The 47,082-nt window shown below is 37.7% G+C and carries 51 protein-coding genes; 44 read left to right on the forward strand and 7 right to left on the reverse strand.

Annotated elements, in window-relative coordinates; genetic code table 11:
• Nucleotides 1-381 precede the first annotated feature (381 nt).
• Complete coding sequence (locus D8Q48_RS05215; protein ID WP_121055740.1) at nucleotides 382-1,284, forward strand: Rpn family recombination-promoting nuclease/putative transposase; 903 nt, start codon at nucleotides 382-384, stop codon at nucleotides 1,282-1,284.
• A 175-nt stretch (nucleotides 1,285-1,459) separates the two neighbouring features.
• On the opposite strand, the gene D8Q48_RS05220 is transcribed toward D8Q48_RS05215, so the two are convergent.
• The 3 genes from D8Q48_RS05220 to D8Q48_RS05230 all read right to left on the reverse strand — a co-directional run bounded on the left by D8Q48_RS05220 (nucleotide 1,460) and on the right by D8Q48_RS05230 (nucleotide 3,505).
• On the reverse strand, nucleotides 1,460-2,002 hold the full coding sequence (locus D8Q48_RS05220; protein ID WP_118687862.1) for an NADH peroxidase: 543 nt from the start codon (nucleotides 2,000-2,002) through the stop codon (nucleotides 1,460-1,462).
• Between the two features lie 87 nt (nucleotides 2,003-2,089).
• Entirely contained in the window at nucleotides 2,090-2,479 is a 390-nt protein-coding gene (locus tag D8Q48_RS05225; protein ID WP_117991799.1) for a transcriptional repressor, read from the reverse strand.
• Nucleotides 2,480-2,581: 102 nt separating this feature from the next.
• Nucleotides 2,582-3,505 carry an AraC family transcriptional regulator gene (locus D8Q48_RS05230; RefSeq protein ID WP_172696958.1) on the reverse strand — a complete coding sequence of 308 codons (924 nt, stop codon included), beginning with the start codon at nucleotides 3,503-3,505 and terminating at the stop codon, nucleotides 2,582-2,584.
• 443 nt (nucleotides 3,506-3,948) lie between these two features.
• On the opposite strand from D8Q48_RS05230, the gene D8Q48_RS05235 reads away from it, so the two are divergent.
• The 4 genes from D8Q48_RS05235 (at nucleotide 3,949) to D8Q48_RS05250 (ending at nucleotide 7,942) form a co-directional block, all read left to right on the forward strand.
• A complete protein-coding gene (locus D8Q48_RS05235) occupies nucleotides 3,949-4,647 on the forward strand; it encodes an MFS transporter (RefSeq protein ID WP_121055741.1) in 699 nt (232 codons plus the stop codon).
• A gap of 57 nt (nucleotides 4,648-4,704) precedes the next feature.
• A complete protein-coding gene (locus tag D8Q48_RS05240; protein ID WP_117991796.1) occupies nucleotides 4,705-5,757 on the forward strand; it encodes a family 43 glycosylhydrolase in 1,053 nt (350 codons plus the stop codon).
• Between the two features lie 371 nt (nucleotides 5,758-6,128).
• A complete protein-coding gene (locus D8Q48_RS05245; protein WP_118687864.1) occupies nucleotides 6,129-6,902 on the forward strand; it encodes a C40 family peptidase in 774 nt (257 codons plus the stop codon).
• Nucleotides 6,903-7,732: 830 nt separating this feature from the next.
• Nucleotides 7,733-7,942 carry a DUF1858 domain-containing protein gene (locus D8Q48_RS05250; protein WP_022075504.1) on the forward strand — a complete coding sequence of 70 codons (210 nt, stop codon included), beginning with the start codon at nucleotides 7,733-7,735 and terminating at the stop codon, nucleotides 7,940-7,942.
• Between the two features lie 113 nt (nucleotides 7,943-8,055).
• Here the strand turns inward: D8Q48_RS05250 and D8Q48_RS05255 are convergent, their stop codons facing one another.
• The gene (locus D8Q48_RS05255) at nucleotides 8,056-8,802 is read right to left on the reverse strand and encodes an adaptor protein MecA (protein WP_118687865.1); all 747 of its coding nucleotides are present in this window, start codon (nucleotides 8,800-8,802) and stop codon (nucleotides 8,056-8,058) included.
• Nucleotides 8,803-9,347: 545 nt separating this feature from the next.
• On the opposite strand from D8Q48_RS05255, the gene D8Q48_RS05260 reads away from it, so the two are divergent.
• From D8Q48_RS05260 to D8Q48_RS05350, 19 genes are all read left to right on the forward strand, one after another.
• Nucleotides 9,348-9,599, forward strand: coding sequence for a hypothetical protein (locus tag D8Q48_RS05260; RefSeq protein WP_022075502.1), 252 nt, complete (start codon nucleotides 9,348-9,350; stop codon nucleotides 9,597-9,599).
• A 57-nt stretch (nucleotides 9,600-9,656) separates the two neighbouring features.
• Nucleotides 9,657-11,579 carry a glycosyl hydrolase family 18 protein gene (locus D8Q48_RS05265; protein ID WP_117991793.1) on the forward strand — a complete coding sequence of 641 codons (1,923 nt, stop codon included), beginning with the start codon at nucleotides 9,657-9,659 and terminating at the stop codon, nucleotides 11,577-11,579.
• A 118-nt stretch (nucleotides 11,580-11,697) separates the two neighbouring features.
• Entirely contained in the window at nucleotides 11,698-12,423 is a 726-nt protein-coding gene (locus D8Q48_RS05270) for an N-acetylmuramoyl-L-alanine amidase (RefSeq protein ID WP_347562285.1), read from the forward strand.
• A gap of 105 nt (nucleotides 12,424-12,528) precedes the next feature.
• Nucleotides 12,529-14,058, forward strand: coding sequence for an L-threonylcarbamoyladenylate synthase (locus tag D8Q48_RS05275; RefSeq protein WP_117990048.1), 1,530 nt, complete (start codon nucleotides 12,529-12,531; stop codon nucleotides 14,056-14,058).
• 24 nt (nucleotides 14,059-14,082) lie between these two features.
• Nucleotides 14,083-14,571, forward strand: coding sequence for a dCMP deaminase family protein (locus D8Q48_RS05280; RefSeq protein WP_117989927.1), 489 nt, complete (start codon nucleotides 14,083-14,085; stop codon nucleotides 14,569-14,571).
• A 117-nt stretch (nucleotides 14,572-14,688) separates the two neighbouring features.
• Nucleotides 14,689-14,898: a pro-sigmaK processing inhibitor BofA family protein gene (locus D8Q48_RS05285; RefSeq protein ID WP_117989928.1), complete on the forward strand. Its 210-nt coding sequence runs from the start codon at nucleotides 14,689-14,691 to the stop codon at nucleotides 14,896-14,898.
• Between the two features lie 282 nt (nucleotides 14,899-15,180).
• Entirely contained in the window at nucleotides 15,181-16,089 is a 909-nt protein-coding gene (locus D8Q48_RS05290; protein ID WP_121055743.1) for a hypothetical protein, read from the forward strand.
• Nucleotides 16,090-16,133: 44 nt separating this feature from the next.
• On the forward strand, nucleotides 16,134-17,312 hold the full coding sequence (locus D8Q48_RS05295) for a CpaF family protein (protein WP_118687956.1): 1,179 nt from the start codon (nucleotides 16,134-16,136) through the stop codon (nucleotides 17,310-17,312).
• Nucleotides 17,260-18,018, forward strand: a complete 759-nt coding sequence (locus tag D8Q48_RS05300; protein WP_243116236.1) for a type II secretion system F family protein — start codon at nucleotides 17,260-17,262, stop codon at nucleotides 18,016-18,018. Before D8Q48_RS05295 ends, D8Q48_RS05300 begins: the two co-directional genes overlap by 53 nt.
• Nucleotides 18,008-19,285, forward strand: a complete 1,278-nt coding sequence (locus tag D8Q48_RS05305; RefSeq protein WP_243116237.1) for a type II secretion system F family protein — start codon at nucleotides 18,008-18,010, stop codon at nucleotides 19,283-19,285. The genes D8Q48_RS05300 and D8Q48_RS05305 overlap by 11 nt, the downstream gene beginning before the upstream one ends.
• A 25-nt stretch (nucleotides 19,286-19,310) precedes the next feature.
• The gene (locus D8Q48_RS05310; RefSeq protein WP_022075493.1) at nucleotides 19,311-19,526 is read left to right on the forward strand and encodes a Flp1 family type IVb pilin; all 216 of its coding nucleotides are present in this window, start codon (nucleotides 19,311-19,313) and stop codon (nucleotides 19,524-19,526) included.
• The gene (locus D8Q48_RS05315; RefSeq protein ID WP_121055747.1) at nucleotides 19,526-20,884 is read left to right on the forward strand and encodes a DUF5702 domain-containing protein; all 1,359 of its coding nucleotides are present in this window, start codon (nucleotides 19,526-19,528) and stop codon (nucleotides 20,882-20,884) included. The genes D8Q48_RS05310 and D8Q48_RS05315 overlap by 1 nt, the downstream gene beginning before the upstream one ends.
• A 131-nt stretch (nucleotides 20,885-21,015) precedes the next feature.
• Nucleotides 21,016-21,873 (forward strand): pilus assembly protein, encoded by an 858-nt coding sequence (locus tag D8Q48_RS05320; RefSeq protein ID WP_121055749.1) that lies wholly within the window; start codon nucleotides 21,016-21,018, stop codon nucleotides 21,871-21,873.
• Complete coding sequence (locus tag D8Q48_RS05325) at nucleotides 21,852-22,298, forward strand: prepilin peptidase (RefSeq protein WP_121055751.1); 447 nt, start codon at nucleotides 21,852-21,854, stop codon at nucleotides 22,296-22,298. The genes D8Q48_RS05320 and D8Q48_RS05325 overlap by 22 nt, the downstream gene beginning before the upstream one ends.
• A gap of 7 nt (nucleotides 22,299-22,305) precedes the next feature.
• Nucleotides 22,306-22,491: a TadE family protein gene (locus tag D8Q48_RS05330; protein WP_121055753.1), complete on the forward strand. Its 186-nt coding sequence runs from the start codon at nucleotides 22,306-22,308 to the stop codon at nucleotides 22,489-22,491.
• A 12-nt stretch (nucleotides 22,492-22,503) separates the two neighbouring features.
• Complete coding sequence (locus D8Q48_RS05335; protein ID WP_121055755.1) at nucleotides 22,504-22,734, forward strand: hypothetical protein; 231 nt, start codon at nucleotides 22,504-22,506, stop codon at nucleotides 22,732-22,734.
• An 8-nt stretch (nucleotides 22,735-22,742) separates the two neighbouring features.
• The gene (locus D8Q48_RS05340; RefSeq protein ID WP_117989934.1) at nucleotides 22,743-23,606 is read left to right on the forward strand and encodes a DUF6382 domain-containing protein; all 864 of its coding nucleotides are present in this window, start codon (nucleotides 22,743-22,745) and stop codon (nucleotides 23,604-23,606) included.
• Nucleotides 23,607-23,730: 124 nt separating this feature from the next.
• Complete coding sequence (locus tag D8Q48_RS05345; protein WP_117989935.1) at nucleotides 23,731-24,138, forward strand: HIT family protein; 408 nt, start codon at nucleotides 23,731-23,733, stop codon at nucleotides 24,136-24,138.
• 15 nt (nucleotides 24,139-24,153) lie between these two features.
• Nucleotides 24,154-24,723, forward strand: coding sequence for a sigma-70 family RNA polymerase sigma factor (locus tag D8Q48_RS05350; RefSeq protein ID WP_117989936.1), 570 nt, complete (start codon nucleotides 24,154-24,156; stop codon nucleotides 24,721-24,723).
• A gap of 67 nt (nucleotides 24,724-24,790) precedes the next feature.
• Here D8Q48_RS05350 and D8Q48_RS05355 read toward each other — a convergent pair whose 3' ends face one another.
• Complete coding sequence (locus D8Q48_RS05355) at nucleotides 24,791-25,861, reverse strand: undecaprenyldiphospho-muramoylpentapeptide beta-N-acetylglucosaminyltransferase (protein WP_117989937.1); 1,071 nt, start codon at nucleotides 25,859-25,861, stop codon at nucleotides 24,791-24,793.
• Nucleotides 25,862-26,069: 208 nt separating this feature from the next.
• Here D8Q48_RS05355 and D8Q48_RS05360 point away from each other — a divergent pair, with 208 nt between their 5' ends.
• Together D8Q48_RS05360 and D8Q48_RS05365 are read left to right on the forward strand one after the other, a co-directional pair.
• On the forward strand, nucleotides 26,070-26,858 hold the full coding sequence (locus D8Q48_RS05360; protein WP_117989938.1) for a DUF4367 domain-containing protein: 789 nt from the start codon (nucleotides 26,070-26,072) through the stop codon (nucleotides 26,856-26,858).
• Nucleotides 26,859-26,935: 77 nt separating this feature from the next.
• The gene (locus tag D8Q48_RS05365; protein ID WP_117989939.1) at nucleotides 26,936-27,421 is read left to right on the forward strand and encodes a DUF6147 family protein; all 486 of its coding nucleotides are present in this window, start codon (nucleotides 26,936-26,938) and stop codon (nucleotides 27,419-27,421) included.
• Between the two features lie 256 nt (nucleotides 27,422-27,677).
• On the opposite strand, the gene D8Q48_RS05370 is transcribed toward D8Q48_RS05365, so the two are convergent.
• Nucleotides 27,678-27,920 (reverse strand): TIGR03905 family TSCPD domain-containing protein, encoded by a 243-nt coding sequence (locus tag D8Q48_RS05370; protein ID WP_022075482.1) that lies wholly within the window; start codon nucleotides 27,918-27,920, stop codon nucleotides 27,678-27,680.
• A gap of 501 nt (nucleotides 27,921-28,421) precedes the next feature.
• On the opposite strand from D8Q48_RS05370, the gene D8Q48_RS05375 reads away from it, so the two are divergent.
• The 12 genes from D8Q48_RS05375 to D8Q48_RS05430 all read left to right on the forward strand — a co-directional run bounded on the left by D8Q48_RS05375 (nucleotide 28,422) and on the right by D8Q48_RS05430 (nucleotide 41,911).
• Nucleotides 28,422-29,246, forward strand: a complete 825-nt coding sequence (locus D8Q48_RS05375) for a hypothetical protein (protein ID WP_117989940.1) — start codon at nucleotides 28,422-28,424, stop codon at nucleotides 29,244-29,246.
• Nucleotides 29,247-29,374: 128 nt separating this feature from the next.
• The gene (locus tag D8Q48_RS05380; protein ID WP_117989941.1) at nucleotides 29,375-29,950 is read left to right on the forward strand and encodes an FHA domain-containing protein; all 576 of its coding nucleotides are present in this window, start codon (nucleotides 29,375-29,377) and stop codon (nucleotides 29,948-29,950) included.
• 139 nt (nucleotides 29,951-30,089) lie between these two features.
• Nucleotides 30,090-32,360 (forward strand): hydratase, encoded by a 2,271-nt coding sequence (locus D8Q48_RS05385; RefSeq protein ID WP_117989942.1) that lies wholly within the window; start codon nucleotides 30,090-30,092, stop codon nucleotides 32,358-32,360.
• Between the two features lie 164 nt (nucleotides 32,361-32,524).
• Nucleotides 32,525-33,037, forward strand: a complete 513-nt coding sequence (locus D8Q48_RS05390; protein WP_121055757.1) for an RNA polymerase sigma factor — start codon at nucleotides 32,525-32,527, stop codon at nucleotides 33,035-33,037.
• A 15-nt stretch (nucleotides 33,038-33,052) separates the two neighbouring features.
• Complete coding sequence (locus D8Q48_RS05395) at nucleotides 33,053-35,095, forward strand: beta-propeller domain-containing protein (RefSeq protein WP_121055759.1); 2,043 nt, start codon at nucleotides 33,053-33,055, stop codon at nucleotides 35,093-35,095.
• Between the two features lie 88 nt (nucleotides 35,096-35,183).
• A complete protein-coding gene (locus tag D8Q48_RS05400) occupies nucleotides 35,184-35,942 on the forward strand; it encodes a hypothetical protein (protein ID WP_022075475.1) in 759 nt (252 codons plus the stop codon).
• Between the two features lies 1 nt (nucleotide 35,943).
• Entirely contained in the window at nucleotides 35,944-36,711 is a 768-nt protein-coding gene (locus tag D8Q48_RS05405; protein ID WP_121055761.1) for a TatD family hydrolase, read from the forward strand.
• 60 nt (nucleotides 36,712-36,771) lie between these two features.
• On the forward strand, nucleotides 36,772-37,647 hold the full coding sequence (gene rsmA / locus D8Q48_RS05410) for a 16S rRNA (adenine(1518)-N(6)/adenine(1519)-N(6))-dimethyltransferase RsmA (protein ID WP_117989946.1): 876 nt from the start codon (nucleotides 36,772-36,774) through the stop codon (nucleotides 37,645-37,647).
• A gap of 108 nt (nucleotides 37,648-37,755) precedes the next feature.
• Entirely contained in the window at nucleotides 37,756-39,123 is a 1,368-nt protein-coding gene (locus D8Q48_RS05415; RefSeq protein ID WP_121055763.1) for a citrate/2-methylcitrate synthase, read from the forward strand.
• An 8-nt stretch (nucleotides 39,124-39,131) separates the two neighbouring features.
• Nucleotides 39,132-40,058 (forward strand): alpha/beta hydrolase, encoded by a 927-nt coding sequence (locus D8Q48_RS05420; RefSeq protein ID WP_121055765.1) that lies wholly within the window; start codon nucleotides 39,132-39,134, stop codon nucleotides 40,056-40,058.
• Between the two features lie 358 nt (nucleotides 40,059-40,416).
• Entirely contained in the window at nucleotides 40,417-41,550 is a 1,134-nt protein-coding gene (locus tag D8Q48_RS05425; RefSeq protein ID WP_004844113.1) for a hypothetical protein, read from the forward strand.
• Complete coding sequence (locus tag D8Q48_RS05430) at nucleotides 41,543-41,911, forward strand: hypothetical protein (protein ID WP_004844112.1); 369 nt, start codon at nucleotides 41,543-41,545, stop codon at nucleotides 41,909-41,911. Before D8Q48_RS05425 ends, D8Q48_RS05430 begins: the two co-directional genes overlap by 8 nt.
• Nucleotides 41,912-42,081: 170 nt before the next feature.
• On the opposite strand, the gene D8Q48_RS05435 is transcribed toward D8Q48_RS05430, so the two are convergent.
• On the reverse strand, nucleotides 42,082-42,921 hold the full coding sequence (locus D8Q48_RS05435; RefSeq protein ID WP_004844111.1) for a helix-turn-helix transcriptional regulator: 840 nt from the start codon (nucleotides 42,919-42,921) through the stop codon (nucleotides 42,082-42,084).
• A gap of 283 nt (nucleotides 42,922-43,204) precedes the next feature.
• On the opposite strand from D8Q48_RS05435, the gene D8Q48_RS05440 reads away from it, so the two are divergent.
• The 6 genes from D8Q48_RS05440 to D8Q48_RS05465 all read left to right on the forward strand — a co-directional run.
• Complete coding sequence (locus D8Q48_RS05440) at nucleotides 43,205-43,537, forward strand: hypothetical protein (protein WP_009244196.1); 333 nt, start codon at nucleotides 43,205-43,207, stop codon at nucleotides 43,535-43,537.
• A gap of 41 nt (nucleotides 43,538-43,578) precedes the next feature.
• Nucleotides 43,579-44,787 (forward strand): replication initiation factor domain-containing protein, encoded by a 1,209-nt coding sequence (locus D8Q48_RS05445; protein ID WP_330412007.1) that lies wholly within the window; start codon nucleotides 43,579-43,581, stop codon nucleotides 44,785-44,787.
• Nucleotides 44,732-44,965 (forward strand): helix-turn-helix domain-containing protein, encoded by a 234-nt coding sequence (locus D8Q48_RS05450; protein WP_009244192.1) that lies wholly within the window; start codon nucleotides 44,732-44,734, stop codon nucleotides 44,963-44,965. The genes D8Q48_RS05445 and D8Q48_RS05450 overlap by 56 nt, the downstream gene beginning before the upstream one ends.
• 67 nt (nucleotides 44,966-45,032) lie before the next feature.
• Nucleotides 45,033-45,893 carry a hypothetical protein gene (locus tag D8Q48_RS05455; RefSeq protein ID WP_237998810.1) on the forward strand — a complete coding sequence of 287 codons (861 nt, stop codon included), beginning with the start codon at nucleotides 45,033-45,035 and terminating at the stop codon, nucleotides 45,891-45,893.
• 59 nt (nucleotides 45,894-45,952) lie between these two features.
• Nucleotides 45,953-46,738, forward strand: coding sequence for a ParA family protein (locus D8Q48_RS05460; protein WP_015529850.1), 786 nt, complete (start codon nucleotides 45,953-45,955; stop codon nucleotides 46,736-46,738).
• A partial coding sequence (locus D8Q48_RS05465; protein WP_121055767.1) for a ParB N-terminal domain-containing protein occupies nucleotides 46,728-47,082 on the forward strand: 355 nt, incomplete at its 3' end. The genes D8Q48_RS05460 and D8Q48_RS05465, both read left to right, overlap by 11 nt.

Consider the following 47,082-nt stretch of genomic DNA (forward strand, 5'->3'; position numbering starts at 1 on the left):
TTTGTTTTTTTTTTGGGTGTTTGTGGTTTTGTTTTTGGTTTTTTTTTGTTTCAAAAAAACCCACTAAACTCCGTCCCTATCCGGCTCTCCCGCTCACATGATTTTTCCCTTGAAATGTATCAGCTTATGTGCTATTCTAAATCCACTCAGATGATATTCATTCATCTATAAAAGATCTATTAATCAAATCGGTATTTCAATTTAAAAGCTCAATTATTCGAGCAGATAATCCGATGAAAACAACAACGAGACAGCAGCTAAAGCCAATTAAAAATGTATGCAAGGACTTTTTTGGGTGAGATTTATGTGATAAACTATATCTATACGAGGATTCTTGTATCTTTTTTGCAATTATGCTGTCGCAAAAGAGAGGAGAATTCAATGGGAAAAACAAGTAAACAAAAGAAAACAAAAGCAGACAAATTTATAATGTTGCCCACCGTGGATTTCTGTTTTAAAGAGCTAATGCAAGATAAAAAGGTGCGAAAAGGACTGATAGCGGCATTGTTAAATGTGAACCCGACAGAAGTGGAATCAACAACACTGATGCCGACGATTTTAAGAAAAAGATATCCGGAGGATAAGTATGGAATCTTAGATGTACGAGTTGAATTGAAAAACGGCGTTCAAATTGATTTGGAAATGCAGGTTGAATCGTATGACTTCTGGGCTAATCGTTCAGTTTATTATGTGAGCAAGATGTATACGGAACAAATTAAAGAAGGGGAAGATTACGATAAACTCCAGAAATGCATTCAGGTAGGTATTTTATGTTTTCCATTGTTTGAAGACAATAAATGCTACCGAAGGATTGCTTTGTGCGATACGGAATCAGGAGAAGAATATACAGACTTGATAGAAATGCATGTTCTTGAACTTTCTAAATTACCTCCTGAGCAGCAAAATGAAACAGACCTTATGAAATGGATGCGTTTTTTCGGTGGGAGATGTGAGGAGGATTTTAAGAAAATGGCAGAAAAGGATGAATATATTGGCGAAGCGTATGAAGCATTAAAAAATATGAGTGAAGATGAAATAAAACGAATGGAATACGAAGCTCGGCAAAAGGCAATCCGGGATTATAATTCTTATATGCATAGTGCTGAGAGACGTGGAATTAAGAACGGAATTAAAAATGGAATTAAGATTGGAAGAGCAGAAATATTAAAACAGCAAGTTGAGAAGAAACTTGCCAAAGGCAAGAGCCTGGAGATAATTGCAGATGAGTGTGAAGAGGAAATTTCTGTTATTCAGGCACTTATTAACGAGATAAGAGCAGAGTAACAGGAGTCGGAAAGGGACGGGGATAGTGAGCCGGATAGGGACGGAGTTTAGTGGCTTTTTGCTATGCAAAAAAGCCACTAAACTCCGTCCCTATCCGGCTCACTATCCCCGTCCCTTTCCGGCACTACAAAAAGAGGGCAAGACTTTCATCTCACCCTCTTGGAAGTGTCAAATATTAGCCGAAATATCTCTTAAGCAATCCTTCGAATGCTTTTCCGTGTCTAGCTTCATCTCTTGCCATCTCATGTACTGTATCGTGGATTGCATCCAGATTAGCAGCTTTAGCACGTTTAGCAAGGTCAAATTTACCAGCTGTAGCTCCGTTCTCAGCGTCAACTCTCATCTCAAGGTTTTTCTTTGTGCTGTCTGTTACGACTTCTCCAAGAAGTTCTGCAAATTTAGCAGCGTGCTCTGCTTCTTCGTAAGCAGCTTTTTCCCAGTAAAGACCGATCTCTGGGTAACCTTCTCTGTGAGCAACTCTTGCCATTGCAAGATACATACCAACTTCTGAACATTCTCCTTCAAAGTTTGCTCTTAAATCAGCAAGGATGTCTTCGCTAACACCTTTAGCAACACCTACAACGTGCTCAGCAGCCCATTCTCTTTCACCTGTCTGCTCTTTGAATTTGTCAGCACCAACACCACAAACTGGACATTTCTCTGGTGCAGCATCTCCTTCGTGAACATATCCGCATACTGTACATACAAATTTTTTCATAATTTTGTTCTCCTTTTCTTAAAATGAAATTTTGGTATAATTAAGACCTTTCATAGTTATAATTCGCAAAAATCTGTGAGTATATAACTATTTTATGCAGTCACCGCATTTACCATAAAAAATAGTGTTACTGGATTCTATAATACCATCGAAATTCGTGGCAGCTGCCTTGTTTATCTGTTCGATTTCCTTCATATCCAGGTCAAGGTCAAGAACCCGTCTGCACTCAGTGCAGAAAAAATGATTGTGTGGCTTGACACATCCATCAAATCTGTCGGCTCCATCTGGAGTGGCGATTTTCAATGCTTCACCAATGTCCGTAAGAAGATTCAAATTCCGATATACAGTTCCAAGACTGATGTTAGGATAATCTTCCTTTACATGCATATAAACCATGTCGGCAGTTGGATGCTCTTTGGTCGAGGCCAGATACTGTTTGATGGATTCTCGTTGTCGGCTGAATTTTAATGTTGCCATTGGGAATCCCTCCTTAAAACTTAAACAATAATAGTAACAATTACTGTAATTAGAATATACAATTATTTGAGGAAAATGTCAATACTTTTTTGAAAAAAATTTTCAAGTTTCTTGATGAATTTTTCGATATTTTGTTGGAGACATTCCATAATAATCAGTAAATACTCTGTAAAAATGATCGGAACTGTTATAGCCGACATCTTCTGCTATTTTTTCGATAGAATCATTTGTTGTTTCTAACAATTGAACTGCCGCTCTCATTTTTAATTTTCGGACTACAGAAGAAAATGACTGGTCTGTAGTTTCCTTTATTATTTTTGACAGATAAGGCACAGAATAATGAAAAATTTTTGAAAGTTCGGACAGGGTAATTGTGGTATAGTGACTTTGTATGTAGCGCAAAATAGGAGCGTAGGCAATTCCGTTATTATAACTGGAAAACTGGCTGTATGTTTCGTAATTTCGTAGAATGCTTACGAATAGAAGGCTAAGCCAGTGGACGTTGCTTTGATTTACATATTTATCATATTGAAAATTTTCTAAAAAAAGTTCTTTCATTAAAAAACGTACATCAGGAGAAGCACTTGTCTGGAAAAGCAGATAATTTGGCTCATCTGTATTTGATAAAATCTTCCTGAAAAAGTGGGACAGAATATCATCATTGGAAAGAAGTGGGAAAAATGTCTTACTAAAAGTTTGTTCTTTCACAAGGATAGGGAAAATCTGTGAATCTGGATCGAGAAGTCTGGTAGAATGGTTTGTAAAAGGAGAAATAATACAGAAATCCCCTTCTTTTAGTATTCTTTTTTCATCCAGAAAGACAAACTCACACTGACCTTTGAAAATATAATTAATCTCAAAACAATCATGCATGTGAATAAAGGTATTAATATTCCAAAACTGACTTATAACGGTTAAGTCTGCATTCATAGGGACAACATCAAAATCTTCTATATTAGTTAGAATATTTCCAGGAAAACGGAAATATAAAGTACGTATTTTTTTCAAAAATTCATCATCATCCATCAGGGCAAATCCACTTATATCAGGAAGCTCTGACTCGGAACAAATATAATTTTGGTTTTTATACAGTTCATGAAGAATATCCGGAAGATTAGGATGGTTATTATGAACTCGGTTAAAATTATCAATGCTATCCTGGATATCTCCAAGTGAAACGTAGAAATTCATAATATGCTTACCTCCTTTGCACCAGTATATCATCCAATTCAAACAGTGTAAATTAAAAAAGATACAAGATGAATAGTAAAAAACAAAAAAAACAGGATATATTTAATTATAAATATTAAAAAATATAGGAAAATAAAGTGAATTCATTATGATATTACAGAGCGGAAAATGTGGTTGCAATGATATGATGCCTTTAGAAAAAAGGAGGATATTAAAATGGGAGTGAATTCAAAAGGAAAGCTAAGCTGGAGAGAAAAATAGCATTTTCCAGTGGTGAAATGGGAATAAATTTGTTGTTTGCAGCAATGAGCGCATATCTACTTGTATATTATACAAATTATGCGCACGTTAATGCAGCGGTTATTTCACTGAATATGGGATCTATGTTTTATTATCTTGCGTATGTATGTGGAAAACCACAGTCGGTAGCAGTAGTAGGAATGATTTTATCCATGCCGATGCTTTTCCTGATTCCTCTTTCAAAACCTGTGATCGCAAAAACTGGTATGAAGAACGGCCTGATTGGTGGTATTTTGCTTATGACATTGGGACGTGTGGTCGTTGGTCTTGGTGGAAGTACATCTCTTATGGCAGTATATATAGGTTCGGTTATTTTTGCTGTAGGATGTAGTACACAGTGGTGCTCTTATCCATTACTTTGTAATACGGTAGAATATGGTGAGTGGCAGAATGGTTATCGTCAGGAAGGGCTGATCATGTCAGTAAATAGTTTTGGTTCCAAATGTGGTACAGCTTTGGGAACAGCATTCTGTGGATGGATTCTTGCATGGGCAGGATATAATGGTGCAGCAGAGGTACAGACTGCATCGGCTTTAACAGGTATTACGATTGTATATGTAGTGCTTCCAATTGTCTTAAATATTCTGTGTGTAATTATTCTTAGCTTCTACAAACTGGAAAAACAGTATCCGACAATTGTCAAAGAACTGGAAGAAAGACACCAGAAAGAAAAATAGTGTGAAGCTGAAAGAATGTTTATAGAAATATTACGATAGTGGAGAAAGGAAATAAATATGAAGAATCAGGCGATATATCCGGGTAAGGTATGGTTGGATACAAATGGAAATCGTATTCAGGCTCATGGCGGTTCTATTATGTACATTGATGGCGTGTATTATTGGTATGGAGAAAATAAAGAGAAAACAGATGGTGTGAACGGTATCTGGCATTGGGGAGTGAAATGTTATAGTTCCACAGATTTGTATAACTGGGAAGACAGAGGAATTATTATTCCACCGGAACCAGGTGATCCTACATCTTCATTGCATCCGGAATCATGTATGGACAGACCACATATTATTTATAATAAGAAAACAAAGAAATATGTATGTTGGATGAAAATTATGAACAAAGACAGTTTCCAGACACAGACAGAAACTGTAATGGTTGCAAATCACATTCTTGGTCCATACACGAAGGTGAAAGAAGGATTACAGCCATTGGGAATGAATGCAGGAGATTTTGATCTTGCTGTAGCAGAAGATGGAAAAGCATATTATTACTTTGAACGTGTGCATTCGGAAACAATTTGTGCGGATCTGACGGAAGATTATACAGATGTTACAGGATATTATTCTACGCATTTTCCGAGAAAACATCCACCATATGTGAGAGAGGCAACGGCACATTTTAAAAGAAAAGGAAAACATTATCTGATTACTTCCGGAACAACAGGATATTTACCAAATCCGTCAGAAGTAGCTGTTGCAGATACATGGCATGGACCATATAAAGTATTGGGAAATCCTCATGTTGGAGATGAGAGTCAGACATCTTTCCACAGTCAGATCTCATGTATCTTTAAAGTGGAAGGAAAAAAAGATTTATACATTGCGTGTGCAGATCGATGGCTGCCACAGAATATGGATAAAGAATATCCAATTTATGAGGAAATGTTTAACAGTATTTATTCAGAAGAAGAGAAAGAATTTGATTTTAGCCGCATGGGAGAGGAACCGGTTCAGAATACATCCATTGCAGATTATGTATGGTTACCACTTCGTTTTGATGGAGATATGGTTTATATTGACTGGAAAGACGAGTGGAGAATAGAAGATTACGAGTAAAAAGTAATAAATTAGGATAACAGGTGTTGTTAGTAGGTTAGGAAGTTTATGCTTCCAAGATTACTGACAACACCTGTTTTGATATAAAAAAGAAATTCTTATTATTTGTATAATGAAGCTAGTTGTGAATGATGAAAATAAATTCCGGGATGTATGATAATGACAAAATATTACAAATATATTACATAAAGAACGGAAAATATGAAATAATATGTAAGATAAGGTCGTAGGATGAAGATGGAAAGATATGGTAAAATATTGACAAAATAATATTTTGTTGATACAATGCAAATGTAACAAATAATTAATAAATGTGTAACAATTGAAAACTTCCTACAAAAGATAAAGAAAAAACAGTAAGGAGGTTTTAGATGAAACAAGTACACATAAAACAAAAATTGATTGCTTCTGCAATAGTTGGAGCATTGATGATTCCGGGGAGTGCAATGGTAGTAGATGCAGCGGATACAGACGAAAATGTAAATGTAGTATCGCAGGTTGCAGGAATCGATCAAGTTACAGTTGCAACAGTAACGGCAGATGTGCTGAATGTAAGAGCCGGTCAGGGGACCGATTTCCAAATTTTATTGCAAATTTTAGAACAAGAACGTTATGAAGTAACAGGGGACTCAGTAAATGGATGGTATCCGATCACAGTAGGGGATGTAGACGGATGGGTGTCCGGTGAGTGGATTACGACTGAGAAAGTGGACAAAGATGAATTTGCAGAAGAGGAAAAACAGGCACAAAAAGATAGTGTAGGGATGGCACAAGAAACGGTTGCGTTACAATCTTTGTCATATACAACAGGACAGCAGGTTATAGATTTTGCCTGTCAGTTTATTGGGAATCCCTATGTATGGGGAGGCACAAGTTTAACTAGTGGTGCAGATTGTTCAGGATTTGTACAGTCGGTATATGCAAACTTTGGGATAAGTCTTCCGCGAACCACATGGGATATGGAAAATATCGGATATGAAGTATCATATGAACAGGCACAGCCGGGTGACTTGATTCTTTATGATGGTCACGTCGGCTTGTATATGGGTGATGGAAATATTGTAAATGCAATGAATGAAGCAGATGGGATTGGTATATGCACGGCAACGTATGCGCCAATCGTGACAGTGAGGAGAGTATTATAGATATCAAGAATGGTGCGGAGAAAAACTTCCGCACCATTTTTTTACATTATTATAGGAAGAAAGTATATTAGAAATATGTGGATAACTTAGCCAAATAGCTTATCCACACTATCAACATGAAAAATAGTGTAATATACACCGACTTTTACTGAAAAATAGAAGATTATTCACCGATTCTCAACAGATTATCAACAAGGAAAGGATATTTTTTCACTGGAATACCCCTGATTTTTCACATGAAAAACCGAGTTATCCACAGAAATTCACAAAGTTATCCACATTTTGTTAATATGTTGGGGAAAAATAGTGGGTAACTGGTACATGAACAATTGTTTGGAGTTAGTTATGTGAAAAAGTATGACAGTAATGAGATATTTGTGTGTAACCAGGTGAATTTACAGAAAGTTTACAAAATAATAAGACAGGAAAGATTGTTAAAAGTTCTCCAATAGGAAAATGGCGAATGGCAAAATGCACAAAAAAACAGAAAAACGTCGAAAATCTTGAAAATGGAGTTTTCAACTTATTCACATTGAAAATTCGGAAAATGGTGGATAAATTAGAGATTTCCTCATAGTTATTCACATTATCCACATTAAAAACCCACATTTATGTGAATTACTTTTAATAAAAAAAGAACAGATGTTTTGGTGTAAATTATGAAAATGCATTTTTGTCGAAAAAAAACAAAAAAATAATTGACTTTTAAGATGTCTAAAATCTATAAGAATTGAAGTGACAATTCAGATATTTGATACATTTTTAGAGTTGCTAAATTCAATGTATGGGATTATAATAGGAAACACGAAACAATAAGGAGGAAATTGAAAATGGCACAGATTACAAGAGCTACAAAAATTGGCGAATTGTTGAATGTATTTCCAGAATCAGCTCCAATCTTAATGGAAATTGGAATGCATTGTCTTGGATGCCCATCTTCACAGATGGAGTCATTAGAAGAAGCAGCTATGGTTCATGGTATTGATGCAGATTTACTTGTTGAGAAGATCAATGCAGCAATGACAGCAGCAGGAAAATAAATTAAAATGACTAAAATAAAAATGTCCGAAATTCGATTTGAAGAATTTCGGACATTTTTTTGCTTAAAAATAATGATTACATCATAGCAGGTACGATAAATGAATATCTGTTATTAGCTAAGATGCGCCAGTTTCTGTACGGCATCGGCTGCTATCACAATCTCACAGTGTTCTTCAAGAAATGCGAGAATCGTAGTAGATACCTTCTCCGGAGAACCATATTCAGAAAGCATATTACAGACTTTATTAAATTCATTTTTTGTATGCTCTGACTGTGTCAGTGCCAGAATGTAAATACCATCACTGTTGTTATCACGATACAAAGTATTAGCACCATGATAAAGAGAACCGATTAACTGTGCCATTTGAATGACCTGGTCGATATTGTCAAAGGAATATAATTTGACATTGAGTGGAACAGGTGCATCTTCTGCCGTTTTTTCCTCTTCCTGTTCTGATGATGTAGCAGATACGCTGGCAGCAGCACCCTTTACTTTATTGAGTAAGTCTAAAAATTCATCTGCACCTTCAAGTTTATTCAATGTCTCAGGGAGAGGAAAATCATTTTCCCCTGCAGACGTGAATTTTGAAAAACGGGTATCCAATTCTTCCGGGTCTTCAACCTTTGTAATAATAAGTACAATTGTGTCAGCAGAAGTTGGAATTGCTTCTATCATCAATGGAATATCGTCAGCTTCAAAACCAAAGTCAAATGATGCCTGTTGCATCATATCACGAAATAAGGACTTGGCTTTTTCAGTACCATATGCAAGTTCACTTAGTTTCAAATGGCGGGCAGCCAAATCGGCATGTGTCAATGTACAACGAATCTGGTTATCGTTAATTTTTTCAATTTTCATATGATCACATCCTTACATTTATATATTATTTCTCATGATTAGTATAAACAAATCTTTTTCGAATGTAAAGAAAAACACAAATATATTACTTATCAACAAATCCACAGCACTTATGAACAAAAAACACATTGAAATATGGGAAAGATGTTCCTATAATGGCAAGTACAGAAGATAGTATTTCGTGATAAATAAATTAATATACGAGAGGAGGAAAGAATCATTTCGGGAAATACAATTAGAATCGTAAGATCTAAATTCGGATAACAATAACATTTCATAAACATTTCAGTCAAAAAAATCTATTCGAAAAATACGAGCAACTATTCAGATTAAATTGGAAAGTTGCATATTCTAAAGAATTCGAGTCCTGAATTCTAGGACAGTACACAACTAATAATTAAAAAAGAGAAAGTCATGGTACGGTTCGTACTATCTTTTGGACATATCATCTTACGGCATGTCACACACCTAACCTCCGATATATAGATGATATATATAAATGTATATTTATCAGAACCGACATGGAAAGGAGCAGAGTCAAAAAAATGGATTTAAGTAATGGAACGGTATACACAGAATTGTATACAGAATTGGAAGGATACGAAAGGAATGGCGTCTGTCTGTTGATGGAAGGAAGTCATGTCAGCCCGATGCAGGTAGTGAGAGAACTAATGGCCCGAGAAGAAGGCAGTTATATGCGGGATTATGAGATGAATGCAGATGGATATATCGAATCCTTATCTTTTATCAATGTAACAAAGAAAAATGAAACTGAGAATGAGCATAAACCGTCGTAAACCCCTTTATTTCAGACAGTGTAATATGGTATAATGGAATCTGATAGGAGGTACGCCATGGACGAAAGAGAAAGACGCCAAAAGCGTCAAGTTAAGAAAACCAGACGACCGGTACAGTCAGGTAGAGGCGGAAGAGCTGGAGCAGGGTATCCAGAGGCAGATGCGCAGAGAAGAAGAACTTCAAACAATGTGAATAGAGCAAGACGTAATCGTGCGAGACGTAGAAGAAGACTTTTTATAATCAGAGGAGTAATATGTATTATTTTAGTTGTCGCAGTGGGCTTGGGATTCATACTTTATCACAAATATGGTTCATCTAAAGAGAAAGCTGATTTGAAAAATTATTATGGAATCAGTGATAAAAATGAGCTGGGTGTCACAGTAAATAATAAAGTAATCAAAAATAGCGATGGGAATGCGGTAGGCAGATTGATTGACGGTGAAGCGTATGTGGAATATTCTGTTGTCAGAGATTATATAAACGAACGTTTTTATTGGGACCCGAATGAGAACATTATGCTATATACATTACCAAACGGCAATGTTTCAGTTGAAGTTGGAAGCAAAGATTATACAGAAGTTACAGAGAAGAAAAGTGAGACGTATACAATTCTGAAGACAGAGGGAAGAACAGCATATATAGCCGTTCCATTCATCCAACAGTATACGAACATGGATTACAACATATACAAAACCCCGAATCGTGTTGCAATTACAAGTAGCTGGGGAGAGATTGAAAGTGCGATCATAAAGAAAAAAACAGAGGTGCGTTATCAAGGCGGAGTGAAGAGCCCAATTCTGACAGAAGTGAAGAAGTCAGATAAAGTAACCGTGCTGGAAGATGAAGATGGCTGGAAGAAAATAGCAACTGAAGACGGATTTGTCGGATATGTTAAGACAAGAACGTTAAAGAAGATTCAGAAAGAAACGACAAAAAGAGATTTTGACGAACCAAAATACACGAATATTTCTGTAGGGCATACGATTAATATGGCATGGCACAATGTTGAAAATGAAGATGCGAACAGTTATGCATTAGAAACAATTGCATCTACAAAAGGGCTTAATGTGATAGCTCCTACGTGGTTTAAAATTGCAGATACCGATGGAAATCTGACATCACTTGCAAGTTCAGATTATGTTAATTATGCACATCAGGTGAATCTTGACGTATGGGCTACAGTTAGAGATTTTCATGGTGGAATTAATAGCTATGATGAGACTTATGAAGTATTAAGTTACACTTCAAAACGTGAGAATCTGACGAATCAGATTATTGCAGCAGCACTTCAGACAGGAATTGATGGAATCAATCTTGATTTCGAATTGATTTCGACAGAATGTGGAGAGCATTATATTCAGTTTGTAAGAGAATTGTCAGTAAAATGCAGACAGAATGGATTAGTATTTTCAGTAGATAATTATGTTCCACAACCATATAATGAGCATTATGATTTAAAGGAACAGGGAATTGTCGCAGATTATGTTGTAATTATGGCATATGACGAACATACAGAAGGGTCTTATGAAGCAGGTTCTGTATCATCTTATAATTATGTAAAAGATGGAATTAAGAATGCAGCAAAGAGTGTATCATCTGATAAGCTGATAGCAGCAGTTCCATTTTACACGAGACTTTGGTTAGAAACTCCGAAGACAGATGCTGAATTGGCATCCGAAGAGGGAACTGAAGCTGCAAATTATAAGAATAAAGTAAGTAGTACAGCATTAGGCATGGATGAAGCACAGCAGGTAGTTCAGGATGCGGGTGCACAGACTGAATGGGATGATACTACAAAGCAGAATTATGCACAGTGGGAAACGGAAGATGGAACCTACAAAATTTGGCTGGAAGATACAAAATCCCTGGAGGAAAAATTGAAACTGATCAAGAGCGACAATCTTGCAGGTGTTGCAGAGTGGAAGCTTGGTTGGGAGAATTCTGATGTTTGGGATATGATTCTGCAGTATGTAAATTAAATAAGTAAGAAAGAGACATCCTTTTTCTGCATATATTTTAAAAGTAATATATGTGGAAAGGGATGTTTTTTTGAAGTTAAATTATAAAGAAATAAAGTCAAAGGGGAAAACAGTGCTCGTGATAGTCTGTTTAATGGGAGTTGCAATTGGAAGCCAGATTATCGGGACAAAGTTTTATGAGCATGTTATAAGTAAAGTAGATGATATGCAAAATAATAGTCAGAATGTAGAAGATATGGGAAGTGAAACAAGTGTAGAGAGCACACAGATAGAGAATAAAAAGGTACAGATTGTGCTGGATAGTGGGCACGGGGGAAGTGATCCGGGAAAGATTGGGATTAATGGCGTACAAGAGAAGGATATCAATCTTATGATTGCAAAGAAAGTAGAATCCAAATTACAGGAAAAGCAAATTGTTGTGATGATGACCAGGACAGATGAAAGGGGACTGGCAGATTCTAAAGTGGAAGATATGAAAACAAGAGTAGATATAATTAATGAAAATAAGCCGGTGTTGGCAGTAAGTATTCATCAAAACAGTTATGAACAGGAGGGAATTTGTGGGGCACAGGTTTTCTACTATACACATTCAACGGAAGGGAAAAGTGCAGCGGAATATATGCAGAATAGTTTATTGAGTGTGGACGCAGATAACAAAAGACAGGCAAAAGCAAATGACACTTATTACATGTTGAAGCGTACAGAGGTTCCACTCATCATTGTGGAGTGCGGATTTTTAAGCAATCGGGAAGAAGCGGAAAAATTAAGCACAGATGAATACCAGGAAAAGGTTGCAGATGCAATTTGTAATGGAATTGAAACATATCTGAAAGACATAAGTTAGAAATTTGCATTTTTTCTGTAAATATTAGTAGAAAGTTTGCCGGATAGACTGCTTTTTAGAAGATGCATATTTTTTTTTACTATGAAAAATGGTATAATAAAATTTATGGAAACGATAATTAGAAAAGTAGATAAACATAATATTGACATGCAGATTATGCAAGAAGCAGGAGAGATTCTTAAGAAGGGCGGTTTGGTAGCGTTCCCGACAGAGACGGTTTATGGTTTGGGGGCGAATGCGCTGGACGAGGAGGCAGCGAAAAAGACTTATGCAGCAAAGGGCAGACCTTCGGATAATCCATTGATCGTGCATATTGCAACTTTAGAAGATTTGGAGAAGGTAGCTAAGAATATTTCGAAAGACGTAGAAGCACTGGCTAATCGATTCTGGCCGGGACCACTGACGATGATATTTGAAAAGACAGATATCGTGCCATATGGAACAACAGGAGGATTAGATACAGTGGCTGTCAGAATGCCAAGTGACCCGATCGCAAGAGAATTAATCCTGGCAGGCGGTGGATTTGTATCGGCACCAAGTGCGAATACTTCGGGACGTCCAAGTCCGACGACAGCAGAACACGTAAGTGAAGATTTGAGTGGAAAGATCGACATGATTATAGATGGAGGAAGCGTAGATATCGGATTGGAGTCTACAATTCTTGATATGACGGTCAATCCACCGATGATTTTAAGACCCGGTGCAATTACAGCAGAGATGTTTGAAGAAGTGATTGATCATGTGACGATTGATGAGACAATTCTTGGAATAGAGACAAAAAAGGCACCAAAGGCACCTGGAATGAAGTATCGTCATTATGCACCAAAGGCCAAATTGACGATTGTAGAGGGTAATATCAGGGAAGAAGTTCTGGCAATCCGGCAGCTTGTGTATGAAGCAATCAGACAGGGCAAACGCGTTGGAATCATTGCGACGAACGAAACAATTGCGTATTATACAAATGGTGTGATCAAGAATATCGGAAGCCGTGAAAATGAAGAGACGATTGCGAGAAATCTTTATGCAATCCTGCGTGATTTTGATGCAGAAGAAGTAGATTTGATCTACAGTGAATCATTTGCCTTGCAGGGGATAGGAAAAGCAATCATGAATCGTCTTGAGAAGGCAGCGGGACATATGAGAATCTCGGCACAGGCAGTTATGAAATATCAGAAATACAGACGTATTGTATTTTTGAGTGATGCAGATACATGCCGTGGGCCAATGGCTGCAGAGATGCTCAGACACAAGGATTTACGGCAGGAATATGCCATTGATTCCCGCGGGCTTGTAGTATTGTTCCCAGAGCCGGTGAATCAAAAAGCCGAGGCAGTCATGAAAAGTGCACAAATGACGATGGAAGAGCATACAGCAACCGCATTTTCGGAAAATGATGTTGCAGAAGATATACTGATATTGGCAATGTGTGAGAGTGAAAAAGAAAAAGTACAGACAGAGTATGGAGAGGCTGCGAAAGTATTTACGCTCAGTGAATTTATCGGAGAAGAATTGGAGATACCGAACCCGTATGGTCAGCCATTGAACGCATATGGAGAATGTATGGAGAGGCTGACAGAGGCAATCGATAAACTGGCTGAAACCTTAAATAAAGAGGTGTCTTTTGAAGAAGCGTAAAAATGGGAAAAACAGGAGGGGAATATGTCGACAAAGCGAGATGATTATATATCATGGGATGAATATTTTATGGGGGTAGCTCTGCTTTCCGGACTTCGTTCAAAGGATCCGAATACACAGGTGGGATGTTGTATTGTAAGTCCTGACAATAAGATTTTATCAATGGGTTACAATGGACTTCCAAGAGGTTGTTCAGATGATGATTTTCCTTGGACGCGAGACGGAGAAGATCCGTTGGAAACAAAATATGTGTATTCAACACACAGTGAGCTCAATGCTATTTTGAATTATAGCGGCGGCAGTCTGGAAGGGGCGAGAATGTATGTCTCTTTGTTTCCTTGTAATGAATGTGCAAAGGCAATCATTCAGTCAGGAATAAAAGAAGTTATTTATGACTGCGATAAATATGCAGGTACACCAAGTGTGATTGCATCTAAGCGTATGATGAGCGCAGCAGGTGTGAAATTCTATCAGTATCATAGAACAAATAGGGAAATAAAGATTAATTTATAATAAAGAACATAAAGAAGATGTCAGCAGCATATAGATATTTTAGGAAATGAGAAGGGTGTGTCTAAATTGTTTAGTGGATAGCAATTTTGGCAGGATAATTCTGGACGGAGGTATGGTATGCTTCATAAGCTGGCATCTTTTTTTGTGACATTTTTTGTTCGCGCGCTTGTCGGAGGAACACTAATCTTTTTTATAAATCATTATGTGTTACTGGATCAAACATCGTTAAATGTAGGGATTAACGCAGCTTCGTTGGTTACAAGCGGGGCGCTTGGAGTACCTGGGGTATGTCTGTTATATGGTATCTTAATTTTTCAAAATTTGTGAGGATTTCACAAAAACAAAAAAGATGAAAAATCTATCTGGACAAATAAAAAATACACGTTTATAATACGATTCACACAGTAGTTATCACATCTGCTGTTTCATTTCAAATCAATCTGATTTGGATATTTCTAGGGATTGGATGAGCAAATATATCATTCAATTATCAATTATGAATTCCGTTGCATATTTCGCAACAATGTTTCAAGTTGAATTAATCAAAGTAAAATACGGACAAACTCTATAGGACTATAGGTGTGGTGTGTAGAGAGACAGGAGGACAAAGTGTATGTAAAAAATGTTGTAATTTGTGATTCTCAAAAACAATATTCGGAAAATCTGTTTCAAGTATTAACAAAGAGTAAGTCACCGGAAGTACAGTTTTATCTTTTTCACAGTATGCAGGACGCAGAACAATTTGCAAAAGAGAAGAAGATTTATGCGTTGCTGACAGGAGAAGAATATCCAAAAGAAAAAAGAAGGCAGATTCCGGCGGTAAGGAGATTTGTGTTAGTACAAGATAAAAGGAGTGTACTGGAAGATGGAGAGATAGGTGTTTATCGGTATCAGAGTGCAGAAGCAATACGTGCACAGATGTTGGAAAGAAGAGTTAGGAGAAAGGAGACGCAGAGAAGTACAAAGGTACGAAGAGGAGGACAATTGATCGGGGTGTATTCTCCGATTCATAGAATTGGCAAGACAAGATTTGCTCTTGCACTGGGAAAGAAATTAGCGGAGCGGGAACCGGTATTGTATTTGAATCTGGAAGGATATGCAGGTTCGTCTTACTATTTTACCGATCCAACAGAGCAGACACTGGCAGATCTGATTTATTATTTGCGTCAGGAAAAGGGGAATCTCGGGATGCGGATCAGTATGATGGCAGGTCAGCTTGAGAAGTTAGATTATATTAAACCGATGCCATATATTTTGGATATGCAGGCGATACAAAAAGAGGAATGGTTACAATTATTTCAACAGATTTTAAATCAGTGCATTTATGAGAAGATTATTTTGGATTTGGGAGACAGTGTGAATGGTTTGTTTGAAATTTTGGAGGCATGCCATACTGTTTACACACCATATATCGAAGAGCGGGCAGCAATGACAAAGCTTGCAGAGTATACGGAAAATTTGCGTAAAACAGGAAAAGAACAGGTTTTGGAGAAAACGATTCAAAAAAGAATGAGGTAGAAGATAACGTGAATATACAAGAAGAACAGCTATATGAACGGGTGATGGAACGGATAGACCTTACAAGAGAGATGGAGGATGAAGAATTATCCGAGATTATCTATAGTGTGTTACAGGAATTTTCGGAGGAAGAGTATTTGCCATTGAAAGAGCAGATACGGTTGAGCAGACGATTGTTTCATTCTTTTCGTAAATTGGATGTGTTACAGGAACTGGTAGAGGATGATTCGATTACGGAGATTATGATTAATGGAAAGGATCACATATTTGTGGAGAGGGATGGCAGAATAGTCCGCTCTGACAAGACGTTTTTATCGCAGGAAAAATTGGAAGATGTGATCCAGCAGATTGTATCAGGAACGAATCGTTATGTAAATGAATTGTCTCCGATTGTGGATGCCAGACTGGAAGATGGTTCACGTGTGAATGTTGTGTTGAAACCAGTGGCTTTGAATGGTCCGATCATGACGATCAGAAAGTTTCCAAAAGAAAAGGTGACGATGAAACAGCTGGTTGAATGGCAGAGTATCACAGAAGAGGCGGTAGAATTTTTAAAGATGCTTGTCAAAGCTAAATACAATATTTTTGTGAGTGGAGGAACCGGATCAGGGAAGACAACGTTTTTAAATGCCTTATCGGATTATATTCCAAAGGATGAACGGATTATCACAATTGAAGATAATGCGGAATTACAGATAAAGGGGGTCCCGAATCTTGTAAGGTTGGAAGCGAGAAATGCGAATCTGGAAGGAGAAGGAGCGGTGACGATCAGAGATTTGATCAAATCGGCACTTCGAATGCGACCGGATCGTATCGTAGTCGGCGAGGTAAGAGGGGATGAGACTGTGGACATGATATCATCGGCGATGTTGAACGGGCACAGCGGCTCTATGTCCACCGGACATTCAAATAATCCGACCGATATGTTGCATCGATTAGAAACGATGATGATGATGGGAATAGACCTTCCTTTAACGGCAATTCAGAGACAGATTGCATCTGCATTAGATATTATTATTCATTTGGGAAGATTGAGGGACAAGTCAAGAAAGGTGCTGGAGATAGTGGAGGTGTTAGGATTTGAGAACGGTCGGATTCAGACACAGACGCTATATGAATTTCGAGAGGAGGGAATGAGAGGTGGAAAGATTCAAGGAACACTGGTGAAGAGTGCGGAATTGGTTCATCGGGACAAATTGCTGGCAGCAGGATATACAGCGTAAGGAATACATGGTTGCAATTGCAAAGGCTATTGTATTGGACTTGCTTTTAGCATATTTGTTTTATGATTCATGGATTGCAGGTGTTGTCTTATTGCCGGTTTCTATCGGATATTTTCAGCAGTGGAGAGAAGAGTGCTGCAGAAAAAAGGAATTGAAATTCCGTATGCAGTTTCGAGATGCAATGCAGATCATGGCGTCTTCCTTGAAGGTGGGATATTCGGTAGAGAATGCGATTCGCTCCACAGAAAAGGAGTTGCAAACATTATATTCAAAGGATAGCCGTATATGTCAGGAGTTTGAACTTATGACACATAAATTAAGTATGAATCAGACTGCCGAACAAGTATTGTGGGCGTTTGCCAAAAGAGTTCAACAAGAAGATGCAGAAGATTTTGCGGTGGTGTTTGCGACAGCCAAGCGGATGGGTGGAGACAGCATTACAATTTTAAAAGAGTCGATTCGCATGATAGGAGACAAGATGGAAGTAGAGCGGGAGATCCAGACGATGTTAGCGGCGAAGAACTTAGAATTTCAGGTGATGTGCATGATTCCGTTAGGTATGGTTCTGTATATGCGTTTTACATTTCCGGAGTTCTTATCTGTCTTGTATGGAAGTGCTGCAGGAGTCATGTTGATGAGTGTGTGCCTGATTATTTATATAGCGGCATATTACATGGGAAGGAAGATGGTACACATTGAAGTTTAAAGAAAATCGGAATACGATGCAGAAAAAAATAGGGATAATTCTTCTTACAGCAGGAATATTATCTTTGATTCTTTTTCTTGCAGATAATCTTAAGAGTCTTCCGATGACGAAAGAAGGGATAAATTATGTGGAACGTAACAAGCAAGGTAAAGGAGACAGACAAGAAGCTTTACAAGTATGGATCGGAGATGCCAAAGAACCATATACTGTCCGAATCCACGAACAGAAATATACGGAGGCAGAATTACAACGAGAACTGGCCAAGGCAGAAGTTCAGCTGGAGAAGCTGATATTAGGAGATAATAGAAGTCTTGATGAGGTGCGAAGTAATCTGAATCTTATTCGTAATATTCCTGATACGGGGATTAAAGTGTCCTGGGAGCTGGATAATTATGAAGTGTTGAATTTGCAAGGGAAAGTTAAGAATGATGATTTACCAAAGGAAGGACGCATAGTTGAACTGAGAGCTACGTTATCTTATGAGGAAATAAAGGAAATGTATTTCCTTTATGCAAGAATATTGCCACCGAAACAGACAGATATGGAAAAACTGATATCAAATTTAAACGCAGAGGTAGATAAGCAGGACAGGTTAAGTGAGACAGAGAAACGGATGTTACTTCCAACAAGTATAAATGGGGAGGTTATAATCTGGAAATATGCAAAGAATCTACGTGCAGCAGCAGTACTTCTGATAGGTATTGTTATGGCAGTGTTGATGTACGTATCAGAAAAACAAAAGGTAAAGGAAACACATTCAAAAAGAGAGCAGCAGTTAGCATTGGATTATCCTAAAATGATAAGTCGTTTTACACTTTTTCTTGGAGCCGGTATGACACCAAGAAATGCATGGAATAAGATTGTCAACGATTATGAACAGGAGAAAAGACGGGAAGTAAGTATAGAAGAAGGAAAAAGAAAAAAAGAAAAAGTTGAAAGAGAAGTATATGAAGAGATGGCATACACCATGCATGAGATGAAAGGCGGTATGGCAGAAAATGAATGTTATGAACGCTTTGGTGAACGTTGTGGATTACAAGTATACAAAAAGTTTGGAACAATGTTGTCACAGAACTTAAAAAAAGGCACAAAAGGCTTGACTGAATTATTGAGACAGGAGGCAGATACAGCGTTTGATGAGCGGAAAAACACAGCAAAACAGTTGGGAGAAAAGGCGGGAACGAAGATATTATTTCCAATGTTCTTGATGCTGGCGGTTGTATTGCTGATGATTATCGTACCGGCATTTTTATCGTTGCAAATATAAGGCATGTAGGATATGGAGGGATATTATGATAAAACAAATTACATTAATGGGGAAGATAAGACTACAGAAAGAAGCAGAAAAAATTAAAAACATTCTGAAAGACCAGTCTGGAATGTCGGTTATAGAATTGTTGTTAATTTTGGTCGTGATTATTGCATTGGTTCTTATTTTTAAGAATCAGTTGACAGATTTGGTAAATACAATTTTTGAAAAGATTACAAGTGAAAGTGCAGGTATCTGATGCAATGTAAAAGAAAGGTATCAGGGGAAATTACAGCATTTCTAAGTTTAATTTTTGTTCTACTTATTTCATTTATTTTTGCACTGATTGAAAGTGCGACAATTCAAACCACAAAGAATCAAAAGCGATTGGATGTGGATCGAGCAATCTTTTCAATATTTGGAGAATATCAAAAGGAATTATGGAAGGAATATGAAGTGTTTGCGTTGGATGCTTCTTACCAGTCAGGACAATACGACGAGAATCGGATTCTGGACAGACTTGCATATTATGGAAGTGCCGGAATCGAACAGGAGATTTCGGAAATACAGATGTTGACAGATAATCAGGGACAGGCTTTCAGGGAACAAGTTCTGGCATTTATGGAACAACAGACAGGAATTCAAAGCATACAGAATATGATTGGTTTATCTGCACAATGGGAAGAAAGAGAGATAGAAGGCAGTCAGTTGACAGAACAGATGGAAAATGAATTATTACAAAACGGAAGTGTTATAGAGGAAGAAGCCTCAGAATTACTTCAGATGCAGGCATCAGGACTTTTGGCACTGGCTTTGCCGAAGAATTTTATTTTATCGAACAGATCAATATCGAAAGAACAGCAATTGTCAGGTCGTACCTTAAACGGAGGCAGAGGAAGTTTTCCTGCAAGAGTAGGAGTTGGAGGATTAGAAGAAAGAGTATTATTTGAACAATATATAGAACAACATTTTAGTTCAGCTGTTGAAAAGAAATCAGAAAATCGGACATTGGACTATGAACTGGAATATATATTGTGTGGGAAATCGTCAGATAAAGAGAATCTTGAAGCAGTTATAAAACGGTTGATGGCAGCACGTTTTGCATTAAACTACGGATACTTGATGGGAAGCGTACAAAGGCAGGAAGAAGCAGCGGCATTAGCGGCTACCATTGCGGTGATTTTACTACAGCCAGAGTTGATGGAGACAGCAAAGCAGATAATTTTAATGCTATGGGGGTTCGGAGAAAGTGTGATAGATATACGAGCACTTTTGTCAGGCAATCGTGTAGCAATGATAAAAGATGATTCAAACTGGCAATTGCAGTTGAGCTCATTATTTCTTCTTGGAAGTGCATTGGATACGCAAGAGGGAAGAGATGATGAAAATGGTATGAAATATACCCAATATTTGCAAATACTTTTACTTCTGAAGCAAAACTCAGAGATTACGATGAGGACGTTAGACCGGGTAGAAGAAAATTTGATATATGAAAATAATCTGGGATATTTTCGTGCAGATTCATGTGTTACAAGGATGAAGCTACAAAACAAGGTAGAAATCTGGAACGGGAAAACATATCAGTTTCCATGTAAATTTGGGTATGAATCACAATAAAAGTGATGAATAGTTCTTATAAACAGAGTACAAAAACAGGCTGGTTTTGGGGTTTGATACGGGTGCCTTTTCGGCATTTATAAATCCCTCAAAAAAATAAAATGTGAAAATCTTTAGAAAGGAAAATCCGCATGGTGCAAAATTATAATTACTCATCTAAAAAAGTGCAGGAAAAGGTACCTGTATCAGATCCTAAAATCAGTACTGTACAAAAACAGCGGTGGAATAGAAAAAATAAAGGTAAGGATTATACGAATGGCAGTGTGACTGTAGAGGCAGCAATGGCAATACCGATATTTTTATTTGCAATATTGTGTATCGTATATATTTTAGAAATACAAAGTATTCGTTTTAGTGTTTCAGCTGCGGCGCAGCATGCAGGAAAATTGGCAGCAGAGCAGATCCCCATTGTGTCAGTGTTGAATCCGATTAAATTAAAAGCGGATATTGTCAATGTGGTCGGGGCAGAGAGATTGGATAGAAGTATTATTGATGGTGGAAGTGCAGGGATTCATTGTTTTACTTCTTATTACGATACAGGAGATGAAGTGATACATATTTATGTCAACTATCGAGTGAGATTGCCATTTCCACAGCATATGCATGTGGGACAAAAAATCCGACAGGAGATTGAAATTAAGGCGTGGACCGGATATCCACACAATGGATTGGATGGCGAGGATGACAGTATTGTATATATAGCAGATACGGGGAGTGTTTATCATACGAATTATCAGTGTTCGGCATTACATGTACAGATTCAGTTTGTGCCTCAGTCAGCACTGTCTGGATATCGAAATGAGTCGGGAGGACGATATTATGCCTGTGAACATTGTGTACATGGCAGCACAATGTCGGGAGTTTACATTGCTGATTATGGAACAAAATATCATAATTCATTGAATTGCAGCAGTTTAAAGAGATCTATCCGTTCTGTCAAAAAATCACAAGCAGGAGGAAGGAGAGCATGCAGCAAATGTGCGAATTAAGTCAGGGTGTATGGATTGTATATTTGACTTGTTTATCGGCGATTGATATTCGAACACGTAAAATTCCAATATGGCTGTTAGGTGCAGGTGGGATAACGGCAATTGTTATGCAGATATGGAAAAGTTTAAAAGGAATGTCGGTTTCTCCGATACTTATTGTGGCAGGGACAGCAGTGGGAATTGCATTTTTAGGAATCAGTAAGATTACGAGAGAAGCATTTGGTTATGGAGATGGAATTGTTATCCTAATTCTGGGAATTTGTTTGGGGTTCTGGGATTTGATAATCGTATTGATGATTTCATTTCTTGGAGCATCACTTATAGCAATATTACTATTAGTGGGGAATAAAGGAGCTAAAAAACAAAGTATGCCTTTCATTCCGTTTTTGTGTATAGGTTATGTTGCGGTGATATTGATGGGATAGTGCAAGTATGGGAAGAATAAAAAAATATCAAGAAGTACAGGGTGTTATAACAGTTGAAATGGCATATTTGATGCCAATTATTTTTATGGTGTTTGTGCTCGTTGTTTACACCGCATTTTATTATCATGATAAACAAATCTTGATTGGTGCGGCGGCGGAAACAACAACCGTTGGGGCACAGCAGAAGAGATGACCGGGAGAGAGTGTGGCTGCAGAACAATTCTGCCGTGAGAGAATCGGTGGAAAGTTAATTTTATTTGCAGAAACTGAGGTTACAACATCAGTGACGAAAGAATGGGTAGACGTAGACATTTATGCAAGAAAGAAGAAAATGAAACTTTATATCAGGCAAAGAGCACCGGTTGTCAATCCGGAAAAGAAGATTAGAAGAAAAGCAATTCTAGAAAAGGCAATAAAGAATAGCGAAAGCGAGTGAGGAAAAATATGTTTCAGGCGCAATTCGAATCAAAATTAAATCAAAGCAATTTACATATTTATTTGGACAAATTATATGAAGAAGATTATCAGATTCCGATGCTTCAAAAAAATCCGATTGTTGGAATCCTGCCGGTAAGAGGTGCGGCATTAGACGGAAAAAGTAAATACACGTATCAAACAAAAGGGTTTCAAACGATGGCTGTTATTTATGAAAAGAAACCAATCCAACAACAAGAAATTCAGTTATTGGTGATGGAACTTCTTCAGATAATAGAAAAGCTGGAAAATTATATGTTAAATCCCAATTGCCTGATATTAGATCCAGAATATATTTTCTTAAATGAAAAACAGTGGTATTTTTGTTACCTTCCCGGATGGAACGGAAAACTCAGTCAGTCCTTTCATCAGTTGACAGAATATTTTGTGAGAACGTTGGATTATGGAGATACAAATGGGATTGTCCTGGCATATGAACTGCATAAAGCAACTCTGCAGGAAAACTATAATCTGGGAGAAATTATGAAACAGTACGAAGCTCATGAGGAAGAGAGAAAACGTACAATGGAAGAGTGGAGAGAAGAACAGAGGCAGAATAGAAACCGCCTGATGTTTGGAGAAAAGGCAGAAGGTGTCCAGATGCGAATTGCAGAAGATTATGGAAATGTGTTTCGTCTTATGGAAGAGGAAGAGCAGTATGACCCGGAAGATACAAAAGGGTATTACGAAGTAGAGGAAGGGATGCAGGCAATCAGAGAAGAAGGAGGTACCTGGAAGTCATGGAGAAAGGCCGCAAAAAGGTTAAAGAGAAACCGCTGGGGAAGCTGGAATGATTTTATACTTGAAGGAGACGAGGATTCAGATTCTATGTGATACGAAAGTGAACAGAACAGACGAGCTGTTGAAAATGCAAAAGAAAAATTATTATTCTTCTATTTTCCAGAAAAATGGGATATACTGGAAACAGTATAAAATTTTTTAGAAAGAAGGAACTGTCATGAGAGATGATAATTGTATTTTTTGCAAAATAGCAGCAGGGGAGATTCCATCAGCAACACTGTATGAAGATGATGATTTTCGCGTGATTCTGGATTTGAACCCGGCATCAAAAGGACATGCACTGATTTTACCAAAAGAACATTATAGAAATCTGTATGATTTGGATGATGAGCTTGCGGCAAAAGTTTTAGTACTTGCGAAAAAAGAAGTTAACAAATTAAAAGATGTATTGGGATGTGACGGATACAATATAGTACAGAACAATGAAGAGGTGGCCGGTCAGTCAGTTTTCCATTTCCATATGCATATGATTCCAAGATACAAAGACGATAATGTAGGACTCGGATGGAAACTTGGAACATTAACAGATGAAGATAAAGAAGAGATTCTGAATAAATTAAAATAGCACTGGAGAAGAACATTGATTGAAGGTCATGAAATCAAAAAGATTTATGATGAATATAAGCAGGTGGTTTTCAAGGTAGCATATAAATATTCACGGAATTCAGAAGTTGCAAATGATATAGCACACGATGTTTTTGTATTATTTATGCAGGATGCGAAACAGAGAAAGTCTATCGAGGAGTATACAAACATTAAAGCATGGTTGACAGTAACAACAAGAAATACAGCATATAACTATCTGGTGAAAATGAAGCATGAAATATACATTAGTGAGGAATCTGAAAAAACACTGGAAATGTATATAGATGAAAAAGTACAGGAAGCGAGTGCGGAGAGCCGATGCTTAAATGAGTTGAGACATAAAAAGTATAAGTCAGTGCATGATAATGTATTGGCAGGCGTGCTAAAGAAAAATGAAAGATGGTATCAGGCAATCATGCTTACATATGATACAGAAATAACTCAGATAGAAGCGGCAGAGATCATGGGGATAAGTACTCAGGCATTTTATACGATGTTGCATAGAGCAAAGGTATGGATTCGTAAGAAGTATGGAATAGAATACGAAGAGTTGGATGAAATATAAAAGTTCAAGACTCGTGATTGAGCCTTGAACTTAATTATTACGTTTTTAAATAAGTATAAGAAATATATTACTTGTTTAAACGAACCTCTTCGATTAATCCGGTGATGGTATTGATTGCATCATGTTGTCCGGAATTACGCATGGCATTCATATAGGTGGCACGATTGTCGTAAAGCTTGTGAACTGCTTCAAGAAGAGAATCTTTTGTTGTTTCCTCTTCTTCCAGAACCATACTGAATCCCTGACGTTCAAATGAGCGAGCGTTTAGAATCTGGTCACCACGACTTGCATTTTTAGAAAGCGGGATAAGCAGGTTTGGTTTGCAAAGAGCAAGTAATTCACAGATTGCATTAGCACCGGCACGGGAAATTACGATATCGGCAAGTGCAAATATATCACATAATTCATCTTTGATATATTCAAATTGTACATATCCTTCTGTGCCTACTAAGGATTGATCCAATTTACCTTTCCCGCAAAGGTGGATAACCTGAAATGCTTTAAGTAATTCAGGAAGAGCACCGCGGACGGCATTGTTGACAGCAACTGAACCCAAGCTTCCTCCGATGACAAGGATAACAGGTTTGCCGGCTGTAAATCCGCAAAAGTCAAGAGCTGCGATTTTATTACCGGAAAGAAGCTCCTGACGGATAGGAGAACCGGTTAAAACAGCTTTACCTTCAGGAAGCTGCTTTAAAGTCTCAACGAAGTTACAGCAAACCTTTGTTGCAGAAGGGAAAGCAAGTTTATTCGCAAGCCCCGGAGTCATATCAGATTCATGAATGATAACCGGAACTTTGTTGCGTTTACCAGCCATAACGACAGGAACAGATACAAATCCACCTTTGGAGAAAATGACATCCGGTTTCAACTGGCGAACAAGCTTGTTGGCTTCACTAAGTCCTTTCAATACACGGAATGGATCAGTGAAATTCTGCCAACTGAAATAACGGCGAAGTTTACCGGATGAAATGCCGTAATATGGAATTTTGAAAGGTTCAATCAGTTCCTTTTCAATTCCATTATAAGAACCGATGTAGTGAATATCATAGCCAAGTTCCTTTAATTTAGGGAGCAAGGCAATATTTGGAGTAACATGTCCGGCAGTTCCACCGCCGGTAAGGATAATTCGTTTCATAAAAAGACCTCCATAGAAGTTATAATCAAAAGCTGCTTATCATAGAATATATAATCAGCAATAAAATCATCATAAATTCATAATAAACGTATTTAGAAAAAAGTCAAGATAAACGGAAGTTGATGTTTATCAATATATAATGTCGTTTATAGACAACCTATAAACGAGCAACAGCAACAAACAAAACCTATAAGTAAGAGGCAATAAGATGAAAAAATTGAGAAAACTCTCACTGAAAGAGGAGCTTGAAAAAGAAGCTGCCGAAATAGAAAAAGAACTTGCAGAAGATCCAGAATTGGATAATCTAGAAGTCAGTAAAGAGCTGGATGATGCAATTTATGCAGAGATTCAGCGGTATGAAAAAGAACAGGAAGAAGATAAAATTAAAGAATTTCCGCTTTGGACATATAAGAAAAAGAAAAGAGCCAAGCTACTCGTCGCATTGGTAGCGATACTCGTGCTGGTTATGGGGATGAGTGTGTCCAGTGTGGGAAGTAAGTCGTATATGAAGGAGCTGATAGAGAAGTTTACAGGGAAATCACAGGTGGATGTGACGAATGTGAAGGATATGGATAGTCATGAAGTAAATAGTAATGATGAATATGAAGCATATCAAGAAGTGGATGAAATGATACATGGAAAAAGCGTGCGTATTTTAGATAGACCTGAAGAAATGCATTTTAAATCGCATATTATAAATGATGAGATGAAACAAGCAGATTTGTTTTATGAATATAAAGGCGAAACTATACGATATGAAATTTATTTGAATCAGGCAGATTCTTCAAAAGGAGTAACAAAAGAAGATGAAGAAATAACAACATCTGAGTTGAAAGTTAAAAAAAATAAAATAAAAATATCTGAACGAAAAACAGATAAAACAGAAACAAGCGTAATGAGTGCTGAATTTGAGGATAAAGGTGTATTTTATCAATTAAGAGGAAAAATGAATAAAGAAGATTTTTATAAAATAATAAAAAATTTAAAATTTTATTGAAAAAGTGCGTAAGGATTTTAAAACTCATTTGTCTATATATTATAAAGCAAGTTATTTAAGATTGCGGAGGGAGACAAATGAAAAAGAAAATTATATCAACATTAAGCTTGATATTGTCAGTATGTTTTCTGTTTTGCGGGACGATAAATGCAGAAGAGATATCCTTAAAACAGGTAGATGGCTCATATTTGACAAATCAAGATAGTGCGGAGAGTACAACAGAAAATACAAATGCTCGTGGCGAACATTTAATGGATGGTTCTTGTACCGTTAGTAAAGCAGGAATCGGGAAAATTTATGTTTATGGGCAGACAACAGCACATCATACAGTCGATAAAATAGAAGTAGTAGTTTATGTTGAAAAATATAATGCCAAAACAGATAAATGGGATATGTTAGAGGTGTTTACAAAAGAAAGTAAAGATAACTATTATGTGTCTTTCGGAAAAAGAATGAATGTTGAACGAGGTACATATTATCGTGTCCGCAGTGAGCATTTTGTATTCAAAGGTGATGATTTCGAAGAAACAGGATGTTTCACCGATGGTATCATGATTGACTAACCAGCCTACCCTCCTCGAGCAATCACACCGGTCGCTGTCTGCTTGGAATTGAGAAAATAAAAACTTAAAAAAATAAAAAATATTAAGGAAAAATCCTCTTGATTCCATCAAACCGCAAACCTAAACCATATAAGCAGACGGCGACTGGTGTGATTGCTCGAGGGTAAAAATTTAATAAAGAAAAAAGAAAGCTATACATGACAGTGAAGTTATGTATAGCTTTTCAATTTATAAAATTCTAATATGAAAGCTTTGCTTATTTAGCAATTGCTTCTTTCAATGCGTGAGCAAGCTGATCTGGACAGGAAGTTGATTTGAATCCACAGCGGATTCCTTCCAGACGGGAGATTGCTTCGTTTACGTCCATTCCTTCGACGAGGTGCGAAATTCCCTGCAAGTTTCCATTGCATCCACCTGTAAATGCAACATTTCTTACTTTATTATCTTCAATGTCAAACTGAATCATCTGAGAACAGACACCTTTTGTTTTATATTCCATGATATATTCCTCCTAAATATGTGAATCAGAGAATTGTAATGTTCATTCTTTTAAAAAGTGTGAGAATATAACAAACTTCTCTAAGCAAGACCGATTATAGCAAAATAGTAAAGAAAAGTAAATGGATAAGCGGCCACATTTCAATATTCAACATTTCATTATACACAAAAAATCGTATGCCAGAACTTGCTTAAATTCATGCAAAATCGACAGGGCACAAGGGGAACGAAATGGAATAGCAAAGTGATCTATAAGAGCTGAAAAACAGCTTTAGTTGAGCGAGTTATCATAAACGTTTATACATTTTCAAAGGAAAAGAGGACTGGTCAGGACACAAAAATTACAAGATGAAATGTAGAATTTTGTAGAACGATTTATGACGCAAATATGCACGACATGGTCTATAATAGCTTCAACACAATCCGGATTATTGTGGGCAAAAATATAAGACGATTCACAAAATATGTGAATAGCGGGCAGTGAAAGCAGGAGGGCTAAGATATGTTCTATGACGTGGTAACAAGTACAGATATCCTTTTTCATTTGATGGTTGCAGTGGGTGTGATTGGAATCATTGCGAAAATGATGAATCTGTTTACAATTCGCCGGATGCTGGGAGCAGCGGCAAATATGTCAAAGAGTACACACAGACTGATAAAATTGGTACGCTCCAAATATGAACAGGCATGCATGTTGCGTGACAGCGTAGAAAATACAGAAGCATTTGTGGAGAAATATATTTATGAATACCGCGGAAATTTTTTGAAAGTACATACCTGGAGACAGTTAGAAAAACAAAGCGTATGGGCAGCAGGAGTGCTGGCAGTAGTCGGAGCTATTTCCTGGTATCAGACCACAGGTGTGTGTGAAAAGATGTATCAATACGTTATGCTGGGAGCAGCCGAGATGATTTTACTGTTTGTTGTCGGACAGCTTTCGGACGAGGATTACAAATTAAATGCAGTGAAGAATTATATGATTGAATATCTGGAAAATGTATGTGCGGGCAGATATCGGCGTCAACAAAGTGAACGAGAGCAGACAGAGATGCTTCGTGCGGAAAAAGAAAATGCGGCTGATAGGGCAAATATGAATGAGGCAATATCGGAGGGAACATATACAGAGAATATAAAGGGCGAACAGGGGGCTAATAGCAGTGTCGAGGAAAATTTGTCTATCCATATCGAAGGAAAACCGAGAGTGCCATTAAAAGAAGAGGCCGGGCAACTACTTCGAAAGTCGTCTGAAAAACAAAAAGAAGCGGATGCGGAGGCAAATTTAAAAGAAGAGACAATTCGCCAGATTTTAGAAGAATTTCTGGCATAAATCATTTATTTTCTAAAAATATTCTTAAAGAGGGAAATTTACTTGTGAATCATCTGTGAATCATTAATCCAAGACTTGCTAGAAGATGAAATCTATAGTATGATTAAATCTCAAAGGAGTTGAAAATAATGAGTGTAACAACAATACTGATTGCATTGATCGTGGTAGCTGTACTATTGCTTGGAATTATTATTACGGTTATTGTGAAAAGTCGTAAAGTGAAACCTGCTGATGAATATGATGACGAGTATGATGACGATGATTACAATACCGGGGACGATGAGGAAGAAGATACAAGATCCCGTCGCAGACGTCAGGTAAGACACAGTGATGCGACAATACCGCTTGATGTGCAAGAACAAACAAAGAAAACAAAGAAACAGTGGAAGATTATTTTGGAGAATCAGGAGACTTTGGAGAAGTATACTTTCATTTTCTACGATAATATTGGAATCGGAAGAGGACAGAAGACTCCGGAATTCGAAAAATACATCACTATCACAGATGATCCGCGAATTTCAAAATTGCATTGTGCAATTATTCACGAAGGAGACAGATTATATCTGAAAGATATGGATTCACGTAATGGTACATACTTGAATGGACAGAGTCTGGACGAGCCTGTTGCAATCCAGAAGGAAGATGTGATCGGTCTTGGAAAGACGAAGATTGAAGTGAAAAAGATTTTGCGTGAACGCGACTAACAGAATAAGGAAAAACAAAAAGCGTTGTTGTAAAATCAAGGAATGCACATACAAAGTTATTCCTTTACAACAGCGCTTTACCATGCTAAAATGTAACGCAAAGCAATAAGACAAAAATGATAAAATCAGGAGGTCGTACATGATTAAGTTATATGAAAATGGTGTCTATTTATTAAATGGAACTGAAATTGTAGAAGATAATGGCAACGCACAACTTCCAATCTCAAAGGAAGAGGCAGCGAAGAATACGATGGCTTATGGCATTTTGAATGCACATAACACATCAGGAAATATGGAAAACCTGCAGATTAAGTTTGATAAACTGACATCGCATGATATCACATTTGTAGGAATCATCCAGACAGCACGAGCTTCAGGACTTGAGAAATTTCCGATTCCTTATGTATTGACAAATTGCCACAATTCATTATGTGCAGTCGGCGGAACAATCAATGAAGATGATCATATGTTTGGACTTACATGTGCGAAGAAGTACGGCGGAGTTTATGTTCCACCTCATCAGGCGGTTATCCATCAGTTTGCAAGAGAGATGCTTGCAGGCGGCGGAAAGATGATTTTAGGTTCTGACAGCCATACTCGTTATGGTGCTCTTGGAACGATGGCAATGGGAGAAGGCGGACCTGAGCTCGTAAAACAGTTATTAAATAAAACTTATGATATTAAGATGCCGGGCGTGATCGGAATTTATCTGGACGGAGAGCCGATGAAAGGTGTCGGCCCACAGGATGTGGCATTGGCGATTATCGGTGCAACATTTAAAAATGGTTATGTTAATAATAAAGTTATGGAATTCGTCGGACCGGGCGTTGGAAAATTAAGTGCTGATTTCCGTATCGGTATCGATGTTATGACAACAGAGACAACATGCTTGTCTTCAATCTGGAAAACAGATGAGAAGATTAAAGAATTCTATGATATTCATGGAAGAAGCGGTGATTATAAAGAACTGAACCCAGGGGCATGTACTTACTATGATGGCATGGTTTATGTAAACTTAAGCGAGATTAAACCAATGATCGCAATGCCATTCCATCCAAGTAATGTATATACAATTGATGAAGTTAATGCGAACTTAAAAGATATTCTTCATGATGTAGAGCAGAAAGCACTGGTAAGTTTAGACGGAGCAGTAGATTACTCGCTGCAGGATAAGATCAGAGATGGTAAATTCTATGTAGAACAGGGAATTATTGCAGGATGTGCCGGTGGTGGATTTGAAAATATTTGTGCTGCGGCAGATATTATCAAAGGTAAGAATATTGGTGCAGATGCATTTACATTTAGTGTATATCCGGCAAGTACACCAATTTATATGGAACTTGTGAAAAATGGAGCGATAGCAGATCTTATGGAAGCCGGAACAATTGTGAAGACAGCGTTCTGTGGACCATGTTTTGGTGCCGGAGATACACCTGCTAATAATGCATTCTCTATCCGTCATTCAACAAGAAACTTCCCGAACCGTGAAGGTTCTAAACTGCAAAGCGGACAGATTTCATCAGTTGCATTGATGGATGCACGTTCTATTGCAGCAACAGCAGCGAACAAAGGATTCTTAACACCTGCAACAGCAATGGATGTAGAATATAAGGGACAGAAGTATCATTTCGATTCAAGCATTTATGCAAATCGAGTATTTGACAGCAAGGGAGTTGCAGATCCATCTGTAGAGATTCAGTTTGGACCAAACATCAAAGACTGGCCGGCAATGTCAGCATTACCGGAGAATCTTGTATTGAAGGTTGTTTCTGAAATTCATGATCCGGTTACAACAACAGATGAATTGATTCCGTCAGGAGAGACTTCATCATATCGTTCAAATCCACTTGGACTTGCAGAATTTGCATTATCAAGAAAAGATCCTGCATATGTTGGACGTGCGAAAGAAGTACAGGCAGCACAGAAAGCAATCGAAGCAGGCGAATGCCCGTTAGAAGCTTTAGAAGAATTAAAGCCTGTTATGGCAGCTATCCAGAAGGATTACCCAGAAGTTGGCAAAGGCAATGTAGGTGTAGGAAGTACAATTTTCGCAGTGAAACCAGGAGATGGTTCTGCACGTGAGCAGGCAGCATCATGCCAGAAGGTACTTGGCGGATGGGCGAATATTGCAAATGAATATGCAACTAAACGTTATCGTTCGAACTTGATTAACTGGGGTATGCTTCCATTCTTAACAGATGCAGACCACGAAGCACTTCCGTTCAAAAACGGAGATTATATTTTCGTGCCAGACGTGAGAAAAGTGGTAGAAGAGAAGCAATCGGTAGTGAAGGCATATGTAGTTGCAGGAGATGAATTGAAAGAGATTGAATTGAAGCTTGGAGAGATGACAGATGCAGAGCGCGAGATCATCTTGAAGGGATGTTTGATCAATTATTATAGAGGATAAGAAGAAGGGGGCATATCACATTGTGATATGCTCCTTTTTCACCAAGCATACGACAAAACTTTAGTGGACTTTTTTGTATGGTAAAATAAAATTAGAAATCATGCAACAAAAGACAGATTTTTTAACTCTAATAGATATACAAGAAAAAGAAAGGGGGCGGACGCATGAGTTATTATGAGTTTAATTCTGAATTAAAGTTGATTCATAAGGCAAAGCGAGGAGATATAAAATCATTTTCCGAGTTATATGCACAACTTTATCAGGAACTTTATAAATTTGCGTTATATACAATGAAACATAGACAGGATGCGGAAGATGTTGTAAGTGAGACTGTTATTGCTGCGTATGAGAACATAAAAAAATTGAAAAAAGAAGAGTCTTTCCGCAGCTGGATTTTTACGATATTGATGAATCAGTGTAAAAGGCATTTCAAGCAGAACAGTGAGACGGAAGAATTAAAGGATGAGATTACGGCAGAAGAGGTATCGCAGGAAGAGAATTATGATCTTTTACAAGCATTTCAGACATTAGATGGTGAAGAGAGGATGATTTTATCTTGTTCTATTTTAGAAGGATATTCCAGCGAAGAGATTGGACATATGCTGGCTATGAATCCGGCTACAGTGCGTTCGAAAAAGTCAAGAGCATTGGAGAAGCTTCGTAAGAATCTTGCATAGAAGGGAGTTGGAATTATGAGTGGAAAAGAGTTGAAAAGTCATGTTACAGAAGAACAGTTTGAAGAAGAGAAGGATAGAGAGATTGGGAATGAGCTTCGTGAAGAAGCAGATAAAATAGAAGTCCCGGATAGGTTAAAACCGGAGCGGATTGAACTGATGTTGCGGGAACATACTGAACAAAAGGTGAAGAGATGGAAGCCGATATATACAGCAATCGCAGCAGCATGTTGTGCGGTGATAGTAGGAGGAACTGCTGTAGGGGTACAGCTGGATAAGCAGTCAGATTCCAATTATACGGCATCATCGAAGGAAAAAACAAAATCAAAAAACACGGAGAAAGCAGCAGCGGGAACTCAGATTGTATCGGCTAAAGATTATGATGAAGTTTATGATTATGTTAAAGCGCAGGAAGAGAGCCAGTCAGTGCAAGCAAGAGGTGGTGCTGCAACATATAGTGCTGAAGGTGCACCTATGGAAAGTTCATCGGAAAAAGCAGTGGCATCCTCAGACACAGCTGTGACGCAAGGGGTAGATAGCAGTGTGACAGCATCAGATTATTCAGATACGAATGTCAGAGAAGATGGAGTCGGAGAGGGCGATATCGTAAAGACAGACGGTAAGAATTTGTATACCATGTATAATAATAGAATAGAGATTGTGAATATCGAGAAGCAGAATATGGAGCAGGCCGCTACGATTCGCCTTGAGAAGAATCAAGATATTAGGGAAATTTATATTAAAGATGATCAACTGGTCGTTGTTTATACAGAGTCTTATTATGGGGACGAAACGGATTCATATAGTTATCGCATTGTAACAACAGCCGAGATTTATGATGTCAGCAATCCGGATAAACCAATGTCCAAAGGAAAAGTAACGCAGAGTGGGAATTATAACACTATGCGTGTAAGTGGAGATTATGTATATTTATTAAGTGATTTTGATGCATCCGTTGTAAACGGACGGGATGCGATTGGGGAATATGTTCCGAGTGTACAGGGTAAATTAGTAGAGGACAGTAATATTTGTATGCCGCAGTATGTAAGGGGTGATACTTATACAGTGGTAAGTTCTTTCTCATTAAAGAACCCGGAAGAAAAAGTGGACAGTAAAGCAATCTTTGGATGTTCCGGGCTGGTATATGTCAGTAAGAACAATATTTACGTATGTGAATCGTATTATAATTCCGATGACTCTGATGTGACTCAGACATGTATTAGAAAAATTTCTTATAAGGACGGAATATTGAAAGCTGTCGGACAGACAAGAATTGACGGAACATTGAATGATTCATTTAGTTTAGATGAATACGAGGGAAATCTTCGTCTTGTTACTACTGTGAGTTCAAATGGAGATTCAGGAATTATGCCACTGGTTCTGTTTGGAGATTCAGCAGATTCAGAAATTGCGAAACAAGAAGATACGAATTATCTTTATATCTTGGATGAGAAATTGAATGAATTATCTAAGATTGAGGATATTGCAAAGGATGAACAAGTTTATTCTGCAAGATTTATTGGCAAAACAGGTTATGTTGTAACATATAAACAGACAGATCCATTGTTTTCAATAGATTTGTCAGATCCAAAAAATCCACAGATAATCGGGGAATTGAAAATCCCGGGATTTTCTGAATATCTGCATCCGTATGGAGATGGGTTGCTGCTGGGGCTTGGAATGGATGTTGATGACACAGGTACAACTACGAATGGTGTGAAATTATCCATGTTTGATATTTCGAATCCGGAAGATGTAGCGGAAGTGCAGAAGTATGTAATGGAAGATTGTTATTCGACCAATGTCACATATGAGTATAAGGCGGCAATGATAGATGTCGAAAAAAATATGATTGGTTTTGTAGCTTATGGGGAGAATACAAAATATTATATCTTTTCCTATGACGAATCGGGCTTTAAGTGTTTATTTGAAAGAGAAATGACCGGTTATGGAAATGTAAGAGGTCTGTATGCAGGGGAATATTTTTATCTCGTATCTGGAAATACAGTCGAAAAATATGAATTAAATGGATTTAAGAAAGTAGACGACATCGTTTTATAGAGTAAGATTCTGGAATTGTCAAATGCAAATCTATCCGATATAATAAATACATTATATCGGATAGATTTAAAATTATCGGGAGGAAAATATGATTGATCAATCACAGTTTCGTAAGAAATTAGAAGAGCTGCTGGAACAGGCAGATGTACAGGATAAACGTTTGACAAATGAACAGATTAAAGAATTTTTTGCAGAGGATGGGCTGACAGAGGAACAGATGCTGTTGGTATATGATTTTTTGATGTCGCAGAAGATTGTTGTGTCAGGATATTATAAACAGCAAACAACAGAACAGATAGATGAGAGCAAATTTTCAGATGAAGAAAAGCAGTATTTGGCGGAGTATACAGAAGATTTGAAAGCTATGAAGCAAGAGCAGGAGGGCGAGAGAGCAGAACTTTTAAAGAAGGCAGTTGCACAGGATGCGCTTGCAAAGAGCAGATTGATAGAGCTTTATCTTCCGCAGGTAGTAGAGATTGCGAAAGAACTTCATGAGGAAGGAATTTATCTTGGCGATTGTGTGCAGGAAGGGAATGTCAGTTTGATCTTAGCGTTAGATATGCTTCCGGAAGATGATGCGGATGCATTTATTCAGCAGGAAATCAGACAGGGAATTCTGGCAATGATGGAAGAGCATAAAGAATTAAAACGCCGTGATAAAAAGATGGAAAACCAGGTTAATAATCTGGATGAGACATTGCATAAAATGGCAGATGAAAAAGGTCGTGGAATTACGATGAGTGAGCTTGCAGAACATATGAAGATATCTGAGGATGAGATTTTGGATATCATCAAACTGGCAGGTGAAGAGATGTACGATAAGTTTAAGGAATATAAGGATAACTAACATGATATTTGATACACATGCACATTATGATGATAAACAATTTGATGAGGACAGAGACCGGATATTAAGTTCAATGCAGGAACAAGGCGTTGGAACGATCGTTGATGCAAGTGCTACGGTAGATTCCTGGGAGCGTGTACTTGAATTAACAAGAAGATACTCATTTGTATATGGAATGATTGGAGTACATCCGGATGAAGTGGGTGATTTGAATGAAGAGAATTTTGTCCGGATGGAACAATTACTTCATGAAGAGAAGATCGTGGCAGTAGGAGAGATTGGACTGGATTATTATTGGGATAAAGAGCAGCATGAAATTCAGAAAGAATGGTTTATATGTCAACTACAGCTGGCACGAAAGCTAAATATGCCGGTTAACATTCATAGTAGAGAAGCTGCGCAGGATACAATGGAGATTATGAAAGAACATGCAGCTGATATGAAGGCAATTATTCATTGTTATTCGTATTCAAAAGAGATGGCAGAAGAATACGTCAAGATGGGTTATCTGTTAGGTATTGGCGGCGTTGTGACATTTAAGAATGCAAAAAAGTTAAAGGAAGTTGTAAAAGCAGTACCATTGTCGCATATTGTTTTGGAAACAGATTGTCCATATCTTGCACCGGAACCGAATCGTGGAAAGAGAAATGCATCTTCGAATCTGATTTATGTGGCACAGACAATTGTACAGTTGAAAGGAACTACTACAGAGGAAGTGATTGCTGTGACAGAAGAGAATGCAAGAAAATTTTATGGCTTAGATAAATAAAAGTAAATCCTGTGAGAATTTAGATGTATAGAGCAGGGGATATAAAAGAGGAGAAATTTGATGAAAGAACCTACATTAGGGAATCCACAAAATACAATTGCTGTATTACAAAAATATAATTTTTCATTTCAGAAGAAATTTGGACAGAATTTTTTGATTGATACACACGTATTAGATAAAATTATTGCTTCGGCGGAAATTACAAAGAATGATATGGTATTGGAGATTGGTCCGGGGATTGGGACTATGACACAGTATCTGGCATGTGCAGCGGGGAAAGTAGTTGCAGTAGAGATTGATAAGACATTGATTCCGATTCTGGAAGATACATTATCAGAATATGATAATGTTCAGATTATAAACCAGGATGTTTTGAAGGTGAATCTTGCAAAATTAGCAGAAGAGGAAAATGGTGGGAAACCGATCAAAGTGGTAGCGAACCTGCCATATTATATTACAACACCGATTATTATGGGATTATTTGAGAATCATGTTCCTCTGAAGAGCATTACGGTTATGGTACAGAAGGAAGTAGCAGACCGTATGCAGGTCGGACCGGGAACAAAAGATTATGGAGCATTGTCGCTTGCAGTACAGTATTACGCAAAACCATATATAGTGGCAAATGTACCGCCAAACTGTTTTATGCCTCGTCCGAAAGTCGGGTCTGCGGTAATCCGTCTTGAGAGATATGAGGAACCACCGGTACAGGTTGCAGATGAAAAATTGATGTTCCGAATTATTCGTGCCTCATTTAATCAGAGACGAAAAACGCTTGTGAATGGTTTGAAAAACTCACCGGAAATTCAATTTACCAAAGAAGAAATTGAAGCTGCAATTGAAACTCTTGGTAAGGGCGCAAGTGTGCGAGGTGAAGCTTTGACTCTGGAAGAATTCGCAAGATTGAGTAATATTTTATCGGGCACAGAGCAATAAATATAAAAACTTTATAACCTGCTAGTGTAAAATTTAATATACAATTCATTGTATATTAAGTAAAGTTTTAGTATAATAAAATGAATACGACATGAAGGAGGAGCAACAATGAGAGCTGTAGACGACATTTTATTTAACAACACTCCTGCAATCCAGCAATTAGCACGTAAGTGTGAGGAGAATAATGTAATCGACAGAGACTTATATGAAAAATATGAGGTAAAACGTGGATTGCGTGACTTGAATGGTAAAGGTGTATTAGCAGGACTGACAAATATATCAGATGTTTGTGCAAAGAAGATTGTGGACGGAGAAGAAGTGCCGTGTGCAGGTAATCTCTATTATCGCGGATATAACATCAAAGATTTAGTAAAAGGTTTTTTGGATGCCAAGCATTCAGGATTTGAAGAGACCGCATATCTGCTCCTTTTTGGTGAATTGCCGAATGCGACAGAATTAAAAGATTTTCAGCAGATGTTAGCACAACGCAGGATGCTTCCGCCGAACTTTGTTCGAGATGTAATTATGAAAGCACCAAGCAGAGATATGATGAATAATGTTTCACGCTGCATTTTACAATTATATTCTTATGATGCGAAGGCGGACGATACAGATATTCCTAATGTTTTACGTCAGTGCCTGAATTTGATTGCTCAGTTTCCAATGTTGATGGTATATGGATATCATGCATATAACTATCGAAGAGGACAAGATTTATATATTTATGCACCAGATCCGTCATTATCAACGGCAGAGAATATTTTGATGATGCTTCGTGAAAACCGACAGTATACTGCACTGGAAGCAGAAATCCTGGATATGGCTCTGGTTCTGCATATGGATCATGGCGGTGGTAACAACTCAACGTTTACAACCCATGTGGTTACTTCTTCGGGAACAGATACATATTCTACTATTTCTGCAGCAATGGCTTCTTTAAAAGGACCAAAGCATGGCGGTGCAAATATTAAGGTAACGCAGATGTTTGAAGACATGAAGTTCTGTGTGAAAGATTGGACAGACGATGATGAGGTTAGAGGTTATCTGGAAGCACTGCTGAATAAAGAAGCATTTGACCGCAAAGGACTGATTTATGGAATGGGACATGCGATTTATTCTGTATCAGACCCACGTGCTGAGATATTTAAGAAGTTTGTAAAAGAGCTTGCAATTGAAAAAGGCTGTGAGAAAGAGTATGCATTATACGAGAAAGTAGAGAAGATGGCACCGGAAGTAATTGCACAAAAACGTAAGATGTACAAGGGTGTTAATGCCAACGTTGATTTTTACAGTGGTCTGGTATACAGCATGTTAGATCTTCCACCAGCATTATACACACCAATTTTTGCAGCTGCACGTATTGTTGGATGGAGTGCACATCGTCTTGAAGAGTTAAAAAATGTAGATAAGATTATTCGACCGGCATACAAACCGCTTGCACCATATCGAGATTATATTAAATTAGATGATAGGTAGAGGTTAACATGAAAGATGAATTTTATTTTCCATCAAAAGATGGTAATACTGAAATCCATACAATTGAATGGAAACCAGAAGGGAAAATAAAAGCAGTACTGCAGATTTGTCATGGGATGATAGAATATGTAGATCGCTATGATGAATTCGCCCAGTTTTTAAGTGAACAAGGTATTTATGTAGTTGGTAACGATCATCTAGGACATGGCAAATCTGTTCAGAGTAAGCTAGAATATGGATATTTTCAAAAAGAATATGGCAATGCGTGTCTGCTTGCAGACATGCATATGCTTCGAACAAAGACTGCAAAGAAATATCCGGATGTCCCATACTTTATGTTAGGACATAGTATGGGTTCAATCCTTTTGCGCCAATATATTCAGATGTACGGCAATGGGCTTGCAGGAGCAATATTGATTGGAGTTGTTGCGGAACGTCCGATACCGGTATTGAATTTTGGAAAAGCATTGTGTAAAGGTATTGCAGTAGTAAAAGGTGACCATTATAGAAGTAAATTAGTTGAGGACATGGTAATCGGAACATTTAATAAGAAATTTAAACATCCGAAGACAAGAGCTGACTGGGTTACCAGTGATGATGAGAAGCTCCAAGAATATGTCAATGATCCTCTTTGTTCTTTCCACTTTACAGTTAATGCATACGGCAATATGCTAGAAGGCATGACACGAATGGAAAAGAAAGAGAATGTGTTTATGATTCCGAAACATCTTCCAATCCTTATGTCAGCAGGAGTAGAAGATCCGGCAGGAAAGTGCGGAAAGGGTGTCCGTAAGGTTTATGAAAAGTATAAAGAGTCAGGAATCAGGGATGTTACATTACAGTTGTATGCAGGAGATAGGCATGAGTTGTTAAATGAGACAGACCGAGATCAAGTTTATCAGGATATTCTGGCATGGATGGAAAATAGAATATAGGATTTGAGATATATACAACGCAAAACCCGCTAATCACAAGGACTAGCGGGTTTTGGTGTTTTTATAGTTATCTAAAGGAATGAGGGATTATCGAACTGGTTTATATTGTGTTACAAAGTGTTGTAAAGCCCGGAATTACAGGCTTTTTTAAAATTGACTTACATATAAAGTGTTATATTTATTTATCCTGATTTGACCGAAATTTGCCCCGAGATTCTTTGTTTGGATTTGTTTGAAAATAGTTTGATAAAAATAAAATAGAATGAAATATTTGAAATAAACATAAAAAAATATAGACAAAATAGGGAATAAGATATAATATTAAAGTAAATATATAATCTAAGGAGGAAGGATATTTATGAGAAAAATTTTTAAACGATTTGCTTCACTTTTGACAATCTTTATATTGACTATTATGTCAATAGTTCCTGTCCATGCATCGGAGAATACTTCTGTTGTAAATGTTACGGATGATTTGGCGATACAGATGGCAGAACGTTTTGCAAAGGGAATAGGAGAAAATAGCAATATTGTTGCTAATAATCCGAGAAAATTTTATGATACAACAGGTCAAGCTATTGGATATATTGTAAATTACAATTTAGAAAACAAACCATATGGATATGTAGTTTTTGATACTACGTGTGAATCTTTGATATCAGAATACTCATTTGGTAATAATTCAGCAAATCCATATGAGGTGATTTATCAAAGTGAAGCAAATGTATTTAGTGAAAAAGCAAATACCTCTGAAATATATAAAATAGCTCCGTTTGAATATGGTATTGTTGATAATTTGGGAAAGATTAGAACGAATTATGGTGAAACATTAGAAAAAACAGTACTGTCCTTGAATGAGAGTAGGGGAAAAGACCCAGCTACTTGGGATGAGGTTTTGCTAGATATTGATGAAGTTTATGAAAACTACACGCTTGTTTCAACAAATCATCTTCAAGAATTTATTTCCTTTAATGAGCCGTATATAGAAAGTGTAACAGGACATTATGCATGTGCAGTTAGTGCATTATTAGCATGTGGTGCATATTATAATGCTGTTGATTATACAGATATTGCAGGTGATTATATGGATATTTGGGATTCAACAGGAACGACAGTTTCATCGGAGAGTGGAGGAATAACATATGGTTCAACAACTATTGGCAATATTGGACCTGGATTTGTGGACTTTTGTGCTGGAAAGAATGTTTCTGTAACACAAAATACTGACTATAGTCCCAATTATAATTTTTTCACTAATTGCATTGATAGAGGAGATATAGCAGTTGTCCATTGTGGTATAATTAGCAGTGATACTGGAGAACGTGCGGGGCATTCAATGGCAGCAGAGGGATATGCAACTTTGCGAGCATATAATTCTGGAAATACAGTACATACATTGATGGTATTTGATGGATGGGGGGATACAGTACGTTATTTGAATTTTGATTTTGATAGTTGGACAGACATATCGGGGACTACATTTAATGGATAAGAAACGATTGATTTTGTTAATCATACTTTTGCTTGCAATAGTATTAATTGTGCTTGGCGTAAAAGGAAATGTTTTTAAGGAGAATCGTCAAAATATGGAGTTGCGTTCTAGTGGAGATGATAATTCTCATTGGTTTCATTTGAGTGGGGTTGTTGTAGAGAAAACTTTTGATACACTTTTAATAGAACTAAATGAGAAGGAAGAAAGTAGTCTATTTTTTGATACGACAAAAGTTAGTTTAGATTGTACTAAGTGTAAAGGTGATCTAGAACAAGTATCAGAAGGAAATGTTATTAAATTTTATTTTTTTAAGTATAATATTGATGGTGAAACGGTAAAAATTGAAAGAATAGTAAGATAAAAGTATAAGTAAGAGTTCTGCTATCAGAACATTATTATTAGTGAGGTAAAGGAACAAGGCGAAGCCGAGACGCCGTAGGGCAGTCCTTTACGGAACGGACACAGCCAATACCATCATGATACATAAGAGGACTTGAAAGGTCACAAACCTTGCAAGTCCTCTTGTTTATCTTATGGGTTACTTCTGTCGGATTGCATTTTCCAATAGACCGCTTCTTTCGTGGCTTCTCGGAAAAAGCTATCCTGTCTGGTATATGACAGATGTTCATTCTGGATATAAGCGTCTGATTCGCAATCATATTCGTAAGGGATTACCTGTGCTGTTCCCTGTTTTTCATCAATTCCATAGATAATTACTTTGGAATCTCTCAATGCCAGTCCGAGTGTCAGAAAGCCGGAAGTGAAATAATTGTTGTTGTGTGGAGCGGTTATGCTTTTCAGTGCATGAAAGAAGTCTGCTACTTCCTCAGTCTGTCCATTCTCAAAAGCCGGAATGATATGTAAGGTGTTGTTTGCCTTATCTGCATATGCCCGGCAGACCAGAACGGAAGAATCCGCTTTTTGTATGATACCGTCAAAATAATCGCCGGAGTATGCAGTTGGCTGATAGAAAATGGCGGTTTCTTTTGTTGTAAGGTTATGATAAGTCAGAAAGCCGTTTACAAGCCGGACAATCTCGATATCATCCCCGTAGGTAAATCCGTTCTGCTCTAAAAGAGAATAGAAAGTTCTGGTAAATTCTTCCGGCAGTTCAATCCCCAGTTTTTCTGTGATAAGCATATCTACATATTCTTTAAATGAACCATACAGAAGTTCATTCAGCGTCATATTGCCCAACGTGGCAATCTGCTTCAAGCGTTTCTCATTGGGAAGATTCACACCCTTTTCCCAACTGTTTACAGAGCCTTTCGGGGCATTATCTATGATTTCCCCAAACTTCTGCATACTGTAACCGTATTTCTTGCGTATCTGTAAAATTCGTTTTCCTACTGCTTCTTTATTCACAAACATATGCACACCTCGTTTCTGTTTTCATCATAACACAAGATAAGGATAAATGTAAGGGTAAAATTATAATAAGTTATAAAAAGATATAGTTAAGCGTTTGAAATACAAAAATAAAAAGTAAGGGAAAAAGTAAAATAATTGTTGACAAGAAGAAAAAACAGGTCTATGATGAGGTTAAGAGGTAAGGAGAAAAGTAATGAAATAAATATAGACGTGGATATGAAAAGGACTTGTCACACTTACCAGACACTCATTCACCATGATTTCAAAAAAGGAGAAATGTAGCATGCAGATTACATTGACAAAAGAACAGGTCAGAGAAGCGTTCGGGGAACTCCGTTACATGGGAGCAGACTACTGCTACAAGTATGATAAGGAAACCCGGAAGAAAACCGAGGAAGTGGAAGCATTGAAACTTCACCTCGGAAGCATGAAACTTGGAAACAGCGTAGATATCCGTCTGGAAGCAACAGAACTTCCAAAGGTAGAGCCTTACACAGTGGTAGAACTAGAAGAAGCGGTATATGCCCCTTATGTGCAGAGAGGAAACTTCCCGGTATTGGTGGACAGAATCTCCTGCAAGGGTATCCGTGTTGTTACCGGAAAAGGAAACGTGTAGAGACTGTTCCCGGAAATTCTCTGCGGACTGCTCCGTACAGCGTGAAAGGAGCAAAGGGAGTAGAGAAGTTCCGGGAACGTGGCGAAAGCCACGGCATACTACGAAAGGCAGGGATGATGATAACAGAGGTAATGAAAATTTCAGAACCCCCCTATACTAACAGGGGGGTAACTCGTCAGAAAGAAGATTTGACAGCACTGATTGACTGGTGTCAGATTACTGTCAAAGGTGTAGACGTGTTCATAATCATAGAAGATATCTTGCGGATTCCACTGAGTTTTATGGAACTGCATGGTAAGGAAAAAGGAATTGCTGGACACGAACTGATAGCAAGATTTGACAATATCAAGATTCTGAAACCGACAGGAAATGCACAGTATGAGGGATTTCAGATTCTTATGAGTGGTTCGGGGTGCAGGAATTATGAAAATTTCCTTATGATGAATAAGGAAACATGGTTTGATTTTCTGGAAAGAGTTTGCAGATACCCGGTGAATTTTCCGAGGATAGACTTGGCAATCGACGATACAAAGCCTTATCTGTCTATCCCGGAATTGATTCGTCTGAAAAACGAGGGGCTGATATCTAGTCAGTTGCGTGATACAGCAGAGAATCGTTCTGATAGACTGAAAGAGGATGAAATAGAAGCGCAGGGAAAAACACTATATCTCGGCAGTAAACACAGTGATTTTCGGATTACATTCTATGAAAAGGGATATGAACAGGCAGAAAAGTTCGGAAAAGAACTCAACCCGGACTGGAACAGATATGAACTTCGATTCCGGCACAAAAAAGCGGTCAGATTAGTAGAAGAACTTCTGAAAGACAGGGATGTGGCACGGATTGCGTTGTCTGTATTAAACGAGAAAGTGCGGTTTTTACAGAAGCCGGAAAACAGCACGGTTACAAGAAAACGGCTTTATCCTACTTATCCCCCGTGGGAAGAACTCATGCAGGATGTAGGGAAGATAAAGTTGACCATGAATCCAGAGAAAAAGACACTGGAACGAACATGGCAGTGGCTGAACGTAGCAGTTTCGCCCTCTTTAAAGCTAATGGATAAAATCGGAAAACTGGATAACAGAGATTATATCCGCCAGCTAATAGAACGGGGGCAGATGAACGAAGAACAACAACGCATATATGAGGACTATAAAAAATCTTTCCTTTTGAGGGAAGAAGAAAGGAGAATCTTTGACAGAACATACACAGAAAACGATACAGACAAAGAAAGCCCTTACAGTGAATGAAGCGTCAGAGTATACGGGAATTGGAAGAAATAATCTGCGAAAGCTGATTACATGGCAGAAGATTCCGGTCATAAGGATTGGAAATAAGATTCTTATACGCTCTGAGGTTTTAGACCAGTTTTTGAAGAAAAACGAAGGGCATAATCTGAAAAATAAATATGAAGTAATTGCAGTATAAACACAAATAAGCATATAATACTGTCAGACCAGTTCTGATAGTCCTTGCACGGAAAGGAGCGTGCAGATTGGGCAAGGACTTAAAAGGAAATCCATTACCGCCGGGAATTATGCAGAGAAAAAGCGGAATTTACAGAGGGCGGTTTTATTACAAAGGAGAAACGTATACAAAAGATAATGCGGACTTAAAAAAGTTAGTTCAAGAAATGGAAGATTTACGCTATGAAGTCAAGCATGGGTTGAAAGGAAAGGGCGATAATATCACTCTGGATACATGGTTTGATATCTGGCTGAATACCCATAAGAAGCGGACTATCAAGGAGAGTACACAAGTACGTTATGATGATTTTTACAGACGTTACATAAAGAAGCAGATAGGAAAACAACGTGTGGCAGATTTTAATCCGATTATTTTGGAACGTCTGCTTCAGAATATGGCAGATGATGATTACAGCACAAAGACTATACGGGATGTGTATAATATTCTCAATGCTATGTTCAAATATGCAGTGCATAACAGGATTCTTACATTCAACCCATGTGCAGGAGTGGAAGTTCCCAAAACAAAGACAAAACAGATACGGGTACTGACTGTGAAAGAACAACGGGAAGTATTGGAACACGCAAAGGAGAGAATACACGAGAATCTCATACAGGTAGCACTCGGAACGGGAATGCGTGGCGGAGATGATGATGATAAAATAAGACTAAATCAACGGAAACCCAGTAAATACAAGGGGTTGAGTCGATTTGGTCCTGAAAAAAACTTGCAACGAATCAACAAATTTATGAAGGAAAGGCCTACCTTTTATAAAAAACTTATTCAGATGAAAGAAAATTTCCGCTTTTATCTGAGATGCTTTTACTGTATCACGAAAGTGGTGATATTACAATTTAATAGCGAAAAACAGGACCGAATTAGCTCGTAATGGATGAAAATCTGTTTAGCTGATTCGGTCATTTTTATTGATTGAAAGGTGATGAAAAAATGGCTAGAATTATTTCTATTGTAAACCAAAAAGGGGGAACGGGAAAATCCGCATGTACAGCTAATTTAGCAGTAGGATTAGCACAAAAGAATATGAAAGTGTTGATTGTAGATGCCGATCCACAGTCTGATGTATCCGCAGGATTTGGATATCGTGATTGTGATGACAGTAATGAAACACTTACAGCTCTTATGGATGCAGTAATGAAAGATGAAGATATTCCTTCAGACTGTTATATCAGACATCAGGCAGAGGGAATAGATATTATCTGTTCTAACATTGGACTGGCAGGTACGGAAGTACAGTTGGTAAATGCAATGAGCAGGGAATATGTATTGAAACAGATTTTATATGGTATCAAGGATCAATATGATGCAGTCATTATTGACTGTATGCCATCATTGGGAATGATTACGATCAATGCGCTGGCTGCATCAGATGAAGTCCTCATTCCAGTTGAAGCGTCCTACCTGCCAATCAAAGGCTTGCAGCAGTTGTTAAAAACGATCGGTAAGGTTCGTAAGCAGATTAATCCGAAGTTGCAAGTCGGTGGGATTCTGTTCACGATGGTCGATGCGCATACAAATGATGCCAGAAATAATATGGAACTTCTCAGAAATGTATATGGAAGTCAAATTCATATCTTTGATAATTATATTCCATTTTCTGTAAGAATGAAGGAAGCAGTCAGAGAAGGACAGAGTATTTTCTCTTATGATCCGAAAGGCAAAGCTACAGAGGCTTATCGGAGAGTGACGGAGGAGGTGCTAGAAGATGCCATCTAAAAAAAGAGCAACTCCCATTTCCTTACAGCCACTTGATGCGTTGTTTGGAACAAACGAAGAAACAAACAATGGAATTTGCGAGATAAAAATAGGAAGCCTTCATCCATTTCCAAATCACCCGTTTCAAGTAAAAGATGATAAGAAAATGGAAGAATTATCAGAAAGCATTACACAATATGGCGTGTTGGTTCCTGGTATTGTGCGGTTGAGAGAGTCTGGTGGTTATGAGCTGGTAGCTGGTCATCGGCGAAAACGAGCATGTGAACTTGCTGGACTAGAGAAAATGCCGGTTATCATCAAAGATCTTACAGATGATGAAGCGACGGTGATTATGGTAGATTCCA

This window comes from Ruminococcus sp. B05 (assembly GCF_003628495.1).
GTDB lineage: Bacteria > Bacillota > Clostridia > Lachnospirales > Lachnospiraceae > Schaedlerella > Schaedlerella hominis.

Coding starts and splice junctions, on each gene's coding strand:
- rsmA (WP_117989946.1), top strand. CDS start 36,772: ATGAAAGAACCTACATTAGGGAATCCACAAAATACAATTGCTGTATTA.
- D8Q48_RS05225 (WP_117991799.1), bottom strand. CDS start 2,479: ATGGCAACATTAAAATTCAGCCGACAACGAGAATCCATCAAACAGTAT.
- D8Q48_RS05255 (WP_118687865.1), bottom strand. CDS start 8,802: ATGAAAATTGAAAAAATTAACGATAACCAGATTCGTTGTACATTGACA.
- D8Q48_RS05430 (WP_004844112.1), top strand. CDS start 41,543: ATGGATAAGAAACGATTGATTTTGTTAATCATACTTTTGCTTGCAATA.
- D8Q48_RS05285 (WP_117989928.1), top strand. CDS start 14,689: ATGCTTCATAAGCTGGCATCTTTTTTTGTGACATTTTTTGTTCGCGCG.
- D8Q48_RS05355 (WP_117989937.1), bottom strand. CDS start 25,861: ATGAAACGAATTATCCTTACCGGCGGTGGAACTGCCGGACATGTTACT.
- D8Q48_RS05260 (WP_022075502.1), top strand. CDS start 9,348: ATGGATTTAAGTAATGGAACGGTATACACAGAATTGTATACAGAATTG.
- D8Q48_RS05435 (WP_004844111.1), bottom strand. CDS start 42,921: ATGTTTGTGAATAAAGAAGCAGTAGGAAAACGAATTTTACAGATACGC.
- D8Q48_RS05370 (WP_022075482.1), bottom strand. CDS start 27,920: ATGGAATATAAAACAAAAGGTGTCTGTTCTCAGATGATTCAGTTTGAC.
- D8Q48_RS05385 (WP_117989942.1), top strand. CDS start 30,090: ATGATTAAGTTATATGAAAATGGTGTCTATTTATTAAATGGAACTGAA.
- D8Q48_RS05330 (WP_121055753.1), top strand. CDS start 22,306: ATGGGAAGAATAAAAAAATATCAAGAAGTACAGGGTGTTATAACAGTT.
- D8Q48_RS05245 (WP_118687864.1), top strand. CDS start 6,129: ATGAAACAAGTACACATAAAACAAAAATTGATTGCTTCTGCAATAGTT.
- D8Q48_RS05425 (WP_004844113.1), top strand. CDS start 40,417: ATGAGAAAAATTTTTAAACGATTTGCTTCACTTTTGACAATCTTTATA.
- D8Q48_RS05325 (WP_121055751.1), top strand. CDS start 21,852: ATGCAGCAAATGTGCGAATTAAGTCAGGGTGTATGGATTGTATATTTG.
- D8Q48_RS05320 (WP_121055749.1), top strand. CDS start 21,016: ATGGTGCAAAATTATAATTACTCATCTAAAAAAGTGCAGGAAAAGGTA.
- D8Q48_RS05340 (WP_117989934.1), top strand. CDS start 22,743: ATGTTTCAGGCGCAATTCGAATCAAAATTAAATCAAAGCAATTTACAT.
- D8Q48_RS05360 (WP_117989938.1), top strand. CDS start 26,070: ATGAAAAAATTGAGAAAACTCTCACTGAAAGAGGAGCTTGAAAAAGAA.
- D8Q48_RS05395 (WP_121055759.1), top strand. CDS start 33,053: ATGAGTGGAAAAGAGTTGAAAAGTCATGTTACAGAAGAACAGTTTGAA.
- D8Q48_RS05265 (WP_117991793.1), top strand. CDS start 9,657: ATGGACGAAAGAGAAAGACGCCAAAAGCGTCAAGTTAAGAAAACCAGA.
- D8Q48_RS05220 (WP_118687862.1), bottom strand. CDS start 2,002: ATGAAAAAATTTGTATGTACAGTATGCGGATATGTTCACGAAGGAGAT.
- D8Q48_RS05345 (WP_117989935.1), top strand. CDS start 23,731: ATGAGAGATGATAATTGTATTTTTTGCAAAATAGCAGCAGGGGAGATT.
- D8Q48_RS05420 (WP_121055765.1), top strand. CDS start 39,132: ATGAAAGATGAATTTTATTTTCCATCAAAAGATGGTAATACTGAAATC.
- D8Q48_RS05240 (WP_117991796.1), top strand. CDS start 4,705: ATGAAGAATCAGGCGATATATCCGGGTAAGGTATGGTTGGATACAAAT.
- D8Q48_RS05460 (WP_015529850.1), top strand. CDS start 45,953: ATGGCTAGAATTATTTCTATTGTAAACCAAAAAGGGGGAACGGGAAAA.
- D8Q48_RS05375 (WP_117989940.1), top strand. CDS start 28,422: ATGTTCTATGACGTGGTAACAAGTACAGATATCCTTTTTCATTTGATG.
- D8Q48_RS05400 (WP_022075475.1), top strand. CDS start 35,184: ATGATTGATCAATCACAGTTTCGTAAGAAATTAGAAGAGCTGCTGGAA.
- D8Q48_RS05405 (WP_121055761.1), top strand. CDS start 35,944: ATGATATTTGATACACATGCACATTATGATGATAAACAATTTGATGAG.
- D8Q48_RS05440 (WP_009244196.1), top strand. CDS start 43,205: ATGCAGATTACATTGACAAAAGAACAGGTCAGAGAAGCGTTCGGGGAA.
- D8Q48_RS05415 (WP_121055763.1), top strand. CDS start 37,756: ATGAGAGCTGTAGACGACATTTTATTTAACAACACTCCTGCAATCCAG.
- D8Q48_RS05315 (WP_121055747.1), top strand. CDS start 19,526: ATGCAATGTAAAAGAAAGGTATCAGGGGAAATTACAGCATTTCTAAGT.
- D8Q48_RS05250 (WP_022075504.1), top strand. CDS start 7,733: ATGGCACAGATTACAAGAGCTACAAAAATTGGCGAATTGTTGAATGTA.
- D8Q48_RS05275 (WP_117990048.1), top strand. CDS start 12,529: ATGGAAACGATAATTAGAAAAGTAGATAAACATAATATTGACATGCAG.
- D8Q48_RS05310 (WP_022075493.1), top strand. CDS start 19,311: ATGATAAAACAAATTACATTAATGGGGAAGATAAGACTACAGAAAGAA.
- D8Q48_RS05295 (WP_118687956.1), top strand. CDS start 16,134: ATGGAACGGATAGACCTTACAAGAGAGATGGAGGATGAAGAATTATCC.
- D8Q48_RS05235 (WP_121055741.1), top strand. CDS start 3,949: ATGGGAATAAATTTGTTGTTTGCAGCAATGAGCGCATATCTACTTGTA.
- D8Q48_RS05365 (WP_117989939.1), top strand. CDS start 26,936: ATGAAAAAGAAAATTATATCAACATTAAGCTTGATATTGTCAGTATGT.
- D8Q48_RS05390 (WP_121055757.1), top strand. CDS start 32,525: ATGAGTTATTATGAGTTTAATTCTGAATTAAAGTTGATTCATAAGGCA.
- D8Q48_RS05215 (WP_121055740.1), top strand. CDS start 382: ATGGGAAAAACAAGTAAACAAAAGAAAACAAAAGCAGACAAATTTATA.
- D8Q48_RS05280 (WP_117989927.1), top strand. CDS start 14,083: ATGTCGACAAAGCGAGATGATTATATATCATGGGATGAATATTTTATG.
- D8Q48_RS05230 (WP_172696958.1), bottom strand. CDS start 3,505: ATGGATGATGATGAATTTTTGAAAAAAATACGTACTTTATATTTCCGT.
- D8Q48_RS05380 (WP_117989941.1), top strand. CDS start 29,375: ATGAGTGTAACAACAATACTGATTGCATTGATCGTGGTAGCTGTACTA.